This window comes from Bacillus sp. FSL K6-3149 (genome assembly GCF_038630515.1).
GTDB lineage: Bacteria > Bacillota > Bacilli > Bacillales > Bacillaceae > Bacillus > Bacillus pumilus.
Genome location: NZ_CP152034.1, coordinates 1,729,499 through 1,787,169, shown reverse-complemented (window position 1 = coordinate 1,787,169; position 57,671 = coordinate 1,729,499). Strand labels below are relative to the sequence as shown.

Here is a 57,671-nt window from a genome sequence, read left to right as displayed (position 1 = left end):
CAGGACGGAAGCCTTCTTTGACCCATTTTGGCAGCCAATGTTCAGCTGTTCCTGTCACATAGGTCGCGTTTTTCATGCCGTGTTTTTTGGCATTTTTCTTGGCATCATCAATCGATTCTTTGATGACATCCATTCCTCGTACTTCTTTGGCGCCATCTGAAAGCCACATCCCAATCGTTCCAACGCCGCAATACGCATCGACAACTTTTTCTTTGCCAGTTAGTTTTGCCGCTTTTTTCGCTTCGTCGTAAAGCTTTAGCGTTTGCTTCGGATTCAATTGGAAGAAAGCACGTGCACTCAGTTCAAAGGAGACGTCTCCTAAAAATTCTTGAATGACCATGTTGCCAGCTAGGTGAGATGTCTTATGGCCAAAGATGACCGACGTTTTTTCACCATTGATGTTGTGCATAATGGACGTCACTTCTGGCAGACGTTTTTGAATGGCTTCGGCGATTTCTTTTTTCTTTGGAAATTCCGGCTTTGATGTGACAAGAACGACCTGCACTTCCCCTGTTTCAAAGCCGACACGCACGACAATTGAGCGTACGTCGCCTTTTCTCGTCCGTTCATTGTAGACCGATACACCGAATTTCTCTAAAATTTTGCGGACAACGCCCGTTGTTTTGTTCGTTTTTGGATGCTGCACGATGCATTCCTTGATCGGGACAAGCTTATGAGAGTTCAGTCCGTATAGCCCCGCAATGATGTCGCCGCTATGAGAACGCCCTACTTGGAACTGACTTTTATTCCGGTAGTGCCAAGGATCTTCCATACCGATCGTTGGTCGAATATCTAACTTTTCAACTGATATCTTCGTATGGCGTTCCATTGATTGAATGACAATATCTCGTTTTTCCTTTAGCTGCTGCTCGTACGCCAAATGCTGAAGCTGACATCCGCCGCACTCTTCGTAAACTGGGCATGGCGGTTTCACTCGATGCTCGGAGCGCTTTCTAACTTTTCTAACCGTACCTTCTGCATATTTTGCTTGGACATTCGTTGCTTCCACAACCACTTCTTCGCCTGGAAGCGCACCTGGGACAAAGACCACTTGCTTTTTAAAATAACCGACCCCTTCACCATTAATGCCAAGGCGTTTAATGGTAAGCGGAAACTGCTGTCCCTTTTGCAAAAGGGCACCTTGCTGTTTTTCCTTCACTTCATTCTCTCCGTTCTATCTGAACCGTTGATAGGTTGTCTTCATTTTATTCCATCTCATTAGTATACCATGACTTGGACAAAGAGAGAAAATCCCTTTCATTTATCTGTCTCAATGCTTCTCCATAAATATAAAGAAGCGTAACTTAAATAAGGAGTCCAATCCTTGCTTAATGCTGCCATCTCTTCTTTTGTCGGCTTTGCAGGCAGGTCAAAGTGCCGTTTGATGGCGTTTTGAATCCCGATATCTGCCATCGGAAAGAGATTCGGTCTTCCAAGTCCATTCATGAGCACATTTTGAACTGTCCAAGGTCCAATCCCTCTAATCGGAAGCAGACGTTCTTCCACCTCCAGATCAGTTAAATCATGTAATTCTTCTAAACAAAGAGAGCCGCTCACAATTCGCTTCGAGACATCGATGACATATTCCGCTTTCCGCTGACTAAATTGGAGCTTTCTCAATTCCTCCGTTTCAAGTGAGGCGATGGTTTCTGGTAAAGGATCAAACCAAACCCCCTCTATTTGCTCGCCATACGTATGAACAAACCGTTTTGTGAGTTCATAGGCAAACGCCAGATTGAGCTGCTGATGAATGATGCATTTCATCAAGCAATGATATAAGTGAAAATCCAGCATGAGCGGTGTTCCCTTATGACGCTCAAAAACGGGCGCTAGATTTGTTTGAGAAAAATGCTCATGCACAGCGTCTAATTGATGCTCCATGCCAAATATCCGCTTCATCTCGCATATGAGAGGTTCCTCAGGACCATTTCCTTTCACCCGAAACGCGGGTGCTTCTTTTGTTCCCGTGGCTTGAACGACGACAACGTATGGTGTTTGTTCTAATCTGATTGGTACTTTGATTTCTCTTTTATTCAAATCGACTGCTTTTAATGGATCATTTGATAAGCGTCTTAGCACTTGATCGAAGTGATATGGCGGTTCAACCACCAGCTGTTTTTCCCACATGTTTTCCCTCTTCCTTTCTGCAAATACGCGCAGATGCAATTGTTTCATTTTGCTTGAATGATTCTCTATATTAAATACTTTTGAATATAAAGAGTACAAGAATTTATCAGTTATATCTTCCTTATTTGTGGTCATTCTCCTTTTGGTCTGATGAAAGTTTTTGGTCGAATTCAGCTAATATTCGACATGATCCTCCAATATTTTAGGATCATTTTCCTTAAATTAGAAATAGAACCTCTGGGTGATATCTTCTATCCCGAAAAAATTTGTATAATTATGACATATCAAGGAGGTGACAAAGGAATTAGCTGATTAGGCAATCATTTGTTTTATCTTGCAGGAACATATTTTACCTCATTGATAACCGGCTTCACCTAGTTTCACTTTTTACGAAAAGGAAGACCCAAACATTTTAAAACAAAGGAGATCCGACCAATGAAAAAAACCATTCTTTCTATTGCCCTTGCCACTGCTGTTTCTTCGACTCTGCCAGTATTTGCTGACGCTGCTGAGAAAAAAACGTCAGCACCCGTCTCTACTACACTACAGCAAACTGTATTAAACAAAGCTGCTGAAGGAAAAGCTGGAACGACAGCTAGTCCTAATGTTAACGTCAACTTCGATGTTCTTGGGATTGCCAATGCGATTGTTAACGCAGTAAACGCAAATGCAAACCGTCCTGGGTTCGTTAAAGGCGTGATGGAAAGCACATTCTATGCTGCTGGTGGCAGATATAATGTCATGGTCTTTAACCTAAGCCAAAATTATGAAGACCGCTTTAACGGCGTGAAAACTTTTGCAACTGCTAATCTTGGTAACGTTGTTTACGGTATTTGGGTATTTGAAAGTGGTACCTTTAAAAACAACGGCGATGGCGGCTGGGATAACTGGGCATTCAGAGGCTGGTTTGACCGTCAAGATAAATTTGTTACGTTCCATCGTCCTTAATTCTCGGTTTTATCCATCAATCATACACGCACAATGGACCGATCTCAGTGATGAGATCGGCTTTTTTATGGAGAGAATGTATAAGTTCACTGGCGTTGCTTCATGATATAATGCAAGTCTGGAGGGGTGTATATGCTGAAAAAACTTGCAGTGACAAAGAACGGAGACTTGATTGAACATGCAACATTGCACCAGCTTTCAAGCCCCGATATCGCCTGGTATTGGATTGACTTTCATGCGCCAACGGAAAAGGAAGCAGCGCTGCTGAAGGAATTCTTTCAGTTTCATCCGCTTTCAATTGAAGATTGCTTCCATTATTTACAGCGGCCTAAGCTTGATTTTTATGAAGAGTATTTATTTTTCGTTCTTCATGCTCTCAATCAAAAAACACTTCGTTCAGAGGAAGTGGACCTGTTTGTTGGGGAAAGTTTTATTGTCACCTTTCATTTAAAGGAAGCACCATACATTGATCGTGTGATGCGAAAGCTAAAAGAATCTGAACACGCGCGAAATAGCGGACCTGAGCATCTTGCCTACATGCTGATTGATGATCTGGTTGATGATTATTTCCCGATTATTTATCAAATTGAAGACAGGTTAAATGAGATCGAAGATGAAGAAGGTCATAAAACGTACGGTACTTTAATGAACGAAGTATTCGGAATTCGGTCAGACTTGTTAAAGCTAAGAAGGACAATTATTCCGATGAGAGACCTCTTATATCGTATCGTGAATATTAATATGATGAAAAACGATAAAAATAGACAAGCCTATTTCAATGATATCTATGACCACCTTCTGAAATTAACAGAGATTGTCGAATCAAACCGTGATATGACAGCCGATTTACGAGACAGCTATCAGACGCTGAATTCTAACCGAATGAATGCAATCATGATGACGCTGACCATTGTATCGACCATCTTTATTCCATTGACCTTTATTGTTGGAGTGTACGGAATGAACTTTGATAACATGCCTGAATTACACTGGAAGTATGGCTATTTTGGCGTACTGATTTTCATGGGTCTGCTCGTCTCGGGTATGCTTTTGTGGTTTAAGCATAAAGGATGGTTCCGCATATTCAAATAATGTGTAGAGTGAATGACTGAGGAGGCGGTTAGATGAAAAACTGGATTCCTTTGTCTCATCAAGAACTAAAGCTCGTATGGGAGACGCTCTATCGAGATTTCAAATTTAATCCGAGCCTCTCTCGTTTTCCCTCATTTCGCGTACCTTCTCCTTTCATTACATATGATATTTCTGCTTATTTTGAGGACTCTTCCCTTCTCCATGCAGATGAAGACCTTGAAGAGAAAGCATGACTTGTTTTTCAGGAGCTTGTCAGAACAGACGAATATATGCTGGCACTTGATTGGCAGCACGAATGCTACTGGATCACACCATACGGCTCATTTGAAAAAGATGAATTCGGAGATTGGACAGTGCCTGCGCTTCCGAACGGGAATTATTATTTCTTTTTATCAAAAGAGATGCATTGGGGCTTGCTAGGACATCCTTGGGAGCAAAGTATCACGATTTTCGGTGAGGGCTTGATTGACTCTTTCACGCGTCATCATCCGATTTTGTTTCAGCGTAAAATAAGAGAAGGATAAAGAAAAAGCTCGCAGGTCTTCTGCAAGCTTTTTTTCTATAGCTGAGGCAGATGCCATACTTTTTCAAGCATGAGATCGTCTAGGCTTTTAAAGGAATAACCTTGTTTTTTCAGTGACGTGATGGCATCATCCAATGCCTCGGCATTGTCTCTTGAGACGGTATGAAGTAAGTAAATGGCACCTGGGTGCGCCTGCTTCATCATTTGATCGTAAGCATACTGTTTTCCTTTTTGATGATGAATATGCCAGTCCACAAACGCCACTGACCAGAAAACGGTTTGGTAACCGAGCTCTTTTGTTTCCTTCAGCACTCTTTCACTGAATACACCGCGCGGCGGACGAAGATAGAGGTTGTCTTGTTTTCCAGTGATTTTGTACACGGCTTCATTGACGCGCCCCAGCTCTTCTTTGATTTCTTTCGTACTCTTTGTTGTTAAATCTGGATGGTGATAGGAATGGTTGCCGATGATATGACCTTCCTCCGCCATACGTTTAACGAGCTCAGGCTGATCCTTGACAAAGTGACCTGTCACAAAAAAGGTGGCTGGCACTTGATGTTTTTTCAGCACATCTAAGATCTTGGGCGTGTACCCATTTTCATAGCCATTGTCGAAGGTAAAATAAATCTCTTTCTTTTTCGTGCTTCCTAAATAGAAGGCATCATACTTTTTTAAAAGGGCGTTCAGTTCTTTACCCGCATCCGCTGGCTTGTGTTCTTTGCTTTTCGCAAATCCCCAATGGACGGGCTGATTAGACACGGCTTCCGCTTCTGAGAGAGGCATGGATACAAAAAGCGCACATAAACAGATGAGCATGTATTTTTTCATTTACGTCACTTCCCGGTTTTTCTTCTATTGTGCAGAATAAGACCGAGACTCATACACTGATTCACCTGCCAATTTAAAGAAAAAAGCCCGCACTGTGCGAGCTATTCTTCCTTCCAATCGGTTTTAAAGCGTTCATATTTTGCTTCTAGGTCGTCAATCATCTGGATCAGTCTGTCTATATCCTCAACATCTGTTGATTCTGGATCTAATGAATCAATCACATTCATAAACATATCTAATCGGTTCTTTAAATAATCAACCTGCTGCTCTTTGCTGTCTGCTGCCTTGCCCATAGATACACTCCCTTTAGCATTTGTTTCTAGCTTATCTTTTTTTCCCTTGTAAATCAATGAAACCCCACTTGCGTATAACGGTGATGGGGCTTAAAATTAACTGTTGGCGGGTCCACGTTTGCCCGAATGAAAAGGAGATAGATACCATGAACCAAAAAACAGCACTTCGTCCGATTACACCTGCATATGACCCTTGGGAAGCCTATCTTGATGTGCAGGATTACGGAGAGATGAAGCTGACAAATATTGAATTTACAACTACGACGTTGTGTAACATGAGATGTGAGCACTGCGCGGTCGGCTATACTTTGCAGCCAAAAGACCCGAATGCACTGCCGCTTGATTTACTGCTTCGCCGTTTAGATGAAGTTCCGCTTCTGCGGTCCATCAGTATTACAGGCGGAGAGCCGATGCTTTCTCTCAAATCTGTGCGGGAATATGTCGTCCCTTTATTAAAGTATGCCCATGAACGCGGCGTCCGTACACAGATCAATTCAAACTTAACACTTGATTTGGCGCGATATGAAGAAATTATTCCATACTTAGATGTTCTTCACATCTCACATAACTGGGGAACTATCGAAGAGTTTGCAACGGTCGGTTTTGCGATGATGGACAGAAAACCAACCTTTGAGCAGCGCGAGAAATTATTTAACCGCATGATTGAAAATAGCCGGGCACTTGTCAAAGCAGGTGTTACCGTATCTGCTGAAACCATGCTTAATAAACGCACACTTCCATATATTGAACACATCCACCGGCAAATTGTGGAGGAAATGAAATGCCAGCGCCACGAAGTTCACCCGATGTACCCAAGTGATTTTGCCAGCGCCCTTGAATCATTGACGCTTCCGCAAATGCGTGATGCGATTCATCAGCTGCTTGATATTCGTGATCAAGACACATGGATGCTGTTTGGCACCCTGCCATTTTATTCTTGCAGTACAGATGAAGAAGACCAGCGCCTCCTCAAACGATTACGCCAGGAGAAGCATGTCACGGTACGAAATGACCCTGACGGACGCTCACGGTTGAATGTGAATATTTTTGATGGGAATATTATTGTGACGGACTTTGGTGATACACCGCCGCTTGGAAATATTGCGACCGATACATTGCAATCAGCTTATACTCGCTGGATGGACACAAAATTAGCAAAAGAGCTGAATTGTCATTGTCCAAGCGTACAATGCCTCGGTCCGAATGTTCTTGTGAAAAACAGCTATTATCAAGATGTTGATTTTACTTCTCGTACAGCCAGGGGGTAACCGATAGATGGACGATACATTTCTGACAGTGGTCAAGAACAAATACATTGAAATTCTAATTGTTGGACTTGTTCTTTGGCTTGCCGTCTTTATCATCAACAAAGCCCTTCAGATTTTCTTTAAACGAACGGAGTTTATTGAAGATAAGAAGAAGAAAACGATCGAGAGCTTGGTCAAATCTGTGACGAAGTACACAGCTTCAATTTGCTTTGTATTCTATGTCATTTCTCTCTTCTTTCATGATTTCGGAAAAATTCTTGCAGGTGCTGGTGTTGCAGGGATCGTCATCGGTTTTGGCGCCCAGACGCTAATTCGTGATATTTTAGCAGGCATCTTCCTGATCTATGAACGTCAGATTCATAAAGGGGATTATGTGACAGTGAATAACCTCTTTAATGGAACGATTGAAGAAATTGGTCTCCGCTCTCTGCAAATTAGAGAATGGAGCGGCAAGCTGTTAACCATTTCTAACGGGGACATCCGGCAAATTCAAAACTATAACATGCACTACATGCGGATTACGGAGTCTGTATTAATTAGTGCGAATCAAAACCCAGATACAGCCTTTCAAGCACTAGAAACGGCCTGTGACAATTTAAATCAAATGCATCATGATTTTCTTAAAAAAGATGAATTCCAGCATGCCATTGAACCGTTTCAAGTCCATGGCATTATGGGTCTGAACAAGCTGAACCGCGGGATTGAGATCACAGTGAAAGGAATGGTCGAAGATGAAAAATATTTCGATGCTGCCCTCGCTGTCCGAAAAGAAATGATCAAACAACTTCATCAGCATGATGTCAAATTGCTTGAAGATCTCGTTTATCCCCAGCCTGCAAAATAACCTCATTTGTGATGGGGTTATTTTTTATATCATCGGCTCTTATTTCTTTATTTATTAGGTGCGCCGAGCTGACTCGGGCTCTCCAAAAACATGAAACGCTTGAACAGCTTGGACATATCCGTTAAGAATTCGCTTTAATTCAGCCCCTCTAACTTCTATCCTCTTGACTAATTCATGTATAATAGAAAGCAGAATGATTTCATGCAGCATGGGGACCCTCATACTGTGTATTTTCTAAGTGAAAGAGAGTGAATAAGATGGGTCGTAAGTGGAACAACATTAAAGAAAAGAAAGCATCAAAGGATGCCAGTACAAGTCGTATTTACGCAAAATTCGGGCGTGAAATCTATGTGGCTGCCAAACAAGGTGAGCCAAACCCAGAATCAAACCAAGCACTTCGTTTTGTCCTAGAACGTGCAAAAACATATAGTGTCCCAAAACACATCGTGGACCGTGCCATTGAAAAAGCCAAAGGCGGTGCGGAAGAGAATTTCGATGAGCTGCGCTACGAAGGATTTGGTCCAAACGGATCAATGGTGATCGTTGATGCCCTCACCAATAACGTGAACCGCACAGCGTCAGATGTTCGTGCGGCTTTCGGAAAAAATGGTGGAAACATGGGCGTAAGCGGCTCTGTTGCCTACATGTTTGACCAAACAGCTGTCATCGGTGTCGAAGGAAAAAGTGAAGAAGAAACGCTTGAGCTTTTAATGGAAGCAGACGTTGATGTACGTGACATCATGGAAGAAGATGAAACAGTGATTGTGTACGCTGAACCAGATCAATTCCATCAAGTACAAGAAGCATTCAAACAAGCCGGCGTAGAAGAATTCACTGTCGCTGAAATCACAATGCTTCCTCAAAATGAAGTGACATTAGATGATGAATCGAAAGCACAATTTGAAAAGCTGATCGATGTATTAGAAGAGCTTGAAGACGTGCAGCAGGTTTATCATAATGTGGATTTAGGGGAATAAAAAACTTAAGCCAAAGTAGTCGTTAGGTTCATCAACTTCTACTAAGGCTTTTTTATTTCCCTGAAAAAATGTAATATATGGATAAGGTGTTAATGTATACAATTTCCAAGGAGCTGAGTTTCATTTTTAAAACATGGTGGTTTTCTTATTATGGATTTATGATCATCCCTTATCTTGGCCTATGTTTTAATTTCAACAACTTAACGATATTTACTAAAGTGATCTTCTTTCTTTTTATCGTATGGTATTTATATAACGCCTTTGACTTTTACATGAATGAGCTAAAAAGAAAAAAAGAGAAACCCGAATAGCAAAAAAACAGTCATCTCCCCTATTGATAAGAGGAGATGACTGTTTTAATTCATCCCTTGAAACCCAAATGTCAGGTGATCCTGAACAGGAATCCAAGCGCCGATTCCTTGTGAAGTCACGTTTTTCACGACGAGTTTGCGTTTATTTCCTTTAAGCACAAGGTACACTTCTCCGTATGTCACCTTTCCTTTTTCGTTAATGGCCGGGGCATAGGCATGAAGTGAAGCTGCTTTTTTCGGAGAGACATGGTACGACTGATCTCGTTTTGTTCCTGCGCCAATGACTGTGTCAAATGCGAGGGGTAGCTTTGTTTTTTGAATGGCTTTTTGCATCATCAATGTTTTCACATCTTCCGGGCTTGGCACCTTTGCTGTGAGCCCGCCGCTCACTTTAACTTGCTGCTTTTGAACGTATTTGCCAATGGCTGTTTTGTTGCCGCCTCTGTTATCAATATGATTCGTATTCACTTTTTTGTATTCCCAGTTGGCAACCGTTTCGTTTGAATCATAGCTCAGTGCCCATCTTCCAAGGAAAATGGTCGCGCGGTAACCAACAGCTAATGGCGTCCCTGAAATGCTGGATTCATTCAGCATTTTGATCAAATGGGTATTCTCAATCGGCACATTCGTTGTTTTAAACAATTCGGCTGTCAGCTCGCTCGGTTGGAGCAATGGCTGATCCTGTGACGCATTCGGATACGTATTCTCCTTAGAAATACTGGCGACAGACGATGGCACCTTAAATGGCTTCGCCGCCTCCGCTGGAAAGCTGTATAGAAAACTTAAGGATAAGAGAACAACAAACATGATGCGGGGCATCTTTTTCATATCATCACTCTTTCTCATTCATTTTTCCATAGTATTTTCCGCAAAGACGTCCCTTATCCACAAAAGATTATAAAAGGAAAAATCCAATCGCCATAATGAAATAGGCAGCAAGTAATGTGGCGCCTTCAAACCAATTGGTATCTCCGTCATTAGATAAAATGACTGTGAGTAACACGGCGGATGCCATCGCAATGAGCTCTGGTAAGGAGAAAATGAGTGGCATCTGCGTATTGAAAAAAAGCGAGCTGATGACAAGGATTGGTGCGACCATCATCGCAACCTGAAGTGTGGAACCAAAAGCAATTTCCACTGCGACATCCATTTTGTTTTTATACGCCATGATGACAGCAGAGGCATGTTCTGCCGCATTGCCGACGATGGCCACAATAATGACTCCGATAAACAGCTCACTCCAGCCAAATTGTTCCCCCACCGTATCAAATGTATGGACGAGGCGCTCTGAAATGTACGCAACGGCCATCGTTGCAAGCAGCAAAATCAAAGTGGCAAACTTACCAGACCATTCAGGTATTTCTTCTTCCGTCTCCGCCTCTCCGTCCAAGCTCTCCTGCTTGGCAACATAGACACCTCGGTGGCTCACCAGTTTGAAATAGAGCGCTGCAACATAAAGCAAAATCATCACAATGCTAATGCCAATGCTTAAAACAAATTGCTTCTCCTCAGCCATTTCCACCGAAAACACTTCTGGAATGACAAACGCCACAATAATGGCAAACATGAGCAAGCCCGAGTTGTGCCTTGCATCGTGGACATTGAACACTTGGCGCTTATATTTTAATCCGCCAACGAAAAAAGACAGTCCCGCCACAAGCAGTAAGTTTCCGATCACTGAGCCAGTTAACGACGCAAGGACGATGGCTGTCAGTCCTTGCTTTAAAGCAAAAAACGAAATAATTAACTCCACCGCATTTCCAAATGTGGCGTTTAAAAGCCCGCCAATTCTGGGACCTGCTATGATGGCAAGACTTTCTGTGGCTCTTCCCATAAAACTAGCAAGACCAATAATGGCGATACAATACACAGCAAACATGATGACCTGCGGAAAATGAAGAAAACTGCCAATCACCGATAGCGGCACACCAATTGCGACAATCACAAGAAACAAACGATTCATACAGCCATTCTCCTTTACATATGTCTGACTGTTATTCTTTCGTGAGTGCCGGCTTCATATACATTTAGATTTTCTCGTGTGAGAAGGTGATTTCAATACTACCTTTCACAGACTGCACCATCGCGCAATGCTTCAATGCCAGTGTAATGCTTTTCTCTATTTGTTCATCAGATGTACGGACGCCTTCAAATAAAATATGTAAATGAATACGGGAGATTTTGTTTACAGCTCCTGCTCTTGTCGTTTCAGGTGTAATCGTCAGCCCTTCCCAGGATATTCGCTTTTTCCGGCATACATGAATGAGCATTTCTCCAAAACAGCCGGCAATAGCTGAGGTGAATAATTGAGATGGTCTGTACCCCGTTTCTTCATTTGCTGATATATACAGCTGCCTTTCATCTATTCCCGCGATCCACCCGCCTGATTCGTATATCAGTTTCATTCCTTTCCCACCTTTCTATTGAAACCCCTATGGTTCCATTGTACGATGAAAACATGAACTTGTAAGGAGCATCTTATGTCGAGAATTCATTTTATGATTTTAATTTTACTTGTATCTGTATCTGGTTTTTCGCAGGGAGCGTTATTGCCTGTCATTTCGATTATTTTTGAACATGCCGGGACTTCTCCTACGTTAAACGGACTGCATGCCACAGGCTTATATCTCGGCGTGCTGCTAGCATCTCCCTTTATGGAAGCGCCGCTTCGCCGGTTTGGGTTTAAGCCGTTAATTGTCATTGGAGGCGCCGCTGTTTTTTTAAGCTTGTTCAGCTTTGTGTTTTTTGAATCTTATGTTGTCTGGTTTTTCCTGCGGCTCATGATCGGGATTGGCGATCATATGCTGCATTTCTCTACACAGACGTGGGTGACCTATGCGTCGTCATCGAGAAATCGCGGGCGAAATATTTCATTGTATGGGTTATCCTTTGGACTTGGTTTTGCCGCTGGACCTTTTTTAACACCACTCATCGAAATCAATCCATCTTTACCTTTCATTGTTTCCGGTGCTGTTAGTTTATGTATTTGGCTGCTTGTTTTTGTTTTGAAAAATACATATCCAGATACGGGCGAAGTGCAGACGTCAGAGCAGACAAACAGTTTGAAGCGCTTTAAGAAAGCTTTTCAATTTGGTTGGGTCGCCTTTATGATGCCTTTTTGCTATGGCTTTTTAGAAACGACACTCAATAGCAACTTCCCTGTGTATGCACTCAGAAGCGGGGTGACCGTAGATGCAGTGGCGTTTATTTTACCTGCGTTTGCCATTGGAAGTATTGTCTTTCAGCTACCTCTCGGGATGCTCAGCGACCGGTTTGGCAGGCGCCGCATCATTTTATGTGTGACTCTCGTCGGGTCTTTCTTTTTCCTACTAGCAGGGATTTTCATTCAATCGGTTTTGGCTGTGGCGATTTGTTTCTTTATTGCCGGAATGGCTGTAGGCTCTACCTTCTCACTTGGCATCAGTTATATGACCGACTTATTGCCAAAGCATCTGCTTCCTGCTGGAAATTTGATGTGCGGAATGGCATTTAGTGCGGGAAGTATTCTCGGGCCTGTTCTCGGTGGAATCTTTGTGCAAACGTTTGAAGGAATGAATTTACTTTACCTTGTCAGCATCGTGATATTATTCGTGTTTTTCTGCATTCGATTTGGGCGAACGGCGGCAGTGGTGGAAAGTCATTAAAATGGAGGGTCGATCTTTGTTTTCATACGACGTCACAAATGAATTGACTTTGGCATCTCTACAATTAGATGATGCGGACACATTATTGGAGCTTATTCAAGAGAATCAGGCTCATTTAGGGGAATGGCTACCGTGGGTTCATCACTGCAAAAGCATAGAGGATGTCAAAACGTTTATTCAATCGACTCAAACCATCTACAATGAACAAAAAGGGTTGGAAGCTGGCATTAAACTGAACGACCAAATGATCGGGGTGTTCCGCCTGACATTTAATCAGAAAATAGGCAATATCGGTTATTGGATTCGTCAAGACGCGCAAGGTCGGGGCATTGTGACAACGATCGTGAAATATATGACAGAAACTTTTTTTTTCAAAAGTCGATGGATTTGAAATTTTTTGTCCCGTAGGTCATGTTCGAAGTGAACGTGTAGCAATGAATGCCGGATTCGAGCTAGATCCTCACTATGAGTCAAAGCCTGATGCCGCTTTTATCCTTAAACGATATATACGATTGTGAATTAAAAACTCCCCTGCACCCATGCAGAGGAGTTTTTTTCATTTAGTGATATCCATTTTGCCCGTTCGCACTGCCGCTTGTTTTGTGCTTAGGCTGATGGCCTTTGTTTTGTTTCGTATTGCTTCCGCCTTTTTTCGATTGTTTGGACATATGTGGTTTCCCCCATCCATTCAATTTGAACTTGATCGTTCTTCTTTAGGATGCCCGGATTTCTTTATAGTTTGCCTGGTACGATTTTACGCTTATGTAAAAGCGCATTGAGCTCGCCGCCAAGGATAATCATGATGCCGGTTAAATAAAACCAGATCATTAAAATAATGATTCCCCCAATGCTTCCGTACATCGCACTGTAGTTAGCAAACTCGCCTACGTAAAATGAAAATAGCATGCTGACCAAAATCCATCCAATCGATGCAAAAATGGCACCTGGCAGAACAAATTTTAATTTCAGCCTAATGTTTGGAGCAAAATAGTATAAGGATGTAAAAACAATCAATAAAATCAGCGGGCTAATGATCCATCTCATTGCAGTCCATACGGTGAGAAAGGCGTCTGACTGCCCAACTAATTTAGCGACAAATAAACCGAGTTCTTTGCCAAAGACAGGTAGCATCAGGGCAAAAATAATGGTCAAAACCATCGCGATCGTTAAAATGATCGATGTTAAACGTACGAGAATGAAGGAACGATTTTCCTCAACTTCGTAAGCATGGTTAAATGCTCTGACGACGGCATTAATGCCGTTAGATGCTGACCAAAGGGCGGCAATAATCCCGAACGATAATAACCCGCCATTACGATTATTCAGCGTCTGTTCGGCGATGGATTCAATCATCGAAAGCGCTCCTTCTGGCGCATAGCCAGAAATGACGCTTAGGACATCCTTTGACGTCAGCGGCAAATACCCAACGAGTGTCAGTACGAAGATGAGAAACGGAAATAATGAAAGCAAAAAGAAATAGGCAAGCTCAGCAGATTTTGCCGGTCCTTCATGCAGCAAAAAGCGTTCAATTAACGCTTTAATAAAACCCATACGCCTCATCTCCAATGATCAATCTGTCTGTTTCGATTGAAAGTGATCCTTTGTTTCTTCAATAATTTCTAATACCCTTGGGGTTGTTTCCTTTAACTGATTGACCTGTTCATTTAAAAATGACAAATCATCTGAGACTGTTCGCATCAGCTGCTTCGTTTCTTCCATCTTTTCTTTCATGCAAGCCGATATTCTGCCTGGCTCCTCACGGTACTCATCGAGCTTTTGCTGGCAGTCATTCCATTTTTCTTTGAGTGCAATTCTTGTTGGCCGATGAAATAAAGTCAGCAATGCGCCGCAAGCTGCACCTAAGAGAGCTCCTCGGAGCACGATTTGATTTTTTTCTTCCATCTCGTCTGATCTCCTTTCAGTTAAAGGTGGTTCTCTTTCTTTACATACGTCAAAAAACGGTCAATTCCTGTTTCAATTAATTCATGGATTTCCTCAAAGTTTCCAGTGTAATAAGGATCTGGCACATCATCTCGATCGTCGTCTTCTACAAAATCAAGAAGACGGCCAATAAAGTGATGTTTCCCATAGCCAGCTATACTGCGAAGTGCCCCTACATTTTCAGCATCCATCGCAATGATATAGTCATATGTTGTGATGTCCTCATCCATGATTTGTCTTGCGGACATTCCTTCATAGCTGATGCCTTTTTCATCAAGCAGCTTTCGCGTTCCTTCATGCGGAGGACTGCCTTGATGCCAGCCGCCAATACCTGCTGAATCAATCACAAAGTGCTTGCTAAGCCCCTCATCTTCTACTTTTTTTCTAAATATGGCCTCTGCCATCGGTGACCTGCAAATATTGCCAAGACACACGAATAACACATGAATCATCCTTCATTCTCCTCCTATCTTTTCCCTAAGAGTTCTTTTCGAAAACCTTTTCTCTATCATATCAAGCCCTTTTTCTTTTGAAAACTTTGCAAGAAAAACTCTCATCGGCATTGACACATTATACAAAAAAAGGAGACACTTTAGGAGAATTTCACAAATAAAGGGGGATACATATGGGATGGGTTGAACAGATTGTCAGCAATATCAATGACGTATTATGGGGACCGCCACTCTTGCTTTTGATCGTGGGAACAGGGATTTACCTGACCTTTCGAGTGCTTTTTATTCAGATTAGGCTGCTTCCCTATTCACTCAAGCTTGCATTTTCAAAGCAAGACAAGACATCAGAAGGTGATATTTCTCACTTCCAAGCATTAATGACAGCTCTAGCTGCAACGGTTGGAACGGGAAATATTGTAGGGGTCGCCTCTGCTGTCATTGCCGGCGGACCAGGCGCCGTGTTTTGGATGTGGTTTGCTGCATTCTTTGGCATGGCGACAAAATATGCTGAAGCTGTTCTTGCCGTGAAATATCGTGTAAAAAATGAAAAAGGCGAAATGTCTGGCGGGCCGATGTATTATTTGGAGCATGGCTTGAAGCAAAAATGGCTTGGGGTGCTGTTTGCTATTTTTGGCGCCACGGCTGCCTTTGGAATTGGGAATCTCGTACAGTCAAATTCGATTTCTGGTGTCATGAATTCAACCTTTCAAGTCCCAACATGGGTCACAGGCATCATCATTACTGTTTTTACTGCCCTTGTGATTTTAGGCGGAATTAAAAGCATTGGCCGGGTGACGTCTATTTTTGTACCAGTCATGGCATTATTCTACGTCATTTGCGGACTGATCATTCTTGTCATGAATGCCGACCTTGTCCCAGGCGCAGTCGGGCTCATTTTTTCAGACGCATTTACTGGTCAAGCGGTTGCAGGCGGTGCTATCGGTACGGTGATTCGCTGGGGTGTGGCGAGAGGGGTCTTTTCCAATGAAGCAGGTCTCGGGTCTGCTCCAATCGCTGCGGCCGCAGCAAAAACGGATATGCCCGCTCGTCAAGCGCTTGTGTCGATGACGCAAGTATTCATTGATACGATGATTGTTTGCTCCATCACAGGTATTACGATCGTCATGGCAGATATGTATGTCACAGAAAAAAGTGATGCACTCACCTCGTTATCCTTTGCTCATTTCCTCGGTCCAATCGGTTCAACCATTGTGGCCATCGGCTTACTTTTGTTCGCTTATTCCACCATTATTGGCTGGTCATATTATGGCGAAAAATGCTTTACTTATTTGGCGAAAGACTCTTATGTGATGTATTATCGTGTTGTGTTTGTCATCGCTGTCTTTTTCGGTGCCATCTTCAAGAATGACTTCGTCTGGGGTGTGGCAGATATGCTAAATGGACTGATGGCGATTCCAAACTTAATCGGGCTCATCGGTTTATCAGGGGTTGTCGTATTTGAATCCAAACGAATCATTGATAAGATGAAGCAGGAGAAAAAGGAGAAAAACATCTCGGTGTCATCTTAATAGCCCTTTTATTCTTTTGCATTTCTGTTAAAATAGACATATTATTCGACACATATGCAGGAAAGGACGTGCCGCCCTTGTCAGAGCAAAAAGCGGCTGAAGTCAATCAGCTGATTGAAGACATTTCGCAAAAGTTAAATATGCTGAACATTGGAGTCATCAAAGCAGAGGACTTCAGTCCAGACAAGTACGAAGATATTGAATTTCTTCACCAAATGGTGATGAAAAAATCTTCATTCAGCCCAAGTGAAATGCAAGCCATCGCAAGCGAGCTAAAAAACTTAAGAAAATAATGGTGAAAAAGGAAACTGTTTTTATGGTCTACACGCAGTTTTCTTACATCATGCACACAAAAAGCCAGCACCCCGCAAGGTGCTGGCTTTTTTATTCTTTTACAACTGCGGTTTATTTCTCAAGCAGTTTTAATGATTCACGGTTAAAGGCTGGAATGTCATCAGGTGTACGGCTTGTCACAAGCTGATTCTGACAAACGACGACTTCTTCGTCTTTAAATTTAGCGCCTGCGTTTTCCATATCGACTTTGATGGATGTATACCCAGTCGCCCCTCTTCCTTCCAGCGTCTTCGCTGTAATGAGCAATTGCGGTCCGTGACAGATTGCAAATACTGGTTTTTTCTCATCCATAAATGCTTTAGTGAATTGGACGTAACGATCATCTGCACGCAGAATATCTGGTGAGAAACCGCCAGGAATGAGAAGTGCATCGAAGTCTTCAGGCTTCACGTTGTCAATAGACGCATCCACTCTTACTTCTGCCTCTCCTTGCTTCCCTTTCACTGTTTTCCCTTTTTCATTTTCAATGACTGTCAACTCATGACCTGCATCTTTAAAGGCTTTTGCAGGCTCGGTGAATTCAACATCCTCAAAGTAATCTGTTAATACAACTGCAATTTTCTTACCCATGTAGAAACCCTCCTGCTTGATTATCGTTTACACTACACACTATACCCGGGCATGTTGAAATCAAACATCCTATCCCTATCAGAAAACCCCTTATGATAAAAATAAGCATTTAGACTCATTCACATTACCTCAACAAGGTAATTCGTATGATTTATGTTATCTTTACAATAATCTTCAAAAAATAACTACAAAAGTTAACGAAACATTTCTACAATAGGTATTGTGGTCAAAAAAATTAGAAAGGCGGAGATCAGGTGAAGAAGCAAGCACATAGGTCTAAACGAAGGAAAAACCTGTCTATTCTGCTCACTTCCATTATGATGATTAGTCTCATTCTCCCAGCAGTACCTACTCATGCAGAAACAGAAAACGGCAAAGCCGTAAAGGTCAGCATCTTAGCCACAACCGATGTTCATGCGAACATGATGAATTATGATTATTACAGCGACAAAGAAACAAATGAATTTGGTTTGGCAAAAACAGCCGAGCTGATCGACAAGCACCGATCACAAAACCCAAATACACTCCTTGTGGATAACGGAGACTTGATTCAAGGAACCCCTCTTGGAGAATACGTTTACAAACATGAGAAAGACAGCATCATCAATCAAACAAAGGTTCACCCTATTATTCATACACTCAACAAACTAAAATACGATGCAGGAACACTTGGCAATCATGAATTTAACTACGGATTATCCTTCCTTGACGGTACCATTGCGGGCGCCAACTTCCCGATTGTCAATGCGAACGTCAAAAAGCTAAATGGAGAACACCGTTTTACACCTTATGTGATCCAAGATAAAACCTTTAAAGATGCAAACGGAGCCTCACAAACTGTGAAAGTTGGTTACATAGGATTCGTTCCACCACAAATTATGACGTGGGATAAGAAGCATTTAGATGGACAAGTCCAAGTGCAGGACATCGTCGAATCTGCCAATGAAACCATTCCTGAAATGAAAGAGAAAGGCGCAGATGTCATTGTCGCTCTTGCTCATACAGGAATTGAAAAAACCGCTTCACCTAAAGGATCAGAAAATATGATCTTTGACCTTGCCACGAAAACAAAAGGCATCGATGCCATTGTATCAGGCCACCAGCATGGCACATTCCCAAGCGCTGAATATAACGGCGTCGACAAATTCAATGTCTCAAAGGGAACCATCAACGGCATCCCAGTCGTCATGTCAAAAAACTGGGGCAGCTACCTCGGGGTCATTGATTTAACACTAGAGCCTGACGGCAGCAACTGGAAGGTCACAGACGGAACAGGCAAGATCGAATCTGTTGCCGGAGTATCATCTCAAAACAGTACCGTAAAAGACGCCATTCAAACAACGCATCAAAACACACTTGATTACGTGAGAAAGCCTGTTGGCAAAACAGAAGCAGACATTAACAGCTTTTTCGCTCAAGTGATGGATGACCCTTCGATTCAAATTGTGACAGATGCCCAAAAATGGTATGCACAAGAAAAAATGAAGGACACATCGTATAAAAATTTACCGATTTTATCTGCAGGTGCTCCGTTTAAAGCAGGCGGCCGAAACGGTGTAAACTATTATACAAATATCGCAAAAGGAGATTTAGCGATTAAGAATATCGGCGATCTCTATCTTTACGATAACACTGTGCAGATTGTGAAACTGAAAGGCAGTGAAGTGAAAGACTGGTTAGAAATGTCTGCTGGCCAGTTTAATCAGATCAAACCGAACGATGCAAAAGAACAGCCGATTTTAAACGAGGAATACCGCTCGTATAACTTTGATGTAATTGATGGCGTGACATACCAAGTCGATGTGACGCAGCCTGCTAAATACAGCACAACAGGCACACTTCTCAACGCCAATGCCAACCGCATCAAAAACCTGTCTTACAACGGGAAAACCGTCTCTGATAATCAAGAATTTTTAGTCGTAACAAATAACTATCGTGCTTCTGGCGGCGGAGGTTTCCCTCATCTGACGCAAGATAAAGTAGTGCTTGCCTCAGCAGATGAGAACCGTCAAGTACTGATGGATTATATTATCGAACAAAAAACGATCAACCCAAGTGCAGATCAAAACTGGTCTATCGCACCGATCAAAGGCGCAACAGTCACTTTTGAATCTTCTCTTTTAGCCAAACCGTTTGCTAAAGAATCCAGCAGCGTAGACTTTATTCGTAACGCAAGCACAGATGGTCTTGGTGTGTATAAGCTAGCCTTTAAAGACGATGGCACAACAGAACCGCCTACATCAGACAACTGGAATTTAACAGTGATGCATACGAACGATACACACGCACACCTTGATGATGCGGCAAGACGCGCAACAAAGATCAAAGAAGTCCGTGCTGAAAATAAGAACAATATTTTATTAGACGCTGGAGATGTCTTCTCTGGTGACCTGTACTTCACAAAGTGGCAAGGACTTGCCGATCTGAAATTGATGAACTTAATGAAATACGATGCCATGACGTTTGGTAATCATGAATTTGACAAAGGTCCTTCTGTACTCCGTCAATTCCTGACAGGTGATGCATCAGATGTCGATCCGAAAAACCGTCATCAATTTGAAAAGCCTCGATTCCCGGTCGTGTCATCCAACGTGGATGTCTCGAAGGAAAAACAATTGAGTGACTTAGTGAAAAAACCAGCCTCATTTAAAGCTGGTGAGAAAAAAGAAGCCGGGATTTACCCTTACATCCTGCTCGATGTAAACGGTGAAAAGGTGGCCGTATTCGGTTTAACGACTGAAGACACAGCCATTACCTCCAGCAGCGGTCCTAACATTCAATTTAAAGATGCGTACAAGAAAGCAAAAGAAACAGTCAACACCATTCAAACAGAAGAAAAAATCAATAAAATCATTGCGTTAACACACATTGGCTACAACCGTGATCTTGAGCTCGCTCAAAAAGTCGATGGGATTGATTTAATCATTGGCGGTCATACGCACACACTTGTAGAAAAATTAAAGGTCATCAATAAAAAAGAACCTACGATTGTCGCTCAAGTGAAAGATTACGGACAATTTTTAGGAAAAGTAGACGTAGCCTTTGACAAAAAAGGTGTCATCCAGCCAAAAGAATCTTCTTTTGACCTGATTCCCATCAATGACTCTGTCAAAGAAGATGCAGAGGCAAAAGCGATCCTTGATGGATACAAAGCAGATATTCAAGATTTAAAAACAGAAAAAGTCGGCCATACAGATGTCCTTTTAGACGGTCAACGTGAGCATGTCCGTGCGAAGGAAACGAATCTTGGGAACTTTATTGCTGACGGCATGCTGCAGAAAGCGCAAGAATCAGCTGGAGCTGACCTTGCCATCACAAACGGCGGCGGTATTCGTGGAAGCATCGAAAAAGGTGATATCACGTTAGGTGATATTTTAACGGTGATGCCTTTCGGAAATACGCTTTATGTCGCAGATTTAAAAGGCAGTCAAATTAAAAAAGCACTTGAACAGGGGCTGTCAGGCATTGAGGAAGGCGGAGGTGCATTCCCTCATGTAGCCGGCATTGAATATACGTTTACGCTCAGTAAACCAGCTGGAAGCAGACTGATTGATGTGAAACTGAAAGATCAAAAAGGTCAACTGACAAACATTGATGATGAGAAAACATACCGCGTAGCCACAAACGCATTTGTTGGCACAGGTGGCGACGGCTACAGCGTCTTTACAGAAGCCTCTCACGGTGAAGACTTAGGGTATGTCGACTATGAAATTTTCAAAGAGCAAATTGAAAAGGCAGACGGTCAAATTTCGCCTGTTATCGATCACAGGGTGAAAGAAGTGTTCCTTCCTCGTGCGAAAGGAAAAGGCGCTTATGACATTCAAGATGATAAGAAATTCCAAACGTATGTACAGCATACAAACAAAGCATTGCTCTATTTAGACAAAGCAAGCAAAGTGAAAAACGTTCAATTGTCTCTATCAAAAGCGCAAGTAGCCGAGCTGAAGAAAAGAGAGCAAGATCCAAACGTCACCATCTATCATGACAAAGTGGGACTCGCATTACCGCTCTCAAATTTATCCGAGACAAGCGCAGATATATGGATGACAAAGAAAGATAAAGTGAAAAACGCATTAACGGATACGTATGATTTCCAAATCAAACAAGACAAGAAAAAGGTTTCGACCTTTAAAGACCCTGTCACACTATCCTTTACACTAGACGAGCCTCAAAAGGCGAAAAAACCTAGTGTATATTATGTGGATCGCAAGAAAAATCGTTACACCAAAACTAGTAATGGATCATTTGAAAACGGAGTCGTATCAGGTCAAACTGAGCACTTCAGCGAATACACGGTCCTTAACCAAAGCGGGGCAGCTGGAACAACGCCAGATCAAACTGGCGGAGACGGCGGAACAACAGCACCAGGCGGAGGCACGGGTACAGATCCAAACCAAGATGGAACAGGCCTTCCTGGCGGCACATTGCCGAATACAGCCACGATGATGTATACAGCTGTACTGATTGGCGTGCTCATGCTCGCTGCTGGCGGTATCCTATATTACTACCAGCGCAAGCGTACAAGAAAAAATGTATCATCCTAAAGGAAAAGGACAGAGCCCATGCTCTGTCCTTTTTTCATCTCAATCTTGGGATAAATAAATCCAATTGCGCTTATCAAATTCTTTCACATCATCTGACCCTATATGACGCAGCATTCTATTAAAGAACGTGATGTCATCTTCATCATCGACGGCATATAAATCCTCTTGAACATAATCTCTTATAATAAAATTCGTTAAGTTTGTATTATTCACAAAGTCTGCAAAATAATCTTCTACAAGAGTTAAATCCTCTTCACTTAATTTTTCATCATTGATAATGGAAATATGAAAAACATTCAAAATCGCTTGTATATCTTCTTCATCCATATAACATAATGGCTCTAGCTTTCTGTCTTCTGCCGTAAACGGTTTTCGCGTATCTTCAATGATGACATAACATAAAATCTGATGATCTTTCATCACGCTGAATATTTCTAAGTCCCTTAATTTTAGTGGTCTATTTAATCTCATCATCTTTCCTCCTGAAAATGGTGATCTATTCGTCGTCTACTTCTCCCAAAACCTGAAAAGGACAGAGCCTATGCTCTGTCCACTTTTTCTCTTCTTGCAAAATCGACGAATCTGAAGCGGTCTAATCGGTGACGGCTTTCTGTGTATTGAAATAAACTTGTATCCTCTAAGAACACGTAATTCTTCACGACGACGACATGATCAAACCCGTTCAAATCAAGATACTTGGCGTCCTCTTCTGTACATGGCTCTACCACAAATTCCTTTTGGGCATAGCTGATTGATACACCGAGCTCTCCTTCAATATACTCGTAGATGGATCCTTCGCATATGTCCTTCGACAAGACCGACACATGCTTTTGCAAAAAGTAATCCTTGTCTAAAATCACTTCTTCTCCGCTAATATTACGAGATCGAATGACTTCCCAGACATCCTCCTGCCCATTAATTTTCAGCTGAGACTGAATATACTGATCCGGTTTGATTAAACCAAATTCGTGAACCGTCGTAACGGTCTTTCGGCCAAGCGTTTGGGAAAGTTCTTTAAAGCTGACAAGACCCGAGACTGGGAATTGCATTTTCTCTCGATTCAGCAAGACAGAGCCTTTGCCGCGGATTTTTTGGATATAGCCATTTTGCACAAGGATATTTAATGCCTTTCTTACCGTCTCACGGGATGTGTCATACATCAAGGACAGCTCATGCTCTGATGGCAGAATGCCTTTATCCTGCCATTCACCTTGTTCAATTCGTTTTGCGAGCTGATCATAAATCACTCGAAACTTATTCTCTTTCATTTTCCCTCCGCCCCATTTTCTAGCGTTTGGTTAAATGATAAACGATTGACTCGTATGGACGCAACGTAAATCCCTTCATATCTGCCGGTGCATCCTCATAATTGGATAACAGCACTTGCCCCTCCATCTCATCTACAGCCTGCATAAGCTCATCAGGAAGCGTAAAGTCCGTCTCTTCTGCATAAAAGTGATTGATCACAAGAAGCTTCTCCTCACCGCTTTCTCTCACATAAGCAAAAATCTTTGGATCTTCTGCTAAGAGTAAGGTGAAGCTTCCATATGTGATCACGTCAAGTTCTTTACGCAGCCTGCAAAGGGCTTGATAATGATAGAAAATAGACGACGGGTCCTTTAACGAAGCTTCGACCGAAATGTCGTTATTGGCTGGCTCAATCCAAGGTGTCCCTTTTGAAAAACCTGCATTCTTTTCTGAGGTCCATTGCATCGGTGTTCTCGCATTATCTCTTGACTTGACCTGTAAAATGGCGAGCGCTTCTTCCTTTGATTTCCCTTTTTCAAGCATAACTTCATACATATTGAGTGATTCGATATCGCGGTAAGATGAGATGTCCTCAAACTGAGGATTCTTCATGCCAATCTCTTCCCCTTGATAAATATATGGAGTCCCTTGCATGAGATGAATGGTGGTCGCCAGCATCTTCGCTGATTGCTGATGGTATGTTTCATCATCACCGTATCTTGAGACGATACGCGGCTGATCATGATTGCACCAGAAGAGCGCATTCCAGCCGCCGCCCTCATGCATTTTCGTCTGCCACTCAGACAGAATCGACTTCAATTCCTGAAAATCAAATGGTGCGAGGGCCCATTTTTCTCCGTTTGGATAATCGACCTTTAAATGATGAAAATTAAACGTCATATCCAGCTCCTGCCGATCCGATCTTGTATACCGAATGCAGTCTGCAATATTCGTTGAAGACATTTCTCCAACTGTCATGCTGTCATATTTCGAAAAAACCTCTTGGTTCATTTCGTGCAGAAATTCATGAATTCTTGGGCCATCCGTATAATACATCCGGCCGTCTCCTTGTACAGATTGTCCGGCGTCATCTAAGAAGCGTTGATCCTTTGAGATGTTGTTGATGACATCCAGCCTGAATCCATCAATTCCTTTTTCAAACCAAAAATGCATGATGTCATATACTTGCCTGCGCACCTCATCCTTTTCCCAATTGAGATCCGCTTGGGTGACATCATATAAATGAAGATAATATTCTCCCGTTTCTTCATCTAGCTCCCAGGCTGGACCGCCGAATTTTGACTGCCAATCATTCGGCGGTGATCCGTCCGCCTTGGGCTCCTTCCAAATATAATAATCTCGATAAGGATTATCCTTTGACTCGCGTGATGCTTGAAACCACTTATGGAAAATGGATGTATGATTGACGGCTAAATCCATGATGACTCGTATGCCTCGATCATGGGCTTCCTTCAGCATGTGTTCAAAATCTGCCATTGTACCGTACATGTCATGGATTTTTGTATAATCACTAATATCATAGCCGTTGTCATACTGCGGGGACTCATACATTGGTGTGAGCCAAATACAATCCGCCCCAAGCTCTTTGATATAATCGAGCTTTTTTGTCACACCATTGATATCGCCTGTACCTGAGCCCGTTGTATCTAAAAAGCTCTTCGGATAAATTTGATAGACCACCGCTTTTTTCCACCACGGTTCGTTCGTTTGTTGTTTCAATTTCATCCACCACCACTAGTTAAGTTCTTGTGAAACATCTTTCTTCTTTTTCAGCTTTGCATACAAAAGGGTTCCGATGAATGGGACGATGAGGACAATGACCATCCCTATCGCAAATGCGCCCCAATATTTCGGGATAATAGAGAAGATTCCCGGAATGCCCCCAACACCAACTGAGCTTGCCAGCACCCCTTGAGAGGCGATAAACATACCAGCTAAACCAGAGCTAATGAGTGCGAAAATAAATGGGAATCGGTAGCGCAAGTTGACGCCAAACATCGCTGGTTCGGTAATTCCTAAGTAAGCAGAAATACTTGATGTGAGCGAGAGACCCTTTTGCTTTTCATCTTTCAAAACAAACATCATCGCAAGTGCGGCTGATCCTTGTGCAATATTAGACAGTGCGAGCATCGGCCATAGAAACGTGCCGTGCAGTTTTGAATTAATCAATTGAATATCAACAGCGAGGAACGTATGATGCATTCCAGTAATGACTAACGCCGCATACAAACCGCCGTATAATAGACCACCAAGTGCTGCGAACTGCTGGAATACAGCAACAAGTCCAGATGTTAACACGTTGCCGATTGCAAATGTAATAGGTCCAATGACGATAAAGGATAAAAAGCCAATAACTAATAACGTAATCGGTGCAACCACTAATAGCTGAATGCTTTCAGCTGTTCGTTTTGTGATAAACAATTCGAGCTTCGCTAGTAAATACGAGGCGACGAGTATCGGAAGAACCTGTCCTTGATACCCTACCTTTTGCACTTCAAGTCCAAACAAATTCCAGACTGGAATCTCACCGGACTTTTCAGCCGCTCCATAGCCCCACGCATTTAATAAGTCCGGGTGTACGAGCATGAGTCCAAGGACCATCCCTAAAAGCGGATTTCCCCCAAACCGCTTCACGGCTGACCAGCCGATTAATGCGGGCAGGAATGTGAAGGCAGTGCCTGCAATCAAGTTGATCATATTCGCTAAATCAGCCCATGCCGGATACACATCGACTATCGATTTTTGATCAAAGAAAATATCAGGAGCTGTTAAAATATTATTAATCCCCATTAATAAACCGGCTGTGACGATGGCAGGAAGAATGGGAATAAAAATATCCGCAAGCGTTTTCACAGCACGCTGCAATGGATTTAATTTTTGATCAGAGGCACGCTTCACGTCCTCTTTTGAGGCTTCGCCAATCCCTGTCTGTTTCACCATTTCGGCATATACCCGATTGACGACCCCTTGGCCGATCACCACTTGGTATTGACCGTTCGCTGAGAAAGATCCCTTCACTTCTTCTATTTGTTCAAGTGCTTTCTCATCAACCTTTCCTTCATCCTTCAGCACAAAGCGCAGCCTTGTCACACAATGTGTCGCTTGATCAATATTTTCTTTGCCGCCGATGGCTTTCACAATCTGATCTGCTGCTGCCTGATAATCAGCCATGCTATCCCCTCCGAGATCGTTTTTTATAAGAAAAAAGAACCAAAAAACTTGTATATACATGTTTGATTCTTATTTTATATTTGTATATACATGTAGTCAATAACAAAATGTAGCGCTTTCATAAAAAAAGCCCCCTCAATGTGCTCAGGAGAGGCTGCGTGTCATCATCTTTTTTTATGCTCCACTAATTTTTCGTAGACCCTGTTTTTATAAAAGGAGGAGGCTGGACGAGCAAAAGTTTGGCGCTTAGATGTGAGTTCATCCAGTCGTTTTTGTTTTTCTTCACATATGAGAGAAAGCTTTTTTCTTTCCTCTCCGTCTATACTGGAGTGAAGTAGGTCTTTGACGGTCATGAGTTCTTTTTTCAGTGCTGTTTCTTCCCCAGCAAAGCCAGCATTTTTCAACATCCGGTAGCCCATTCTTAGTTCTTCAGGCACATGAGCAGCGTCATCTTTAGGTAGAGGTTTGCCAAAGCCAGATAATCCTTCAAAAGCCCCGTTATCCATCGCTTTTTTGATCCGTTCTTCTGATAATCTCTGCGCAAAATCCATGGCGTTCTCCTTTCGTCTGAAACGATTTGATTAAGCATAGCAAAAAAGCTGACTCTCTCACAAGAGTCAGCATCAGCTACGCTGAACATAAGACAAAGGGCTAAAATCAAGATCATTTTAGCCCTTTCTCGTTATTTATTGTCGATTTTAAAAGTAGAAACCATATGTGCTAAGTCCTCTGACATATCAGAGAGCTGTTCAATCGCACTTGAAATTTGCTGCATGCCAGCACTTTGCTGTTCTGTTGCTGCCGCTACTTCTTGAGAGCTGGCTGCATGTTCTTCCGATACAACAGAAATTTGCTCAATCGATGTAGAAATCGTTTGATATGCTCGTTCTACTTGCTTAATAGAAGCAAGCAAATTGTTCGTTCTTGTTGCAAATTGAGACACACCGTCGTAAATCAAAGCGAAATTTTGTGACGTGCCTTCCATTTGTACGCGTCCCTCTTCCACTGCTTTACTGCTTTCCTCTACGCTTTCAAGAACGCGCTGACTGTTTTCCTGTGTGCCGATGACGAGGTCTGAAACAGTTTTAGCCGCATCCGCTGATTGCTCAGCTAACTTGCGCACCTCATCTGCCACAACAGCAAAGCCTTTTCCTTCTTCTCCAACACGTGCCGCTTCAATTGAAGCATTCAGTGCAAGCAGATTCGTTTGGGCCGAAATGTCTGTAATAATTGAGATGACACTTTCAATCTCCGTTGAATGAGATTGTAATTCTTCTGCTGCATGCTTTGAGTTGGTCATCTTGTCATGAAGCATATTCAGATGATCAAGCACATGGTTCACTAATGTTTGACCAGATTCTGACTGCTCTTGTACGTCAGATGAAACAGATTTCATTTCATCGACTTCTTTTGTGACGCCTTCGATTTGAGTATCGATCTCTGCAACGGATGTCGTACAATCCGTAATATTTGCGACAGAATCATTGATTCCTTCACTCATATTCGTCATAGCTTCTGATACTTGCTGCGCACTTTGACTTGATTCGGTCGTCACTGTACGAAGCTGTGAAGACATTTTCGACACTTCACTAGATGAGTGTGAGATTTTCGAAATGAGCTCTTTGATCCGCCCCTGCATCTTTTGGAAGGATGCGGCAAGCTGGCCGATCTCGTCTTTACTTTCAACCTCTACCATACCAGTTAAATCACCGTCAGCAATTCGGTTTGCTGATTCCATCAAGGAACGTGCTGGTTTCGCAATTCTTCTTCCCATAAAGAATGAGAAGAGTAATCCACCGATGAGCACAATAGCAGATGCCACTGTGATATAGATCATCAACTTCTGCGTTGTTTGAGGCACGACAGACGCATCTAAATCAATGCCTAAAATCCCTGTCAGCTCACCGCCTGAATCCTTGATTGGCAAAAAGACTGATTTATGTGTACCAAATGAATCTTTATAAATATCACTTTTGACCATTTTATCTTCAGAGAGCGCTTGTTTCATCTCATCTGAAAAAGCATAATCTTGATCAAAGTCATTTTCTTCACCGGTTAATATAATAATTCTTTCTTTGCCGCCTTTATTAGATAGCACGTATAAGTTCTCAAGCGTATGATCTTCTTGAAGCTCTGTGAATTTCTTTTTGACCTCCACATAAAGGGGGTCATCTTTCCCGCTAATACCAAGGACGTTCCCATCCAGATTATCGATCTCTTTCTTCGCTGTATCAACATCTGTTGTTAATCGATAATCAAATTGCTTTAATAACTGGGATGATAAATCCTGGCTGACTAGATAAAATGTTAGAACGAATAGTGCAACGGTTGCGAGTAATGTTACGACAACGACTGACATGATTTTAGAGGATATGGTGTATCCTCCAAATTTCCTTTGTTTCGCCATTTTTTCCTACATCTCCACTCTCAGATTTGATTTAAGCATGTACATGTTCAAATTGTCCACAAACAGATGCGATCACATCTTTTAAATAAGATACGATATGTGGGATATGCTCTGGTAACGTATAAGGTGAGATGACAAAAAACTTACTAACGCTTAGATAGAATTCTTGTCCTTCTTTTGCATTTACAAGTAAAAACTTCGTTGTATCACCAAAGAACATTTCGTCTCTTTTTTCTCCAAGCTTTTCAAACAGCATTTTGTTCAATTCATTGTTCCGCTCAATTTCCATTGCCGTCGCTTCGCCTGAAATTTCTTCTTGAAAGCGCGGTGAGCCGTCTAGGTAAATTCTAAATAATGTAGCCATTCCGACATTGTCATCATTTACGACTTCTGCTTGCGGAATTTCTTGACTGAGTGCTTCTCTGAAGGCAAGGTTCACCTCTAAGAATTGACCGAGCAAGCGTTGGTAGCCTTCAACTCCAAACGTTAACAGCACACTCAGCATACTGATCGAGCTTCCCATTCTTGAGCATTCCAGCGTATAACCTGTATGGTATTCGCCGTAGCCTCTATGACCAACGTATGGTGTCTCTTGTTCTTCCAGATCTAAACGCTTTAGGTCTGCCGCGTTTTTCACTAAGAATAAACTAGATGTGTAAGGTGTTTGGCCGAGCTTTTGAAAGTCAAAGCACATCGTGTCAGCAAGAGAAAGATGCTGGAATTTCGCTTTGATTTCTTTTAGCATACGAAGAACACCGTCTGAGAATTGCAGCGGGTTTTCAGCTAGATCATACTCATTAAAGAAAGCAAAGAATCCGCCGAGCGCTGAATCCGCATGAATATGCGGCACCTTTAGACCATACTCCTCAGCAATGGCTTCCGCTGTTTCACGTACCCCTTTTACATCATCAATTGCAATGGCATCTGTTGTTCCGGTTGTTGCGACAATATAAACGGGAATTCCGCCATTTTGTGCAACACGTTCCATTTGACAACGCAAATCTTCCATATCCATCGAATGATCTTTATTCGTTTTAATTCTGATCAAGTTGTCTGTGCCAAGTCCTGTTGCTTCCATTGACTTAAATAAGCTGTAATGTGCCGCATCAGAACAAAACGCATAAAGGTTTTGTGGAACACCTTTTCGCAGTGACTCCGGCGCAGCTTTTGCAATCGCTAAACGCAGTCCTGAGAAAATGGCTCCTTGACCTCCCCATGTTGTATATCCCCCGCTCACACTTGGATCATATCCGATGAGCTTAGACATCATTGAGACCACTCTGACCTCAGCTTCCGCTCCTGCTGGTCCGTAAACATCCCATAGGTTGTTTCCATTTACCAGCATCGCCGTCAGCATGCCTAGAATTCCTGGTGTACTTGCCATCGGCAAAATGTTCGTGAAGAAATACTTTGTGTGGTAAGGATGGTTATGTAAAAGCTTCAGTAATTCTTCATTCACAAGTTCCGCTTGTTGGCCGTTCAACGGAATTTGACTTGTTTCAGTGAGCTTTTGGTAAAAATCCTCCTCGCGATTCTTTTCACCCTTTAGGTGTGCACGGTTCGGATCTTTCAGGTGATCGACCCCTGAAACAATCTGCTCCATCAATTTGATGAGTTCTTTACGCTCTGCTGCATTTCCGTCCTCACTCGGAAACCAGTTCTGAACGAGGTTGTTTGCTCGTACAGTCATATACTATCAATCCTTTCAATGGAAGATTTCCTGTCAAAGTCTATATCGACCCCATTTCAAAAGTTTATAGTCTCGAAATGTTCACTTAAGTATATTTAGATAATTTGTTCATTCATCAAAATAAATAAAACCCTTACAAAACACATTAAAACCATTATGTTGATGAAACAAAAAAATATATCGATATATCTTATATCAGGAAATTTCATCCATGTCCTTTCTCCATTCTTCTTCTCATTTTTTTTACTTAACCTGCATAAACATTAAGAAACACTGGAAATACACTCTAAATCATCATTGTAGAAACCAAATTAATTCTTTAGACTCGTGCCTTTTTACCTGTTTTATTGATATAGCAACTGGAAAACGGCTGAATTTTCTGTTAATAATAGGATGAATTTCATAAAAAGTTTTTCGAAGAGCGAATATTTTCGTTTTCCACCCTTTTATTGCGCGGACGAGCTGCTAGACACTCTTCGCCGGTTATCACTTTTCTATTTGATCATTTCATGGTATATTCTAATGGTTCGTTTTCTTTCGTTCCGCCTCTTCCGTGTATCGGAGAAAAGGAGTGTTTTTATGAAAACATTTATTCAAAAACGAGGCCTCGGCTTCTTTGTTATTGCAGTCATTTTACTGTGGCTCAAAACGTATTCAGCGTATTTAATTGAATTTAAACTTGGTATATCAAATGTGCTTCAGCATATTTTGCTTTTCGTGAATCCTATTAGCTCCAGCTTGTTCTTTCTTGGCTTTGCTTTATTGTTCAAGAAAAAATGGCAGCCTGCCGCTATCATTGTGATTCATTTTTTCATGTCTTTTTTACTATACGCAAACATCGTGTACTATCGATTCTTCAATGACTTTATCACGCTGCCTACCGTGATGCAGGCAGGAACGAATGGCGGACAATTAGGTGATAGTGCATTTTCACTCATGCGTTGGACTGATATGTTTTACTTTATGGATACCATCATTTTGATCGTACTCGCAGTCCGCATGAAAAAGAAGCAGCAAACAAGTACAGCTACTGTACCTGTTCAAAAGTCAAAATCGTTTAGACTCGTCCTTGTGTCCTCTGTTGTCATCTTTGTGATGAATTTAGTCGCTGCAGAGATTGATCGTCCAGAGCTTTTATCAAGATCATTTGACCGCAATTATTTAGTGAAATATTTAGGTGCTTATAACTTTACTGTGTTTGATGCCATTCAAAATGTGAAATCAAACAGCCAGCGCGCTCTGGCAAATTCAAATGACGTGACAGATGTAGAGAACTATTTAAAAGCGAACAGCGCTGATCCTAACCCGGCTTATTACGGGAAAGCGAAAGGCATGAACGTGATTACGATTTCTCTTGAATCTCTGCAAAACTTTGTCATTGATTACAAAGTAAACGGAAAAGAAGTAACGCCATTCCTTAATTCATTGGCACACAACAACAAAACGTTTTACTTTGATAACTTCTTCCATCAAACAGGACAAGGAAAGACGTCTGATGCTGAATTTATGATGGATACTGGGCTCTTCCCATTATCCCAAGGCTCTGTTTTTATTAACAAAGCGCAAAACACGTATCAAGCACTTCCTGGCATTTTGAAGAAGGATCAATACACGTCAGCAGAATTCCACGGCAATACAAAAACCTTCTGGAACCGTAATGAAATGTTTAAGTCGTTTGGATATGACAGATTTTACGATTCTGAGTATTACGATATGAACGAGCAAGATACGAAGAACTATGGGCTGAAAGACAAACCATTCTTCAAAGAATCTATGCCAATGCTTGAAAACTTGAAGCAGCCGTTTTATTCGAAATTTATTACGTTATCGAACCATTTCCCATTTGGAATGGATGAAGGGGATACCGATTTTGAACCTGGTGACTTCGGAGACTCTGTCGTCAATAACTATTTCCAATCGGCTCATTATTTAGATGAAGCGATTGAACAGTTCTTCAACGACCTGAAAAAGTCTGGACTCTATGACAATACAGTCGTCATTATGTACGGAGACCATTACGGCATTTCTGAAAACCACAATGAAGCGATGGAAAAAGTGACAGGACAAAAAATCGGAGATTATGAAAATGCGCAGCTCATGCGCGTACCGCTCTTTATTCATGTACCAGGCGTAAAAGGCGGACAGATTCATAAATACTCTGGTGAAGTCGATGTCGCACCAACCCTTCTGCACCTGCTTGGTGATGATACGAAGAACTATTTAATGTCTGGTTCTGATATCTTATCGAAAAATTTCAAGGAGCTAGTGCCATTTAGAAATGGTGACTTCGTCTCTAAGGATTACACAAAAGTAGGCAATAACTATTACAGCAACAAAACAGGCGAGAAAATCGAGCCGACTGATAAGGCATCACAAGAAAATGAAACGGTGAAAAAGATGCTTGAGACATCTGATAAGATCGTCACCGAAGATTTACTCCGTTTCTACAAGCCTAAAGGCTTTACACCGATTGACCGCAATCAATATGACTATACAAAGAAAGTACAGGATGAAGAAGATTCCTCTTCCGCCAAAGATAAATCCGGCACTTCATCAAAATAACTTTCTCATTTTAAGAACCAGCCGATCCATGATCAGCTGGTTCTTTTTATGTTTGACCCCTATTGCACCGGGTATAGAAAGAAGAAGGAGGGATTTATGATGAAAAAAACAACCGCTTTTGTCATGACTGCTTCACTCGCTACGTCCTGCCTCATTGGATTCAGTCCTGCAGTCTCAGCACACGCCATGACCAAAACAGCAGTCGAACAATCCGTTCCTCAAGGTCCGAAAACCGCACTAAACAACATTTATGAGCTGGCACATAAAGGACAAATGCCGTATTATGCAAAAGGTCTTAAAATTGGAGTTCAAACAAAGATGGATGTCCATCATAAACTAGGAAATCCATATCCAGAAACAGGTCAAAGCAGCTTTGATTTGTATCATGCTGAAATGGGGAATCCGGGATTTGCTTTTCATTATGATGCAAAAGGCAAAATTGACGAAATCCGTTATTTCGGTACAAATGTAGAAAAAGAAACGAATATCGGCGGAATGACCCCTTCCCTATTAAAGAAACAACTTGGACAAGCCAATTCGGTCAGCACCATCCCACAGACAAAAGAGAAAAAATACGTGTATCGTACTGGAGATTATGAGCTGGAATTTATCGCCGGCCATGACCCAGATATAAATCAGCAGAAGCTCACCGTCCTGCATATTAATCTGGTGAAAGCTGATTCCTAAATAAAAAAAGCATCCTGAGCAGAAGCTGAGGATGCTTTTTCTTTATTATGAAGCCACTTCTAAATGCGGCTTTCTTTTCATAGTTCGTTTCAAGACGGGACCTGCGACATAATCAAGTCCAAATTTGCCTGCATTTCCTTTCGCAGCCATGATGACGATGGCAATGAGCAGAAGAAGCGGGTTGACAGAGACGGTACCAGCTAGTAAGAAAGAGACATTCATCATGCTTCCGAAAAACGCTGCGGTTGTTGTGAATAATCCAACAATTAATCCTAGACCTACTAAAATTTCTCCCCACATGACCATGGCACTGAATAGTCCAGCATTCGGCAAAGCGACATTTTCTAAAAACCATACATAGAACGGATACACAAGGTTTCCATCTTTGACAACAGGTTCAGCTATCGCAAATTGTAAATATCCTGATGCATCGAATCCGCCTGTTAGTTTTCCTATACCAGATGTGAGCCAAGTCCAACCGATATAAAGTCTTGCTGCCAAAAGGATAACCGCTGCCCATACATTCGTTTGTAAGAATTTTGTAAACATGATGATGCCTCCCTTTAATTTATGTGAATTTCTTCACATTTTCTTTATGATCTTATTATACTATGTTAAAACTAATTTGTGATCTTTTTCACATACGTATTCACAAATTGTTCATGAATATCTAGTTGAGGTAACTTTTCCCTTGCTAAATCCGTCTTAGTCATTTCAGACAATGAAAAGAGGTTTCATTTTGTATGAAAACATTATTCCAGTTTGCTTACTTACAGGCGATGTCGTGTCTATTCCCCGTCATGATCTTTGCAGCGCTTGCCCTATCAAAGATAGTGACGATTCCTTTTCTACACCGGTATGATTTCATTCTACTGCTTTGCCTTCTTGCCCAGATACTCATGCTGACGCTTCGGCTGGAGACATTGAATGAATTGAAGGTGATCTGTCTATTTCACATAATAGGTATTGGCTTAGAATTGTATAAAGTTCATATGGGTTCTTGGTCCTATCCTGAAGAGGCTTATATGAAGGTATTTGGGGTTCCGCTCTATAGCGGGTTTATGTATGCGAGTGTAGCAAGCTATATTTATCAGGCACTGTCCCGGCTTCACGTGCAGGTCAGTTCATGGCCCCATCCGTTTCTTTCAATTGGGATTAGCTTGTGTATTTATCTCAATTTTTTTACGCATCACTGGCTCTATGATGTCAGGTGGTGGCTGACATTACTGCTTGTTGTCGTATTTCGAAAAACGTCCGTCTCGTTTCAGGTTGGCTCTTCTACCTTCCGAATGCCGCTTGTCGTCTCTTTCTTGCTGATTGGTTTCTTTATTTGGATTGCCGAAAATGTCACCACCTTTTTAGGGGCATGGCAATATCCAAATCAACAGCACGCTTGGTCTCTCGTCCATCTTGGGAAAATCAGTTCTTGGTTTTTACTTGTTGTGATCAGTATTGTGCTCGTCATCGAACAGCGCAAACAAAAAAACGTTCAGCCGATTTGACCTGGCTGAACGCTTTTTTTAATCTCGATCGACTTCCTTGCGAAGATCATCTGCGACAAATTCTACATTCGTTCCAATGATGATTTGTACGGAGGTTTTCCCTGAAGTCAGTACCCCTTTGGCACCTGCTTTTTTCAATGTGCCTTCATTTAATAAATGTGTATCTTCTACTGTTAAACGCAGGCGGGTGGCACAATGATCAATGGCGGTGATATTGTCTTTGCCGCCAAGTCCCTCTAAAAGTATACTCGCACCTGCCGTCTTCGTATCATCGGCTGCAATATCTTCAATGTCCTCATCTTCTCTACCCGGTGTTTTGAGCTTTAACAGTTTAATGAGGAAATAGAAAACGACAAAGTACACAATGCCATAAAGCACCCCAACCCCAAGCAGCATGAGTGGTTTTTGTGCAATGCCAAAGCTTAAAACATAATCAATTGCTCCTGCTGAAAAAGCGAAGCCGCTATGAATCCCGAGAATGTTCACAATAAAGAGCGAAAGACCCGTTAGTACAGCATGGACACCATATAGGAGTGGAGATAAAAACATAAATGAAAATTCAATTGGTTCAGTAATCCCTGTAATAAATGACGTAAGCGCCATCCCAATCATCAGGCCAGCCGTTGCTTTTCGCTTTTCAGGCTTTGCGGTCACAATCATGGCTAAACATGCCGCTGGCAGACCGAACATCATCACTGGGAAGAAACCAGTCATAAAGACACCCGCGCTTGGATCTCCTTTAAAGAATCGCGCTAGATCTCCTGTTGCCCCGCTGAATTCCCCGAATTGAAACCAAAATAAGTTATTCAGCACATGATGAAGCCCTAATGGAATGAGCAAGCGGTTAAAGAAACCAAACAGCCCTGCACCCGTTGCACCAAGACTTAAAATCCATTCTCCTAAACCATTGATCCCGCTTTGAATCGGAGGCCATACAAATCCGAAAACGGCTGCTAATAAAATGGTGAAAAGTGCGGTCATAATCGGCACAAGCCGTCTTCCGCTAAAGAAACCTAAGTATTCGGGCAGCTTCGTATCCTTGAAGCGATTGTACACATAACCTGCCAATAGCCCGCATAAAATACCGCCCAATACCCCCATATTGTTCGTTGAATTAATCGACGTTGTACCAGCTGATAAAATAAAATAAGAGATCGCACCTGATAATGCCGCTGCCCCGTTACCATCCTTTGCAATGCCGATCGCTATCCCCATTGCAAAAATTAAAGCCAAGTTTGCAAAAATGGCATTTCCAGCCGCATGAATAAACGGGATATCGAATACATCCTCCCGCCCAATAGCCAAAATAATCCCTGCTGCTGGAAGTACAGCGATTGGAAGCATAAAAGATTTGCCTAGCTTTTGAAAAAACTGAAACACCATTTGCCTTCTCCCCCTTTGTCATCATCATGACTAAACGTCCATGATGCTCATAAAAAATATATCATATGCACATCTAGTTATCTATACCAATTTGTCCACATTCATTTGAATTCCGCTCTTTACTCTTTTTGCGTAAAATGTGGTAAGCTATTGAATAGAATGAAGTTATAGAAAGCGGGAATGAACAGTGATTGTCAAACATGATCATGAGTTAGAAGCCTTAAAAAAAGTCGGCCGAATTGTCGCTTTGGCAAGAGAAGAAATGAAAAGCCAAGCGAAACCAGGCATGTCTACAAAAGAACTAGATTTGATTGGGAAAAAAATATTAGAAGAACATGGGGCGAATTCAGCACCCGAAAAGGAATATGACTTCCCTGGGACGACTTGTATCAGCGTGAACGATGAAGTTGCTCACGGTATTCCAAGTGAAAAAACCATTTTACAAGAGGGCGACCTCATCAATATTGATATCTCAGCAGAGCTGGACGGCTATTATTCCGATACCGGTATTTCATTCGTATTAGGTACAGGTGATGCTCGTCTTGAAGCATTATGCCAGTGTGCAGAGGATGCATTCCTTGAAGGATTAAAGCATGCAAAAGCCGGTAAAAGACAAAACCAAATTGGCCGTGCGGTCTACAATACAGCAAAAGAACAAGGATTTACTGTCATTAAAAACCTGACAGGACATGGTATTGGGAAAAATCTGCATGAAGCACCTAACCATATTTTGAACTATTATGATCCATTCGATAATGCTTTGTTTAAGAATGGCACCGTGATCGCCTTCGAACCTTTTATTTCAACAAATGCTGAATCGATTTATCAGGCTGATGACGGCTGGACCTTTAAAACACCAGATAAAAGCCTAGTCGCACAGATTGAACATACCATTGTCATCACAAAAGACGAACCGATTATATTAACGAAGCTATAAGCCAGCTAATCCCCTTCTTCATTGGAGGGGATCTTTTCGTTTCCCTTTCACGAATCTGTCACGACTAAACAAAAATGCCTGTGGTAAAATAGGCAAAGATATGCGAAAGGGGTCTTATTTGATATGTGGTTCATCATCATCGGCGTTATCTTTTTGATTGAAAGTATTATCTTAACGGTTGTAGGTATTAAGAAAAAACAATCCATGATGACTTATCTTGGTATTGTCATCATGATTATGACGGTCGGCATGATCATCGTTACCCTCAACCCGCCCAATTCATAAATGATCATTTCCAGCATATACATGGATCATAGGAAGATAGAATCAGTTTTCATTTATTCATACCTGCACACTTTTCACGTCCTTTTTTGAGATGTTACAATGCAGGCAGTTTCAATTGAAAGGAGTTTTCTATCATGCATTATGGTAGCAAAGGCTGGTATGTCGAAGAATTAAAGAAGCTTGGTGTGACCAAGCATGAAGGAAGAAAGCTTCAAAGCTTAAAAACATATTTCCTTGCAAATCTTCTTGAGCAAAAGAAACCTAGCTCATAAGCGCTTAAAAGCCGTACATCTTATGCTGATGTACGGCTTTTTTTAAATGGGCTGAATTCGTTTTTCTAAAGACTTCCTCACGACATCTGCTAAGGCATCTACTTCAAGAACGGCTTTTAGCCTCTCTGGACTTGTTTGACGATATTTGACCTCGTTCACTTCATGGACTGTAATGTGATGAGGTGCTTTTTCTACTAATACAAGAGAAGCATCAGCAGGCACTAAGCCTTCTCTCAGCACCCGTAAATAAAAGCCGGTATACCCCGTTTGCTGTACTTCCTTTACAAGCTTCATGTTGCCATGCTTAAAAGATAGTTTCACACACGGCTGTCTTGGCTGGCTCACTTCAACAAGTGCTTCTCCAAGCTGAAATACATCGCCAATCCGCACTTCTGTTTCAACTAGTTGGTGCACGGTCACATTCTCACCGAAGGCAGCTTCCTGTAACGGAACCCCTAAAAACTGCTCAAAATAAGCATAATGATCGTATGGAAAGACGCAGACGGCTTTATCATATCCTCCATGATGAACCAAATCACCTTGACCATCTCCCTCAAAATTGACCTTACTCAAATAGACAGGCTCATGAATTCGCTTTTTGTTGATGGCTGTTTTGATTTCTTTTCCGTTTGCATAGGTCGTGATGGGTTGTCCTACTTGAATTCCTACTATGTCGTATCTCTTCTGTCCCACGATGACCATCTCCTTTGATTGTCTCATGGCTATTATTTTACATCGTTAGACAATGAAATCATAGTCGATGCGTGAAGGTCAGTTAGATGCTATGGTACGATGAGAAAAAAGGAGAGATGACATTGATTCATTATCATGCCATTGTCACAGGACGGGTGCAGGGAGTCGGTTTTCGCTATTTTGTACAAGGAGAAGCCGTCAATCGCGGGATGAAAGGCTGGGTACGCAACACAGATGAAGGGCATGTCGAGTTAAAGGTAGAGGGTGAGCAGCAGGAAGTGCTTGATTTCTTAAAGACTGTCCGGAAAGGAAGCCCTTTTTCAAAGGTCACAGATATGCAGATGGAGCCGCTCACTGAGTTCGCTCATTATCAGGATTTTCGCATCAAGGGATGAAGTTTTCATAAAAAAAACCTAGCTTTCGCTAGGCTTTTTCTGTTCCATGATAGGGCTTTTCCTGATAAAAATAATTCGGCTTCACAATGGTATTGTCGTAATGCTTGTGGAAGATGTGGGTAGCAGCTGGTGATACCGGTGGAATCAGCCAAGTCCAGTCCCCAGTCAGCTTACGGTCAGCCTTTTCTTCCTGCTTTTCGAACTGTTTGAATTGATGTGCTGCTGTATGGTGATCAACAATGGTCACCCCTGCTTCTCTGTAAGAATGAAGAACCGCCACATTCAACTCAACAATGGCTTTGTCCTTCCAAAGCGACGCATTCTTTGTTGTGTCCAGTCCTAAAATCGAAGCGACTTTTTTCAGCATATTGTAGCGATTTTCATCGGCTAGATTACGTGCGCCAATTTCTGTGCCCATATACCAGCCATTGAACGGCGCAGCATTGTAATGAATACCACCAATCTCCAATTTCATATCAGCAATAATCGGAACGGCGTACCATTTCAGTCCTAAATCACGAAATCCTTCATATTCAGGATGGGTAATCTCGACTTCTTGGATGATTTCTTTCGGAAGCTCATACAAAACTGGCCGTTGATCCTTTAGCTGAAACATGAGAGGCAGGATATCAAAATGCGTGCCTTCCCCTTTCCAGCCATGGGCTTCACACAACTTTGTTAATTCAAGAGAAGCCTCGTCGCCGATGATGCCGTACTCCGTCTCATAGCCTGCATAACGAACGAGCTGATGATTATAAATGACGACTTCCTTTTGCGCATGATTTTCTGGAGGAAAGATCGTAATGGATGGTTTGATTTTCCCATCATTGGTCGCATACTCAATATGATGAAAGAGTGCCTCTTTCACCTCTTCTTCTGTCTTCACATGACGGCAGTCGTGAACATGCAGGGTTGACCAAAATAAACGGCCAATGCAGCGGTTGCTGTTGCGCCACGCCATTTTCGCTCCATGCGCCAATTCCTCTTGTGTGTGAGTATACGTCCCTTTAGAGTTAATTTCTTGTTTTATTTCATGCAGACGTGCTGCTTTCTCTTCATTTGACTTGCCCAATTCTTCATAGCATACAGAAATAAAAGCTTCTGCTTCATTCCACAACGCTTCTTGATTACTCAAACATACTCGCCTCACTTTAATACGAATATATCCATTGTAGCGGTTTCTATTTATAAATTCACTAGTTTCAAACCATTTTTTATCATATCATCCGACCATTGTCCTTAGAGCGAGGATGAATCAATCCGTTTAAGGTTTGCTCGAGCCAGCGGACATAGCCTTTTTCTCTTTCAATTGCCCTTGTCAGCACTAAGTAATGCCCAAATTGCGCTGAATGAAGCGATTCAGCCCCAGGATCTTCCTCTGTTAACGCATGCAGCTTCTGCTTTAGCATGTCGACTTTCTTCGTGCGCTCTAGCAGTTGATGTGTAAACAGATCAGCTGCTTCTTTTTTGTCCATGGAGGAGATGAAAAATGTTTTGAGCATGAATTCATCCTTTGTTGTTTCTGGGATCGGGTCTTTTGTCCTTAACCACTGATGCAATGCTGCTTGCCCCGCCTCTGTGATTTGATAAACCTTCTTCTCCAGCTTCTTTCCTTGTATACGAACATCAAATTCAATAAACCCTTCTTCTGTGAGCCGTTTTAGCTCAGGGTAAATTTGGCTATGCTTCGCGCTCCAAAACTGTCCAAGGGAATCCTTAAAATGTTTGGTGATATCGTATCCAGTCAGCTCACACTGATCTAGTAAACCAAGAATGGCATATTTCAAAACTCTCATGATGTGCCTCCAACGTTTATTCTTTGACAATAGTATACCACAGGCTTTAAAATAAACATGTAAATCACGACATGTTTGAAACAACATCATTCTAATGAAAGAAGGAATCAACATGGAACAATTCGTTGGACTTCATATGATTTATACGTATGAAAATGGCTGGGAATATGAGATTTACATTAAAAACGATCACACCATTGATTACCGCATTCATAGCGGAATGGTTGGAGGCCGCTGGGTCCGTGATCAAGAAGTGAATATTGTGAAGCTAACAAAAGGCGTTTACAAAGTTTCTTGGACAGAGCCAACTGGGACAGACGTCTCTCTGAACTTTATGCCTGAAGAAAAGCGCATGCATGGCGTCATCTTCTTCCCAAAATGGGTGCATGAACGTCCAGATATCACAGTTTGCTATCAAAATGACTACATCGATCTCATGAAAGAATCTCGTGAAAAGTACGAAACATATCCGAAATATGTTGTTCCAGAATTTGCGGACATTACGTATATCCATCATGCAGGTGTAAATGACGAAACCATTATCGCCGAAGCACCATATGAAGGCTTGACTGATGAAATAAGAGCAGGACGAAAATAAAAAAGCAGCACGCACTGTGCCGCTTCTAGATTGTAGACAAAGGGCTAAAATGATGTTGATTTTAGCCCTTTTTTATTTAATGCCCAACGTCCTTTTAGATAGCAAGAACCGGTATACTGGCAGTTCATCGCCTACTTTTGAAGCAATAAATCCAGATGACATGTAGCTGTCTTTTGATTCTGGCTCAAGGGCAAGTGACAACAAATTCGTTTGCGGCTGCGCCGTGAAATATACCTTTGTCCCTTTTGGCAGCTGACGTTTCTTTTGGGTGAGTTCTGTTTCAAGCTGAATATCTGTTTTGCTTTTTTCATCTCGTTTTGTTACTTGATAGGCTTGTACCGGTACTTTTACACTGGCAGGCAATGTGAAACTTTTTAACCCTAAGGTTTGAAGCTTCCGTTCTACCCCTTCATGTCCAGGTAAAACAAGATAAGCTGTCGGTCGCTCTCTCGACATGACAGGAGTAGCATCGCTCGCACTGTGAAAGCGTACAGGGACATTGATGGTCTGTCCTTTTTCAATATCTACCATTTCAAGCGAATCATCCACCGGCGCTTTGAAATCATCTTGAATGACCACTTGATCGTCATCATTCGATTGGAGACCTTTTTTCACCAGCTTCAAACGCTCCGTCACCATTTGCTGCTTCACCTGCTTTGCATGTTTCACCGTTGTTTCAATGATTTTTTCATGTGTGGTGACTTGTGCTGCGACGCGGCGGGTAAAGTCCTCTCTTCCAATGCCAATCCCTCTGCTTTCTACAAGAAAGGATAGTGCTGGGGAGAGTGCCAGAGCATTTCGACCAATTCGTGCATCCGTTCCACCTTCATAGAGATCAATCTTTCCATCCTTTCCTCTTGTGCTTGTATAATATAAATCATTTGAAAATCCTTGATTTGTCAGCGTTTCACGGACGCCGCTCACGTATAATTCATTTGACGTGAGCCGGATGCTTTCTGGAATATTCAAGTTCTTCCCTGATAAGATCAGTAAATCGTGATATTTGAGGGCTCCCGCTGAGCCGATATCTTCAAACTGCTTTTGACCCACATCGTATTCATGGGCATCAATGACTACTTCTGGTGTATACCGATTAAATTCTTGATGCAGGGCTGTGAGCTCTGGAGATTCTAATGTCATATGATCACGGTTTCCATCCATTCCGTTTGCAAGCCTGCGGTCAAACGCATAAGCACCATCAGGATTGATTCTCGGGACAATGATGATATTGACATGATTGAGTATACGCTCTCCTTCTTCACCAGCTAATCGTTTTGCGATGACGAGAGCCGATTCACCGGAGGCTGGTTCATTTCCGTGTATTTGTGCTTGAAGCCAGATCGTTGGCTTTTTTGAAAGTGGAGAAATATGACGATCCTTTGTAAAGTAGAGGGCTGGAATGGACCGTCCTTCAATGGATGTTCCAATCTGCTTCTGCGTAGCGTAAGGACTTTTGCGGACAATATCACGTAAGAATTGTTGAAGCTCTTCTTGTGTGGTGAAGGCTTCTCCTTTTTTCTGAAATGCGGGGGTATCGAACGTCTCGTCAGGCTCAGGGTATAGCTTCTTCACTGAGGCTGGCTGTTCATAACTCTTTCCATAATAAGGGGTATCTGCATGAGCTGAAGCTGGGCTCACCATCGACAAACTTCCTGCTATGAGACATACAGCAGCAAAAAGAATCGTGCCTTTTCGGTTGGACATGCTATCCTCTCCCTTCGTTGATTTGCATTATAAAGAAAAAAACAGTAAAAGTGTCAGTATTTTTCAAAAATATATCTTTTGGAGGAACAAGAGTGTTTTTGTATAGGGCAAATGAATTGTGCCTGCTCGGCAATATGACCTAAAAAAAGTGCCTGCTCACGTAGCAGACACTCTTTTATTTACCAAATGGAGATGGCCCCAATGAGTACCGACATGACCGTCATGGCGACAACTGCAAGCACAGCCCATTTCATGCCAAACTTCTGATGCTGATCCAGTGATACTCCAACAAGTCCAACAAGTAAATGAGTGGATGGAACAAGTGGGCTTAACATATGAATCGGCTGGCCAATAATAGAGGCTCTCGCGATTTCAATTTTATCAACACCGTATGCTGCCGCTGTTTCTGATAGGATCGGCAGGACCCCATAAAAGTATGCATCATTCGGCATAAAGAACGTAAAGATTCCGCTCGTTAACGCCACAATGACTGGAATGAAGCCGCCAAGCTGCTCTGGAATGGCAGATACAATCGAAATCGCCATTTCATCGACCATTTTTGTGCCTGTTAAGATGCCTGTAAAAACCCCTGCCGCAAATATCATGGAAGCAATCGCTAAAACGTTGGTTGAATGAGCCGCAATCCGCTCACGCTGCTGTTCAAGGTTCGGATAGTTCACGATAATTGCCACACAGAAAGCAAGAACAAATAGAACCGTTAAGCTGACTTTTCCAGAGACAAGAAGGAGCACCAATAACAACGTAAGCGACAGGTTAAACCACCAAAGTTTCGGCCGCTTGATGTCGTCCTGTAGTGCCGCTGCCATTTCATTTGCATGAATCGGCTGTTCGAGCTCAATGACACCAAGCCGCTTTCTTTCAGACTTCCCAAGAAAATATGCCACCACAATCATGCTCAAAACCCCTGCACCAATAACTGGAATCATCGGACCAAATAAAAGTGATGGATCAACGCCAAGTGCACTCGCCGCTCTAGGTGTGGCTCCTCCCCATGGAATTGTATTCATAATCCCCATGCCAACTCCGGCAATTCCCGCTAAAATAATCGGACGGATGCCAAGCAGCGTAAATAACGGAAGCATCGCTGTTGTTGTAATCATGTACGTTGTGGTTCCGTCACCATCAAGTGCAACAAGCATAGTCAGGACAGCTGTTCCGACGACAATTTTTAATGGATCGCCTTTGACGATTTTTAAAATTTTCGCCACCATCGGATCAAATAAACCTGCATCAATCATAATGCCAAAGTACAAAATCGCAAACATGATCATGACCGCTGTCGGTGCGACTTGCTGCACACCTTTGACAATCATGTCTGAAATTTCAGTAAAATGAAAACCTGCAATAAGAGCAAATGCAATTGGTGTTAACACCAATGCCGTTAAAACAGACATACGTTTCGTCATAATCAAAACCATAAATACAACCATCATAAGAAATCCTAAGATTGCTAACACTTTGTTCACCCCTTATGTTGTATACGCTTTCATTAAATATTGGTATCCCATTTCCAACCCTTTCTGTCATGATATCTGACGCCTGAATTGAAGTAAATATTATGAATTTTAATTCTTTTTCGGGCGATAAATGCTTTTTGTTCATTTTGTTCAAACCTTGGTTTTGATGGATTCCATGAAAAAAAGCGGTCTCACTCGACCGCTTGTTCTCCTTGAATAAACTGCTCATATCGCCTTAATTGCTCTTCCATAAAGATCTTTGCCTCTTTGCTGTTCATATAACGACTTGTCCAGCCCTTTTGCTTTAATTGCTTTTTCCAGGACTTAGTCTGTGTCATTTTTTGAAGAAGCTGATCCCATTCACGAATCTCGTGCTGATTCATTTGTTTGGGTCCCATGACACCACGCCAATGAGAAAAGATGAGCGGGATGCCTTGCTCTTTCCAAGTAGGCACATCTTCAAATCCCTCTAAACGCTGATTGGTTGTGGTCGCTATGAGTTTTAGCCTCTTCTTTTCATAATCATGACGAACCTCTGTAATCGTTGTTGTTGCTGCATCCACCTCATGGTCAATGAGCGCCTGAAATAAATCATCTGCACTGTCAAATTTTAAAAATTGAATGCGGTATGGATCAATTCCTGCCATTTCTGCCGCTCGTGCGAATGAGATTTGATCATCATTTCCAAAGTCTGGGGCAAATCCAATTTTTAAGGAATCCGGTTTCTTCTTTAGTGTGTTTAATAGCTCCTTCCCATTTGAAAAGGGAGAATCCACTGGGACTGCGACGACCTGCCACTCTTCCGCAAGAATCGCAAGTGGCGTGACATCATTCATTGTCATGTTACTGCTGCCAAGCAAATTACGGCTTAACAATAAGCTTGAATTTAAACTAATATAGTTGGTATCTCGCTCCAGCATATATGTCCATCCTTTATCCACCGTTCCGCCTCTTTGATAAAGGATATTCACCGGCCGCTTCACCAGCTTTTCCTTCTCGAGCACTGATTTCATCACTTGAGCTGTTTGGTCAAAGCCGCCGTCAGGGACACCAGACACCACGATATATAATGGGCTGTGCTGCAGGAAAGAGTCACCTCCCTTTTTTTCATTAAAGGTGAGCGTCATACAAAGACATATTATGATCACGACAAGGCATATTGCTTTTTTCATCTTTTAAGACTCCGCTTGCTTTTTGGCAGGATAATATTTTCGCTCTGGTCTGCCAATAATTCCGTACGCAAGCTCTGCCCGGCATTCTCCTGTTGTCACGAGATACTCAACATACCGTCTCGCTGTTGTACGTGATGCCCCCATCTTTTCTCCTAGTTCTTCTGCTGTAATTCCATTATTCTCTGATGCCATCAATGTTTTCACCTTGTCCAAAGTCAGCGAATTGATGCCTGTAGGCAGGTCTCTGTCATCCTGTTCCTTTGGCTCTTCCTGCATCTGTCCAAAAAACAAATCAATCATCGTTTGATTGACTTCATCCTTGGAATTGATGATGTCTTTCTTCTCTTTATATTCAGTTAAAACTTGCGCAAACTTTTGTGCGGTCACTGGTTTGATTAAATAATGAACCACTCCGTATTGAAGGGCATCTCTTAAAAGTGTCGTTTCCGTTGCCGCTGTGATAATAATCACATCTATTTCTGGATAGCGTTCTCTTAAAAGCGGCAACAAGTTTGTGCCGAGCTCATCGGGCATATACACATCAAGCAAGATGAGGTCGACTTGTTCCTTTTGAAGCGCCTCCCACATATCCTTTGCACTCTTTGCCTTTCCGGCGACTTGAAATCCTTCTATTTGTTGTATATAAGATGCATGAATGGCTGCGATTCGAAAATCATCCTCCGCAATGAGTACCTTCATCACCATTTATTCCCCCTTTGTGCCTTTCGGTATGTATGCAGTGAAGATGGCACCGCCTTCTTTTTGGTTCGTTATTTCAATCCAGCCCCCAAGTTCGTCCAATACTTCTTTGACATTGGCGAGTCCATAGCCTCGTCCTTCTCCCTTTGATGAATGTCCTCTTGTGAAAAGTTGTGAAATGGCTCCTTCATTGACACCATCCCCTGAATCAGACACCTCTATGATAATATCAAATCCAATATCTGTGATGAACAAGCTTACTTCTCTTTTCTCCTGATTCAATACAGCCTCAAACGCATTGTCTACGAGATTGCCGATGATGGTAATAAAGTGAGATAGACTTAAATGTGCTGGTAGCGGCTCCAATGAACTATTTTCATCGATGTGGAAATGTACCTTCTTCTCAGAGGCTTTCCCTAGCTTGCCAAGTAGGATGGCTTGTATTTTAGGAGATCGTATTTGCTTCATCAGTAAATCGTGCTGACGGTTTTGCAGCGTATATTCTTCCTTTATTAAGTCAATGGCTTCATCCACTTGCTTCAGCTCAAGCAAACCTAAAATGGCGTACAGCTTATTTGAAAATTCGTGTGTTTGCGCTCTCAGGTCTTCTGAATATTGGCTGACCTCTGTTAATGTATCCAACAGCTTCGTCAGCTCTGTTTTCTCCCTGAAGCTCACAATCCCTCCAAAGACACGGTTGTCCTGCACCACTTTTTTCACATTTAAGACATAGGTTTTATCATTGACGACGGTTTCGATGTTCGGTTCAATTGTCTCTTCCTTTAAATAGACAAGGAGATTGGCTTTTGGCAAGACTTGATCAATATGAAGCCGCAGCTCGGATGAAACGCGCAGCATGTGTTCAGCAGATGTATTCATCATCGTAATCGCGCCTTTACGGTCAAACGCAATAATCCCTTCTTTTATCGCAAGCAGCATCGCTTCTCTTTCTCGAAATAATGAAGCAATTTCATGCGGTTCAAGACCTAATGTATCTTTACGAATACTTCTTGTTAAAAAGATCGCTCCGAATATACCAGGCAAGAGCACAAGAAGAGCAATATAGCTAAGCTTGAATAGTTGATGGGCTGTCGCTTGATCGATTTCCTTTTTTAAAAATTCGACGGTGACTGTGCCAATAATTTCTTCATGCTTGCCTGTTTCTTTCATAATCGGGGCACTGCCTCTGACAACGGTTTCACCATTAGAATCACCCGATGATATGGAGGTTCCCCCAAAAAGCAGGGTACTTCTTCCTCTAAATACACTGATGGTTTTTCCTACATTCTCATGGTTCGTATGAAAAAGGATCTTCCCTTTTTGATTGGTAATGAAGATGGCATGTGCTCTAACTTGATCCTTCATTTGCTCAAGTACTACCTGTTCTTCATTTTTCGATGCAGATGTGGCCACCGATGTTTTAATGGGCGGCATATATGAGATTGTTCTAGCGGTTTGCACCGCCAGCTGTTCTGCTTGCCGCTGCCTTTCTGAGGTCTGCAAAAAACCAAAACAAATGGTCAATAACGCAATGACAACAAGCAAAAGCCCGATAATTAATCCCAAAATTTTCGTTTGTAAAGTGACTTTCCTTTTGCCCATCCTCACCGCCACAACCCCTAATTCAAGTAGATTCATCGAATAGACTCTAAGAAAATCATATCATTTTTTCTTACGAAGTTGAGAGAAAATTCATTCAAACAAAAAGGACGACTCAAATCGAGTCATCCCTTTGTGTCTATTACGTGATGGATAAACCAGCACTCGCATAGCCTGCTACAGCGTTAACTAAGGATAATCCTGTTGCAGTCGCAGAGAAAACAACCAGTAATCTTGTTTCTGCTGTAACTGGCACATTCAGACCAGTAGCGATGCCGTTTGAAATAGCACCAATAGTGAGAATCCCAGTTAATGGTGGTGCCAACGTGACACTTGCTATTTGAGTGAAGCTGTTATCTGGTGTCGGTGAAGCAAATAAACTTGCTGTTACTGTAATATTCGTGCCGACTAAAGCCAATGCTGCCGTGGTACTAAAGTATCCAGCAAATGAAGTAATGGTACCATCTCTTGGTACAGAGAATGCCATATTTAAAAGCGTACCTGCTGCACCTGTTAAGTCAATGACACCGCCTAAGATACTGACACCAGTTGCAGAGCTACCAAAGCCGACCAAACTAGATGTCCCGACTAGACCGCCTGCAATCGTTGTTAAAGCGACAGGTAAACCTGATGCAAACGGAATAATTGCACTCGATCCAGTAGCACCTGTGGCACCTGTGGCTCCCGTGGCTCCTGTTACTCCGGTTGCTCCGGTATCTCCTGTTACACCTGTGGCCCCGGTCAATCCTGTAGCTCCCGTTACTCCGGTCGCTCCGGTATCTCCTGTTACACCTGTGGCCCCGGTCAATCCTGTGGCTCCAGTGACACCTGTTGCACCTGTTGCACCTGTTACTCCGGTTGCTCCGGTTGCTCCGGTATCTCCTGTTACACCTGTGGCTCCAGTGACACCTGTTGCACCTGTTACTCCGGTTGCTCCGGTATCTCCTGTTACACCTGTGGCCCCGGTCAATCCTGTGGCTCCCGTTACTCCCGTGGCTCCTGTTACTCCGGTTGCTCCGGTATCTCCTGTTACACCTGTGGCCCCGGTCAATCCTGTAGCTCCCGTTACTCCGGTCGCTCCGGTATCTCCTGTTACACCTGTGGCCCCGGTCAATCCTGTAGCTCCCGTTACTCCGGTCGCTCCGGTATCTCCTGTTACACCTGTGGCCCCAGTCAATCCTGTAGCTCCCGTTACTCCGGTCGCTCCGGTATCTCCTGTTACACCTGTGGCCCCGGTCAATCCTGTAGCTCCCGTTACTCCGGTCGCTCCGGTATCTCCTGTTACACCTGTGGCCCCGGTCAATCCTGTGGCTCCTGTTACTCCCGTGGCTCCTGTTACTCCGGTTGCTCCGGTATCTCCTGTTACACCTGTGGCCCCGGTCAATCCTGTAGCTCCCGTTACTCCGGTCGCTCCGGTATCTCCTGTTACACCTGTGGCCCCGGTCAATCCTGTAGCTCCCGTTACTCCGGTCGCTCCGGTATCTCCTGTTACACCTGTGGCCCCGGTCAATCCTGTAGCTCCCGTTACTCCGGTCGCTCCGGTATCTCCTGTTACACCTGTGGCCCCAGTCAATCCTGTAGCTCCCGTTACACCTGTGGCCCCGGTCAATCCTGTGGCTCCAGTGACACCTGTTGCACCTGTTACTCCGGTTGCTCCGGTATCTCCTGTTACACCCGTGGCGCCGGTCAATCCTGTAGCTCCCGTTACTCCGGTCGCTCCAGTGACGCCGGTCGCCCCAGTATCTCCTGTAGCACCTGTTACTCCGGTTCCCGTGGCTCCTGTAGCTCCCGTTACTCCGGTTGCTCCCGTATCTCCTGTGGCGCCGGTCGCTCCTGTTCCTGTAGCACCGGTTGCTCCGGTCGCTCCCGTGGCTCCTGTTACTCCGGTTGCTCCCGTATCTCCTGTGGCGCCGGTTGCTCCTGTTCCTGTAGCACCGGTTGCTCCCGTGGCTCCTGTTACTCCGGTTGCTCCCGTATCTCCTGTGACGCCGGTCGCTCCTGTTCCTGTAGCACCGGTTGCTCCGGTCGCTCCTGTTACTCCGGTTGCTCCCGTATCTCCTGTGGCGCCGGTCACTCCTGTTCCTGTAGCACCAGTTGCTCCGGTCGCTCCCGTGGCTCCTGTTACTCCGGTTGCTCCCGTATCTCCTGTGGCGCCGGTTGCTCCTGTTCCTGTAGCACCGGTTGCTCCGGTCGCTCCCGTGGCTCCTGTTACTCCGGTTGCTCCCGTATCTCCTGTGGCGCCGGTTGCTCCTGTTCCTGTAGCACCGGTTGCTCCGGTCGCTCCCGTGGCTCCTGTTACTCCGGTTGCTCCCGTATCTCCTGTGGCGCCGGTTGCTCCTGTTCCTGTAGCACCGGTTGCTCCGGTCGCTCCCGTGGCTCCTGTTACTCCGGTTGCTCCCGTATCTCCTGTGGCGCCGGTTGCTCCTGTTCCTGTAGCACCGGTTGCTCCGGTCGCTCCCGTGGCTCCTGTTACTCCGGTCGCTCCCGTATCTCCTGTGGCGCCAGTCGCTCCTGTTCCTGTGGCTCCTGTAGCACCGGTTGCACCAGTTTCACCAGCTGCTGCTAACAAGGTATAATCTGGCGACGTACCTGGCGTACCTGTTGGTGGTGCTGTATTCACGATATACGTCCCACCTTCGAATGTCACCACTTGACCTACTGGATAGGTTGGGGCTACCGCTGGATCAAATGCCACGATGCCAGTTAAGCCTACTCCCGTTGGACCTATCGGGCCTGCTGGGCCTGCTGGGCCTGCTGGACCTGCTGAGCCCGCTGGACCTGCTGGACCTCTTCTGCCTGGCCGACCTTGAATGACACAAACACAAGGATCCTTTCCGCAGCAAGGATTTTTCCCTGTTTTTCCTTTCTTACAACTATCACATTCCCATCCATCATCCTTATACCCATCATACCAGCTCTTTTTTTGATAGTGGCCTTTCGAATGAGTTGGATAGGTTTTTCCACATTGTCTACATCTTTTCATAGAATCACCCCCATCCATCGTATTCAACCTCATAGTGAAAGGTGTATGTACATTTTTATTTTTATTTGGAAAAGTTGAGAAGACCTTGCGCTCCATACACAAGGTCTTTGTTTCATTGAAATCTCATCGTCATTTTTAAATCTTTTCCTACCATACTATATTCAATATTCGCTGGACGGATCGCCTCTTTTAGTTTTTTCACACCCTCTCCTTCAAAGAAAGTAGGTGCGTCTTTCCCTCCGATCAATAAAGGCGCCATATAGATAACGGCTTCGTTCACAAATGATGCTTCTAAAAATGACGCACTCACACTGCCTCCTGCCTCAACAAGCACTGACATCACAGAGCGCTTCTTCAACATGTGTAACACATCCTGAAGATCTGTCCGATGTTCTCCGCTTGTGACAAATACTTGATGTCCTTTTTGTATCAGCTGATGATACTTTTTTTGATCGTAGTTTTGTGATGTACAAATAATGGTTTCCGCCATGTGATCTGTTAAGCATTTGGCATGAAGCGGAATTCTTAATGTGGAATCTAAAATGACACGAATGGGCTGGGTCATGATTGAATCTTTCACAATAAGACCTGCATCATCTTGAATAATCGTTTCGACACCTGTTATCACAGCATCTGCTTCTTGGCGCAATTGCTGCACTTCTTGCCTCGCTTCTGTTCCTGTGATCCATTTGCTTTCAAGTTGAGCTGTGGCAATTTTCCCATCTAATGAAATGGCTGATTTTAAGATGACGTAGGGAAGGTCTGATTGAATGAAATGGAAAAAAGGCACATTTAAGCGATCCGCCTCCTGTTTACATATTCCTTCATCTACTTCGATCCCTGCTTGTTTCAAAACGGTAATCCCTTTCCCTGCTACAAGCGGATTCGGATCTTGCGTCGCAATGACTACTCGTTTCACACCACTTTTGATAATCGCTTCTGTGCAAGGACCCGTTTTCCCATGATGCGAACAAGGTTCGAGCGTTACATACAGATGAGCTCCTTCTGCCTTTTCTCCTGCCATGTGCAGTGCATGAATTTCAGCATGAGGTTCGCCCGCCTTCATGTGAGCACCCATTCCAACAATTTCACCTTGCTGCACAATGACTGCACCGACAAGCGGGTTTGGGGAAGTTTGCCCTTTCATTGCCTTTGCGTTGGCAATCGCCAGTTTCATATAAAACACATCGTCTTTCATGTGAGTCTCCTTTCTTCTCTTTCAAGGGAAAGAACTCCTTCAGGAAATGAAGGAGTTCTATTCTCATATTTTTTCCATCCGTTTCTTTTCAGAACGATCATAGTAAGGCAAGGAATAAAAAAGTTTATATGATGCTCGTTGTTTACAAAAACAGCATTTGCGACATTCATATTTATTAATGAGGAGCACATGCGGACAATTGAGTACAGTCAGACCTTTTTTCATATGTTCCTTGCAAACACTTATCATGAGAATCCCCCGCTTACATTCTTTTTCTTAATGAGAGATTACTTCTTTTGGAAATTGTTCAAATAAGCGCAGTACTTCGGTATACGTGCCATCTTCTCGAATATGATAAATCCCACCATCATACGAGCTTGCGTATACATCATTGCCTAATTGTCTGATGGCACTAATTCCATTCTTGGCAATTCTAATTGGGCCGGTATTGACCCCAAGCTCTGGATTCCACACAACGATATAGCCCCAATAATCTCCGCTCACAATATAGCCAGAGTCTGTGACAGAGACCGATTTAATCGAATACTGGTGTTCATTATGCTGGTCTAAAATTCTTCCTGTATGCAAATCAAACAATCTCACATTCTTGTCACGGCTGACAATGGCAATACGATCTCTTTTGCTATCAATGAATACGTCATTTAATAGCTCAGTCGCCCCGATATATTTCGCTTTTAAAGACAAGCTCTTCTTATCTAAAAGACAGATGGTTCCTTCTACCGCAGCTGTGATGATATGATCTCCTTCTACTTTTAGTGCTTTCACAGCACAATCGTGTGCTTTGGAACGACCAACTTCCTTTAAATGCTCCGTCGAAATGACATGTACATAGCCGCCGTAAGTTCCAATATAAAATTGCCGATCCTCCTCGTGGAAATACACACTGTTGACCGGCCCTGTATTGAGATCAAACGAAACCATTTGCTGTAATGATTCATGAACAATATGCACCTGACTTGCATGATCTCCCCAAGCATAATAGCTTCCATCTCGTGCGACAGCCACTCCATTTGTTAAAACGCCTGTCGATTTAGCGATTTCAATCCCATTCTTTCTGAATTTTCCGTCATCTGATGCTGTGATGATATCTCCCGCATCAGTCAGTGCAATATCATTAATAGATGGTGTCGCCATTTCGATCTCATCTGATACCACTTTCCCCTTTTCAATAGACCATTCACAATACGTTTTTCCAAAGCTGGCTCCTAGGATGGATTTCTCATCCTCCGTCCAGACAAGCGAGCGCTCCCACTGATATTTATGAGGGAGAAGAGTATCAACCAAATCCCCTGTTTCGTAATTCCACAGCTTAATTAAATGGTCATAGCCTGCTGTCAGCAAGTAATTGCCGCTTGGAGAAAAGTTCACACGCTTGACGCCCTGTAAATGAGCTTTGATGATTTTTTTCTCCTGTAAAGTCACCGCATCATAAATAATAACGGTGCCATCGTCTCTGCCAAGTGCGAACACTTCTTTTTGATTGCTGCCGCTGATTGTGTCCAGCTCATAATCAAACGGACCGATCTCCCCTACAATTTCTCCTGTATCATACAGCCACACAAGAACATAGCCATCATCACCTGTTGTATAAGCTTTATCGCCATGTATCCATACAGCTAATACATCCTTGCTATGTCCATGAAATTCTCTTAGGATGGCTCCTGTTTCGATATCCCAGACTAAGCATCTTCTATCTCTAGACACCGATACAAGCAACGTATCCTGCTTCGCAAAAGCAACGGCTTCTACATCATCCGCATGACCAAACAGGGTGCGAATTTGAGTATGAGTACTTGTATCAAACAATTGAATGGTATAGTCTGACGATGCACTCGCTAAATACTTTCCGTTTTCAGAAAGAGATAAAGAGTTAATGATATGCTCGTGACTTCCAATAAACGTTCCTTCTCCTGTCGCCCGGTTCCACTGATAAATACAGCGGTCATAGCCGCCAGTGTAAACAATTTGGTCCTGCTGAGTTGATAAAACAGATGTAATTGGTCCTCTATGCATAGTTTTACACTCCCACCTTTATATGTTGTTTTTGACGAGTCATTACACGAAAGCCAGTAAATCGAAAAACAGGGTCTGGGTGCTTTCCGTGTCTTCTGGCGACTCTGCATAAATCTCCGCCTCTTGCAAAGGAGCCGCCTTTTAAAATGTAGTAATCACTGCCAAGCGTTTCCGTTAAATCATCTACGACCTCAATGCCGCCTTCGTACACATGATATTTGGTGTTGACCCATTCCTCGACGTTGCCCCCCATATCATAAAGACCGAATAAGGATCTGCCCTTTTCGTAATGGCGGACAGGCGTCGTTTTTTCGATATTTGATTCGTACGTATTACAGGAAGAAGGGTCAAACTCATCTCCCCATGGGTATTGATTTCTCGTGTTACCCCGGGCAGCATATTCCCATTCTTCTTCAGTAGGAATCGACACGTCTATCCCGAGTTTTCCGCTCAGCCACTGACAGAATGAGAAGGCTTCCTCGATCTCCATGCCCCACGCCGGATGATCTTTCCCGCCGCCAAGCTCTTGATTCGTTAAGCTCTCTGGGTACGACTGGCCTGTTTCATCACAATAGCTTTGATACCATTCATTGGTGACGACCGTATCTGAAATGAAAAATTCATTGATATACGACTGATAGGATGGAAATTCTTTATACAGCCATTTTTGAAATTTTTTCTCACGGCCGTAAGTTGGATTGAGAAGCTTGTCCTTCCAGAATTCTGATGCCTTTTTCATATCTTCTTCATTACTTCCGATTGTTGCATAGCCGCTTGGGATTTGAATCCAATTGATTTCAGGTTTCACGCTTTTCTCCCGCCTTCTTTAAAGTAAACTCATCTACTGATTAATTAATTTTTTCTCATCGACCATATGCCCTGAGGCTGCTTTTGCTTTTAAATAGGCTTCATTATAGAGAGAGGCTTCGACCGTATGATCAAACCGCAAAACAGGAAGACCGTAGGCAGCAATGGAATCGACTTTATCTGGATTGTTCGTTAGGAGATGCATTGGTTTCCCTTTGTTTAAATAGTGCAGAACAGCCGCTGCCTCCTCGTAAATCCGGTCATCATCTCCGCAGCCAATCAGACGGTTGGCTTCAAAAGTATCCAGCTGCATTTCCTGTAATTTATACGTCAATGCTTTCGCCATTAGCCCAATTGACCGCCCTTCTTGATTGGCCATATAGACGAGCATGCCTTTTCCGTAATCGGTGATTTTCTTCAGCGATAACGCAAGCTGTGGACCGCAGTCACATTTCAGTGACCCAAACACATCCCCTGTTTGGCAGACACTATGAATTCGCACAAGCGGCGGCATTTCATTTTCAAAGTCGCCAAATAAGAGACAAGAGGAAAAGGTTTGCTGCGCGGTACTCATTTGGACAATAGATTCGATCGTTGGTTTTGTCTCCCCTTCAACAGGTGCGAAGGCATACCATTTAAATGGCACTTCTTCATGTTGAATGGAGATTGGCAGGTTCACTGGCCCCACGAGCAAATAGTTTTTTTCTTGAAAGGTAAAATGATGAATCATTGATTGCAATTCATCTACAAACTTGTTCATTTGTCTCCCCCCTATTCATCGCTGCACCCAAATCGACTCCGGTAGCGCAGTGATGGTGATGAATATGTGCCTGCACTAATAGCTTAAAAGAACATGGATGTGCGTTTCCTCTCATCGTTCAAACCTTGATTCCACCTATTCTAGCGATATGTCAATCTAGGTCTTTTCCAGTACAAAGGAGCAGAATTCTTGGTTCATAACGCCTTTCCCTTACATGTTGCGCACAGGCTGTTTCTTAGAATGAACACCTCTGCTACGTTTGAGTGTTCACCTTTGTACTAGATTTTGACGGCAATGACATGATGCTGGCTAATGCCGGCTTTTGCTTTTAATGGTGTAATCGATACAAGCTCCAGACCTGATGAACAAATTCTTTCTCCAAGCTGAGAGTCTGAAAACGAAAAGTGGAAACGGCCATCCTCTCCGATTAATCCTGTTCTCCACTCTTCTCCCCATACAACAAGTGAGAAGACGCCGCCTTCATGAAGCAAAGAGGAAACCTGTTTTAAATAACGCTCATGATCATCAGGGTGCTGGTGATGAAAGCAGCCATGATCTAAAATTAAATCAAACTGCATCCCTCGACCCTGGCCCATCGACCAGGACATAAAATCTTGATGAACAAAATGGACAGGAACCGTTTCTCTTTTCTGTAATCCTACCCACTCCTCATGCTCATACAGGTCGATGCCGACATATGCGGAAAGCCCGCTTAAATGTTCAAGTGCCCGGCCGTTCCCGCACCCGATATCCAGCACAGAAGCAAGTGCATTCTTTTCCCTTGAACGCCATGCCTTTAGTGACACCACGGCTGCATCTGTTAAAGATGGATCAGTAGACCACATATCTGTTCTTTTCTCATAATGTTCTTGAAATGCCATTCGCATTTTTTCTAGATACAACCCACTGTCTTCATGGTATAAAGCCTTTTTCATCACAGGACCTCCTTCTATTTAAAATCGACTTTCCGGGCAAAGGTCATTTTCAAGCCAAACACCTTATGTTAAAATGAAAGATGGATTTTTTAGGAAATCTATTTTCTGAAAAAGAAGAGAAGCATCCCACATGTTCACTCTTCTTTTTCAGCATGCATCCTCATATGCAGCCATTTGACAGCTGCAGCGCCTCAGCTTGTTCTCTCTTTTTTTCATATGAGTTCACCTCCTTCACCGTTCGATCAACTCACTGCCTTTCTTGAAAACGCTTTCTCTATTGTGCAGGAATACGACGTCTTTTAATTATCTCTTGCAAAGTGATCATATTAGAAAGATCATCTACTGTTTAAATCGACTATCATTTCTTCTTCATGTAAAAAACCATTTTCTTGTGTTTTAGTAGAAATTTC

52 protein-coding genes and 1 pseudogene (1 of these 53 cut by a window edge) are annotated in these 57,671 nt (G+C 42.9%); 19 read left to right on the top strand and 34 right to left on the bottom strand.

The window, feature by feature from the left end:
• Together rlmD and MHB83_RS08910 are read right to left on the bottom strand one after the other, a co-directional pair.
• Positions 1-1,159 carry the 5' portion of a 23S rRNA (uracil(1939)-C(5))-methyltransferase RlmD gene (gene rlmD / locus MHB83_RS08915; RefSeq protein WP_342496250.1) on the bottom strand. It extends 227 nt beyond the left edge of the window, so only the first 1,159 of its 1,386 coding nucleotides appear in the window; the start codon lies at positions 1,157-1,159; the stop codon falls past the left edge of the window.
• Positions 1,160-1,257: 98 nt separating this feature from the next.
• Complete coding sequence (locus MHB83_RS08910) at positions 1,258-2,127, bottom strand: DNA-3-methyladenine glycosylase (protein ID WP_342496827.1); 870 nt, start codon at positions 2,125-2,127, stop codon at positions 1,258-1,260.
• 435 nt (positions 2,128-2,562) lie between these two features.
• On the opposite strand from MHB83_RS08910, the gene MHB83_RS08905 reads away from it, so the two are divergent.
• From MHB83_RS08905 to MHB83_RS08895, 3 genes and pseudogenes are all read left to right on the top strand, one after another.
• A complete protein-coding gene (locus MHB83_RS08905) occupies positions 2,563-3,075 on the top strand; it encodes a hypothetical protein (protein WP_050944781.1) in 513 nt (170 codons plus the stop codon).
• Positions 3,076-3,207: 132 nt separating this feature from the next.
• Positions 3,208-4,167 carry a magnesium/cobalt transporter CorA gene (gene corA / locus MHB83_RS08900; protein ID WP_284907667.1) on the top strand — a complete coding sequence of 320 codons (960 nt, stop codon included), beginning with the start codon at positions 3,208-3,210 and terminating at the stop codon, positions 4,165-4,167.
• Positions 4,168-4,199: 32 nt separating this feature from the next.
• Positions 4,200-4,691, top strand: a pseudogene (locus MHB83_RS08895) (DUF2716 domain-containing protein).
• Between the two features lie 35 nt (positions 4,692-4,726).
• On the opposite strand, the gene pdaA reads toward MHB83_RS08895, so the two are convergent.
• Both pdaA and MHB83_RS08885 read right to left on the bottom strand, forming a co-directional pair.
• Positions 4,727-5,518, bottom strand: a complete 792-nt coding sequence (pdaA, locus tag MHB83_RS08890) for a delta-lactam-biosynthetic de-N-acetylase (protein ID WP_003218060.1) — start codon at positions 5,516-5,518, stop codon at positions 4,727-4,729.
• Between the two features lie 101 nt (positions 5,519-5,619).
• Positions 5,620-5,811, bottom strand: a complete 192-nt coding sequence (locus MHB83_RS08885) for an SE1561 family protein (RefSeq protein WP_003218031.1) — start codon at positions 5,809-5,811, stop codon at positions 5,620-5,622.
• A gap of 146 nt (positions 5,812-5,957) precedes the next feature.
• On the opposite strand from MHB83_RS08885, the gene yfkAB reads away from it, so the two are divergent.
• The 3 genes from yfkAB to MHB83_RS08870 all read left to right on the top strand — a co-directional run bounded on the left by yfkAB (position 5,958) and on the right by MHB83_RS08870 (position 8,900).
• Positions 5,958-7,079 carry a radical SAM/CxCxxxxC motif protein YfkAB gene (yfkAB, locus tag MHB83_RS08880; protein ID WP_106030318.1) on the top strand — a complete coding sequence of 374 codons (1,122 nt, stop codon included), beginning with the start codon at positions 5,958-5,960 and terminating at the stop codon, positions 7,077-7,079.
• 7 nt (positions 7,080-7,086) lie between these two features.
• Positions 7,087-7,923 carry a mechanosensitive ion channel domain-containing protein gene (locus tag MHB83_RS08875; protein ID WP_003218032.1) on the top strand — a complete coding sequence of 279 codons (837 nt, stop codon included), beginning with the start codon at positions 7,087-7,089 and terminating at the stop codon, positions 7,921-7,923.
• A 257-nt stretch (positions 7,924-8,180) separates the two neighbouring features.
• Complete coding sequence (locus MHB83_RS08870; RefSeq protein WP_003218036.1) at positions 8,181-8,900, top strand: YebC/PmpR family DNA-binding transcriptional regulator; 720 nt, start codon at positions 8,181-8,183, stop codon at positions 8,898-8,900.
• Positions 8,901-9,256: 356 nt separating this feature from the next.
• Here the strand turns inward: MHB83_RS08870 and MHB83_RS08865 are convergent, their stop codons facing one another.
• From MHB83_RS08865 to MHB83_RS08855, 3 genes are all read right to left on the bottom strand, one after another.
• Entirely contained in the window at positions 9,257-10,018 is a 762-nt protein-coding gene (locus MHB83_RS08865) for a YfkD famly protein (RefSeq protein WP_223251243.1), read from the bottom strand.
• A gap of 88 nt (positions 10,019-10,106) precedes the next feature.
• Positions 10,107-11,174 carry a calcium/proton exchanger gene (gene cax, locus MHB83_RS08860; RefSeq protein ID WP_106030316.1) on the bottom strand — a complete coding sequence of 356 codons (1,068 nt, stop codon included), beginning with the start codon at positions 11,172-11,174 and terminating at the stop codon, positions 10,107-10,109.
• Positions 11,175-11,238: 64 nt separating this feature from the next.
• Positions 11,239-11,616, bottom strand: coding sequence for an OsmC family protein (locus MHB83_RS08855; protein WP_309217495.1), 378 nt, complete (start codon positions 11,614-11,616; stop codon positions 11,239-11,241).
• A 75-nt stretch (positions 11,617-11,691) separates the two neighbouring features.
• Here MHB83_RS08855 and MHB83_RS08850 point away from each other — a divergent pair, with 75 nt between their 5' ends.
• Positions 11,692-12,855 carry an MFS transporter gene (locus tag MHB83_RS08850; protein ID WP_342496826.1) on the top strand — a complete coding sequence of 388 codons (1,164 nt, stop codon included), beginning with the start codon at positions 11,692-11,694 and terminating at the stop codon, positions 12,853-12,855.
• 16 nt (positions 12,856-12,871) lie between these two features.
• Positions 12,872-13,246, top strand: a complete 375-nt coding sequence (locus tag MHB83_RS08845) for a GNAT family N-acetyltransferase (RefSeq protein ID WP_342496825.1) — start codon at positions 12,872-12,874, stop codon at positions 13,244-13,246.
• 341 nt (positions 13,247-13,587) lie between these two features.
• On the opposite strand, the gene MHB83_RS08840 is transcribed toward MHB83_RS08845, so the two are convergent.
• Genes MHB83_RS08840 through MHB83_RS08830 form a run of 3 tightly spaced genes read right to left on the bottom strand, consistent with a single transcriptional unit; the run spans position 13,588 to position 15,248 of the window.
• Positions 13,588-14,406, bottom strand: coding sequence for a YhjD/YihY/BrkB family envelope integrity protein (locus MHB83_RS08840; protein WP_044139737.1), 819 nt, complete (start codon positions 14,404-14,406; stop codon positions 13,588-13,590).
• An 18-nt stretch (positions 14,407-14,424) separates the two neighbouring features.
• The gene (locus MHB83_RS08835) at positions 14,425-14,757 is read right to left on the bottom strand and encodes a YtxH domain-containing protein (RefSeq protein ID WP_003218013.1); all 333 of its coding nucleotides are present in this window, start codon (positions 14,755-14,757) and stop codon (positions 14,425-14,427) included.
• Between the two features lie 20 nt (positions 14,758-14,777).
• Positions 14,778-15,248: a low molecular weight protein-tyrosine-phosphatase gene (locus tag MHB83_RS08830; RefSeq protein ID WP_309217492.1), complete on the bottom strand. Its 471-nt coding sequence runs from the start codon at positions 15,246-15,248 to the stop codon at positions 14,778-14,780.
• Between the two features lie 173 nt (positions 15,249-15,421).
• On the opposite strand from MHB83_RS08830, the gene MHB83_RS08825 reads away from it, so the two are divergent.
• Together MHB83_RS08825 and MHB83_RS08820 are read left to right on the top strand one after the other, a co-directional pair.
• Positions 15,422-16,777 carry a sodium:alanine symporter family protein gene (locus MHB83_RS08825; protein ID WP_003218008.1) on the top strand — a complete coding sequence of 452 codons (1,356 nt, stop codon included), beginning with the start codon at positions 15,422-15,424 and terminating at the stop codon, positions 16,775-16,777.
• A 77-nt stretch (positions 16,778-16,854) separates the two neighbouring features.
• Positions 16,855-17,070 (top strand): DUF1128 domain-containing protein, encoded by a 216-nt coding sequence (locus tag MHB83_RS08820; RefSeq protein WP_003214000.1) that lies wholly within the window; start codon positions 16,855-16,857, stop codon positions 17,068-17,070.
• 112 nt (positions 17,071-17,182) lie between these two features.
• Here MHB83_RS08820 and MHB83_RS08815 read toward each other — a convergent pair whose 3' ends face one another.
• Positions 17,183-17,701: a type 1 glutamine amidotransferase domain-containing protein gene (locus MHB83_RS08815; protein WP_309217491.1), complete on the bottom strand. Its 519-nt coding sequence runs from the start codon at positions 17,699-17,701 to the stop codon at positions 17,183-17,185.
• Between the two features lie 254 nt (positions 17,702-17,955).
• On the opposite strand from MHB83_RS08815, the gene MHB83_RS08810 reads away from it, so the two are divergent.
• Entirely contained in the window at positions 17,956-22,245 is a 4,290-nt protein-coding gene (locus tag MHB83_RS08810) for a multifunctional 2',3'-cyclic-nucleotide 2'-phosphodiesterase/3'-nucleotidase/5'-nucleotidase (protein WP_309217490.1), read from the top strand.
• A gap of 39 nt (positions 22,246-22,284) precedes the next feature.
• Here MHB83_RS08810 and MHB83_RS08805 read toward each other — a convergent pair whose 3' ends face one another.
• The 7 genes from MHB83_RS08805 to MHB83_RS08775 form a co-directional block, all read right to left on the bottom strand.
• The gene (locus MHB83_RS08805) at positions 22,285-22,719 is read right to left on the bottom strand and encodes a terpene synthase (RefSeq protein WP_212046539.1); all 435 of its coding nucleotides are present in this window, start codon (positions 22,717-22,719) and stop codon (positions 22,285-22,287) included.
• Positions 22,720-22,784: 65 nt separating this feature from the next.
• Positions 22,785-23,513 carry a trehalose operon repressor gene (gene treR / locus MHB83_RS08800; RefSeq protein ID WP_044139741.1) on the bottom strand — a complete coding sequence of 243 codons (729 nt, stop codon included), beginning with the start codon at positions 23,511-23,513 and terminating at the stop codon, positions 22,785-22,787.
• A gap of 19 nt (positions 23,514-23,532) precedes the next feature.
• Positions 23,533-25,233: an alpha,alpha-phosphotrehalase gene (gene treC / locus MHB83_RS08795; RefSeq protein ID WP_342496824.1), complete on the bottom strand. Its 1,701-nt coding sequence runs from the start codon at positions 25,231-25,233 to the stop codon at positions 23,533-23,535.
• Between the two features lie 15 nt (positions 25,234-25,248).
• Complete coding sequence (treP, locus tag MHB83_RS08790) at positions 25,249-26,685, bottom strand: PTS system trehalose-specific EIIBC component (RefSeq protein ID WP_284907656.1); 1,437 nt, start codon at positions 26,683-26,685, stop codon at positions 25,249-25,251.
• A 164-nt stretch (positions 26,686-26,849) separates the two neighbouring features.
• Positions 26,850-27,236 (bottom strand): DUF1992 domain-containing protein, encoded by a 387-nt coding sequence (locus MHB83_RS08785; RefSeq protein ID WP_050944798.1) that lies wholly within the window; start codon positions 27,234-27,236, stop codon positions 26,850-26,852.
• A 131-nt stretch (positions 27,237-27,367) separates the two neighbouring features.
• Positions 27,368-29,092, bottom strand: coding sequence for a methyl-accepting chemotaxis protein (locus tag MHB83_RS08780; RefSeq protein WP_050944799.1), 1,725 nt, complete (start codon positions 29,090-29,092; stop codon positions 27,368-27,370).
• Positions 29,093-29,123: 31 nt separating this feature from the next.
• Positions 29,124-30,782 carry a pyridoxal-dependent decarboxylase gene (locus MHB83_RS08775; RefSeq protein WP_050944800.1) on the bottom strand — a complete coding sequence of 553 codons (1,659 nt, stop codon included), beginning with the start codon at positions 30,780-30,782 and terminating at the stop codon, positions 29,124-29,126.
• A 579-nt stretch (positions 30,783-31,361) separates the two neighbouring features.
• Between MHB83_RS08775 and MHB83_RS08770 the strand changes: the two genes are divergently transcribed.
• A complete protein-coding gene (locus tag MHB83_RS08770) occupies positions 31,362-33,344 on the top strand; it encodes an LTA synthase family protein (protein WP_050944801.1) in 1,983 nt (660 codons plus the stop codon).
• 99 nt (positions 33,345-33,443) lie between these two features.
• The gene (locus tag MHB83_RS08765) at positions 33,444-34,031 is read left to right on the top strand and encodes a YjgB family protein (RefSeq protein WP_050944802.1); all 588 of its coding nucleotides are present in this window, start codon (positions 33,444-33,446) and stop codon (positions 34,029-34,031) included.
• Between the two features lie 45 nt (positions 34,032-34,076).
• Here MHB83_RS08765 and MHB83_RS08760 read toward each other — a convergent pair whose 3' ends face one another.
• Positions 34,077-34,580, bottom strand: a complete 504-nt coding sequence (locus MHB83_RS08760; protein ID WP_003214123.1) for a DoxX family protein — start codon at positions 34,578-34,580, stop codon at positions 34,077-34,079.
• Between the two features lie 194 nt (positions 34,581-34,774).
• On the opposite strand from MHB83_RS08760, the gene MHB83_RS08755 reads away from it, so the two are divergent.
• The gene (locus tag MHB83_RS08755) at positions 34,775-35,533 is read left to right on the top strand and encodes a DUF817 domain-containing protein (protein ID WP_226804769.1); all 759 of its coding nucleotides are present in this window, start codon (positions 34,775-34,777) and stop codon (positions 35,531-35,533) included.
• An 18-nt stretch (positions 35,534-35,551) separates the two neighbouring features.
• Here MHB83_RS08755 and nagE read toward each other — a convergent pair whose 3' ends face one another.
• On the bottom strand, positions 35,552-36,916 hold the full coding sequence (gene nagE / locus MHB83_RS08750) for an N-acetylglucosamine-specific PTS transporter subunit IIBC (RefSeq protein ID WP_050944804.1): 1,365 nt from the start codon (positions 36,914-36,916) through the stop codon (positions 35,552-35,554).
• Between the two features lie 187 nt (positions 36,917-37,103).
• On the opposite strand from nagE, the gene map reads away from it, so the two are divergent.
• The 3 genes from map (at position 37,104) to MHB83_RS08735 (ending at position 38,410) form a co-directional block, all read left to right on the top strand.
• Positions 37,104-37,853 carry a type I methionyl aminopeptidase gene (map, locus tag MHB83_RS08745; RefSeq protein WP_003213886.1) on the top strand — a complete coding sequence of 250 codons (750 nt, stop codon included), beginning with the start codon at positions 37,104-37,106 and terminating at the stop codon, positions 37,851-37,853.
• A gap of 123 nt (positions 37,854-37,976) precedes the next feature.
• Positions 37,977-38,138: a hypothetical protein gene (locus MHB83_RS08740; protein ID WP_003214360.1), complete on the top strand. Its 162-nt coding sequence runs from the start codon at positions 37,977-37,979 to the stop codon at positions 38,136-38,138.
• Between the two features lie 134 nt (positions 38,139-38,272).
• Positions 38,273-38,410 (top strand): YflJ family protein, encoded by a 138-nt coding sequence (locus MHB83_RS08735; protein ID WP_003214303.1) that lies wholly within the window; start codon positions 38,273-38,275, stop codon positions 38,408-38,410.
• Positions 38,411-38,452: 42 nt separating this feature from the next.
• Here the strand turns inward: MHB83_RS08735 and MHB83_RS08730 are convergent, their stop codons facing one another.
• Positions 38,453-39,103 (bottom strand): MOSC domain-containing protein, encoded by a 651-nt coding sequence (locus tag MHB83_RS08730; RefSeq protein ID WP_137055543.1) that lies wholly within the window; start codon positions 39,101-39,103, stop codon positions 38,453-38,455.
• Between the two features lie 122 nt (positions 39,104-39,225).
• Here MHB83_RS08730 and MHB83_RS08725 point away from each other — a divergent pair, with 122 nt between their 5' ends.
• Positions 39,226-39,498 (top strand): acylphosphatase, encoded by a 273-nt coding sequence (locus MHB83_RS08725; RefSeq protein ID WP_050944813.1) that lies wholly within the window; start codon positions 39,226-39,228, stop codon positions 39,496-39,498.
• A gap of 28 nt (positions 39,499-39,526) precedes the next feature.
• Here MHB83_RS08725 and MHB83_RS08720 read toward each other — a convergent pair whose 3' ends face one another.
• Positions 39,527-40,633: a nitric oxide synthase oxygenase gene (locus MHB83_RS08720; protein WP_342496823.1), complete on the bottom strand. Its 1,107-nt coding sequence runs from the start codon at positions 40,631-40,633 to the stop codon at positions 39,527-39,529.
• A gap of 82 nt (positions 40,634-40,715) precedes the next feature.
• On the bottom strand, positions 40,716-41,294 hold the full coding sequence (locus tag MHB83_RS08715) for a PadR family transcriptional regulator (RefSeq protein WP_342496822.1): 579 nt from the start codon (positions 41,292-41,294) through the stop codon (positions 40,716-40,718).
• A gap of 112 nt (positions 41,295-41,406) precedes the next feature.
• On the opposite strand from MHB83_RS08715, the gene MHB83_RS08710 reads away from it, so the two are divergent.
• Entirely contained in the window at positions 41,407-41,892 is a 486-nt protein-coding gene (locus tag MHB83_RS08710) for a phenolic acid decarboxylase (RefSeq protein WP_050944807.1), read from the top strand.
• Positions 41,893-41,964: 72 nt separating this feature from the next.
• Here the strand turns inward: MHB83_RS08710 and MHB83_RS08705 are convergent, their stop codons facing one another.
• The 11 genes from MHB83_RS08705 to MHB83_RS08655 all read right to left on the bottom strand — a co-directional run bounded on the left by MHB83_RS08705 (position 41,965) and on the right by MHB83_RS08655 (position 57,261).
• The gene (locus MHB83_RS08705; RefSeq protein WP_342496821.1) at positions 41,965-43,596 is read right to left on the bottom strand and encodes a M14 family metallocarboxypeptidase; all 1,632 of its coding nucleotides are present in this window, start codon (positions 43,594-43,596) and stop codon (positions 41,965-41,967) included.
• A gap of 179 nt (positions 43,597-43,775) precedes the next feature.
• Positions 43,776-45,074, bottom strand: coding sequence for a citrate:proton symporter (locus MHB83_RS08700; RefSeq protein ID WP_050944809.1), 1,299 nt, complete (start codon positions 45,072-45,074; stop codon positions 43,776-43,778).
• A 191-nt stretch (positions 45,075-45,265) separates the two neighbouring features.
• Positions 45,266-46,246: a tripartite tricarboxylate transporter substrate-binding protein gene (locus MHB83_RS08695; protein WP_003213926.1), complete on the bottom strand. Its 981-nt coding sequence runs from the start codon at positions 46,244-46,246 to the stop codon at positions 45,266-45,268.
• 3 nt (positions 46,247-46,249) lie between these two features.
• Positions 46,250-46,948, bottom strand: a complete 699-nt coding sequence (locus tag MHB83_RS08690; RefSeq protein WP_170966035.1) for a response regulator — start codon at positions 46,946-46,948, stop codon at positions 46,250-46,252.
• Positions 46,949-46,951: 3 nt separating this feature from the next.
• The gene (locus tag MHB83_RS08685) at positions 46,952-48,547 is read right to left on the bottom strand and encodes a sensor histidine kinase (RefSeq protein ID WP_342496839.1); all 1,596 of its coding nucleotides are present in this window, start codon (positions 48,545-48,547) and stop codon (positions 46,952-46,954) included.
• A gap of 139 nt (positions 48,548-48,686) precedes the next feature.
• Positions 48,687-51,527, bottom strand: coding sequence for an exosporium glycoprotein BclB-related protein (locus tag MHB83_RS08680; protein WP_342496820.1), 2,841 nt, complete (start codon positions 51,525-51,527; stop codon positions 48,687-48,689).
• 112 nt (positions 51,528-51,639) lie between these two features.
• A complete protein-coding gene (gene ribD / locus MHB83_RS08675) occupies positions 51,640-52,725 on the bottom strand; it encodes a bifunctional diaminohydroxyphosphoribosylaminopyrimidine deaminase/5-amino-6-(5-phosphoribosylamino)uracil reductase RibD (protein WP_342496819.1) in 1,086 nt (361 codons plus the stop codon).
• Between the two features lie 276 nt (positions 52,726-53,001).
• Positions 53,002-54,759 carry a WD40 repeat domain-containing protein gene (locus tag MHB83_RS08670; RefSeq protein WP_050945775.1) on the bottom strand — a complete coding sequence of 586 codons (1,758 nt, stop codon included), beginning with the start codon at positions 54,757-54,759 and terminating at the stop codon, positions 53,002-53,004.
• 4 nt (positions 54,760-54,763) lie between these two features.
• Positions 54,764-55,567: an SUMF1/EgtB/PvdO family nonheme iron enzyme gene (locus MHB83_RS08665; protein WP_050945774.1), complete on the bottom strand. Its 804-nt coding sequence runs from the start codon at positions 55,565-55,567 to the stop codon at positions 54,764-54,766.
• A 33-nt stretch (positions 55,568-55,600) separates the two neighbouring features.
• The gene (locus MHB83_RS08660; protein WP_050945773.1) at positions 55,601-56,326 is read right to left on the bottom strand and encodes a GTP cyclohydrolase II; all 726 of its coding nucleotides are present in this window, start codon (positions 56,324-56,326) and stop codon (positions 55,601-55,603) included.
• A 278-nt stretch (positions 56,327-56,604) separates the two neighbouring features.
• A complete protein-coding gene (locus MHB83_RS08655) occupies positions 56,605-57,261 on the bottom strand; it encodes a methyltransferase domain-containing protein (protein ID WP_003214095.1) in 657 nt (218 codons plus the stop codon).
• Positions 57,262-57,671: the final 410 nt, after the last annotated feature.

Bases quoted from the DNA above. Each gene is read 5' to 3' on its own strand.
- MHB83_RS08910 (WP_342496827.1), bottom strand. From the start codon at position 2,127: ATGTGGGAAAAACAGCTGGTGGTTGAACCGCCATATCACTTCGATCAA.
- MHB83_RS08905 (WP_050944781.1), top strand. From the start codon at position 2,563: ATGAAAAAAACCATTCTTTCTATTGCCCTTGCCACTGCTGTTTCTTCG.
- corA (WP_284907667.1), top strand. From the start codon at position 3,208: ATGCTGAAAAAACTTGCAGTGACAAAGAACGGAGACTTGATTGAACAT.
- pdaA (WP_003218060.1), bottom strand. From the start codon at position 5,518: ATGAAAAAATACATGCTCATCTGTTTATGTGCGCTTTTTGTATCCATG.
- MHB83_RS08885 (WP_003218031.1), bottom strand. From the start codon at position 5,811: ATGGGCAAGGCAGCAGACAGCAAAGAGCAGCAGGTTGATTATTTAAAG.
- yfkAB (WP_106030318.1), top strand. From the start codon at position 5,958: ATGAACCAAAAAACAGCACTTCGTCCGATTACACCTGCATATGACCCT.
- MHB83_RS08875 (WP_003218032.1), top strand. From the start codon at position 7,087: ATGGACGATACATTTCTGACAGTGGTCAAGAACAAATACATTGAAATT.
- MHB83_RS08870 (WP_003218036.1), top strand. From the start codon at position 8,181: ATGGGTCGTAAGTGGAACAACATTAAAGAAAAGAAAGCATCAAAGGAT.
- MHB83_RS08865 (WP_223251243.1), bottom strand. From the start codon at position 10,018: ATGTTTGTTGTTCTCTTATCCTTAAGTTTTCTATACAGCTTTCCAGCG.
- cax (WP_106030316.1), bottom strand. From the start codon at position 11,174: ATGAATCGTTTGTTTCTTGTGATTGTCGCAATTGGTGTGCCGCTATCG.
- MHB83_RS08855 (WP_309217495.1), bottom strand. From the start codon at position 11,616: ATGAAACTGATATACGAATCAGGCGGGTGGATCGCGGGAATAGATGAA.
- MHB83_RS08850 (WP_342496826.1), top strand. From the start codon at position 11,692: ATGTCGAGAATTCATTTTATGATTTTAATTTTACTTGTATCTGTATCT.
- MHB83_RS08840 (WP_044139737.1), bottom strand. From the start codon at position 14,406: ATGGGTTTTATTAAAGCGTTAATTGAACGCTTTTTGCTGCATGAAGGA.
- MHB83_RS08835 (WP_003218013.1), bottom strand. From the start codon at position 14,757: ATGGAAGAAAAAAATCAAATCGTGCTCCGAGGAGCTCTCTTAGGTGCA.
- MHB83_RS08830 (WP_309217492.1), bottom strand. From the start codon at position 15,248: ATGATTCATGTGTTATTCGTGTGTCTTGGCAATATTTGCAGGTCACCG.
- MHB83_RS08825 (WP_003218008.1), top strand. From the start codon at position 15,422: ATGGGATGGGTTGAACAGATTGTCAGCAATATCAATGACGTATTATGG.
- MHB83_RS08815 (WP_309217491.1), bottom strand. From the start codon at position 17,701: ATGGGTAAGAAAATTGCAGTTGTATTAACAGATTACTTTGAGGATGTT.
- MHB83_RS08805 (WP_212046539.1), bottom strand. From the start codon at position 22,719: ATGATGAGATTAAATAGACCACTAAAATTAAGGGACTTAGAAATATTC.
- treR (WP_044139741.1), bottom strand. From the start codon at position 23,513: ATGAAAGAGAATAAGTTTCGAGTGATTTATGATCAGCTCGCAAAACGA.
- treP (WP_284907656.1), bottom strand. From the start codon at position 26,685: ATGGCTGATTATCAGGCAGCAGCAGATCAGATTGTGAAAGCCATCGGC.
- MHB83_RS08785 (WP_050944798.1), bottom strand. From the start codon at position 27,236: ATGGATTTTGCGCAGAGATTATCAGAAGAACGGATCAAAAAAGCGATG.
- MHB83_RS08780 (WP_050944799.1), bottom strand. From the start codon at position 29,092: ATGGCGAAACAAAGGAAATTTGGAGGATACACCATATCCTCTAAAATC.
- MHB83_RS08775 (WP_050944800.1), bottom strand. From the start codon at position 30,782: ATGACTGTACGAGCAAACAACCTCGTTCAGAACTGGTTTCCGAGTGAG.
- MHB83_RS08770 (WP_050944801.1), top strand. From the start codon at position 31,362: ATGAAAACATTTATTCAAAAACGAGGCCTCGGCTTCTTTGTTATTGCA.
- MHB83_RS08765 (WP_050944802.1), top strand. From the start codon at position 33,444: ATGAAAAAAACAACCGCTTTTGTCATGACTGCTTCACTCGCTACGTCC.
- MHB83_RS08760 (WP_003214123.1), bottom strand. From the start codon at position 34,580: ATGTTTACAAAATTCTTACAAACGAATGTATGGGCAGCGGTTATCCTT.
- MHB83_RS08755 (WP_226804769.1), top strand. From the start codon at position 34,775: ATGAAAACATTATTCCAGTTTGCTTACTTACAGGCGATGTCGTGTCTA.
- nagE (WP_050944804.1), bottom strand. From the start codon at position 36,916: ATGGTGTTTCAGTTTTTTCAAAAGCTAGGCAAATCTTTTATGCTTCCA.
- MHB83_RS08740 (WP_003214360.1), top strand. From the start codon at position 37,977: ATGTGGTTCATCATCATCGGCGTTATCTTTTTGATTGAAAGTATTATC.
- MHB83_RS08735 (WP_003214303.1), top strand. From the start codon at position 38,273: ATGCATTATGGTAGCAAAGGCTGGTATGTCGAAGAATTAAAGAAGCTT.
- MHB83_RS08715 (WP_342496822.1), bottom strand. From the start codon at position 41,294: ATGAGAGTTTTGAAATATGCCATTCTTGGTTTACTAGATCAGTGTGAG.
- MHB83_RS08710 (WP_050944807.1), top strand. From the start codon at position 41,407: ATGGAACAATTCGTTGGACTTCATATGATTTATACGTATGAAAATGGC.
- MHB83_RS08705 (WP_342496821.1), bottom strand. From the start codon at position 43,596: ATGTCCAACCGAAAAGGCACGATTCTTTTTGCTGCTGTATGTCTCATA.
- MHB83_RS08695 (WP_003213926.1), bottom strand. From the start codon at position 46,246: ATGAAAAAAGCAATATGCCTTGTCGTGATCATAATATGTCTTTGTATG.
- MHB83_RS08685 (WP_342496839.1), bottom strand. From the start codon at position 48,547: ATGGGCAAAAGGAAAGTCACTTTACAAACGAAAATTTTGGGATTAATT.
- MHB83_RS08680 (WP_342496820.1), bottom strand. From the start codon at position 51,527: ATGAAAAGATGTAGACAATGTGGAAAAACCTATCCAACTCATTCGAAA.
- ribD (WP_342496819.1), bottom strand. From the start codon at position 52,725: ATGAAAGACGATGTGTTTTATATGAAACTGGCGATTGCCAACGCAAAG.
- MHB83_RS08670 (WP_050945775.1), bottom strand. From the start codon at position 54,759: ATGCATAGAGGACCAATTACATCTGTTTTATCAACTCAGCAGGACCAA.
- MHB83_RS08660 (WP_050945773.1), bottom strand. From the start codon at position 56,326: ATGAACAAGTTTGTAGATGAATTGCAATCAATGATTCATCATTTTACC.
- MHB83_RS08655 (WP_003214095.1), bottom strand. From the start codon at position 57,261: ATGAAAAAGGCTTTATACCATGAAGACAGTGGGTTGTATCTAGAAAAA.